The following is a 57,671-nucleotide window of genomic DNA, read 5'->3' as shown; positions in this document are numbered from 1 at the left end:
CCCGGGATCCTGACGATCATCTCCTTCCTACTCGTCGCCGCGATCCTCGCCGCCGGTGGCGCGATGGCGCTGAGCTCCACCTGGCGGCAAGACGACCTCAACACCCTGGTGAGCCGCACCGAACCGCTCTCCAACGCGGCCCAGGAACTCTTCAATTCCCTCTCCGTCGCGGACTCCGCCGCCACCACGGAGTTCCTCGAAACCAAAGAGCAAAACTCCGCCCAGTCGCAGAGCTACGACCGACACATCGCCAACGCCAGCCAAGAGATCATCAAGGCCTCCGCCGGCATCGACAATGTCGGCTCCCGCGAGATGGAGCTCGTCCTCCAGCTGCAGACGAACCTGCCCCGCTACGTCGAGCTCGTCTCCGAAGCGAGCGCGAACGACCGCTTCCGCAACCCCGTCGGAGCGTCCTACCTGACGCAGGCCTCCCACCTGATGCAGCAGACGATGCTGCCCGCCGCCGAGGAGCTCTACACCATCACCTCCAAGCAGGTCAGCGAGCAGCAGCGCAACGTGATCTCGCCGATGTGGTTCCCGCTTTCCGGACTCATCGCCGCCGTCGTCCTGCTGACCATCGCGCAGCTGTGGCTCTCGGCCAACACCAACCGCGTATTCAACATCGGCTACCTGACCGCCACGATGCTCATGGTCATCGCCCTACTCGTGGCGTCCATCAGCGCGGGCTGGACCTGGAAAGCCGGCACCAACTGGATCCAGTCCTCCATGGGGCCGCTCGAAACGCTCACCCAGCAGCGCATCGCCGCCCAGCAGGCCCGCACCGGCGAAGCCCTGGGGCTGGTGCAGCGCAGCTACGGCGACGACAACCAAGAGAAGTTCTCCGCGACGATCGCCCGGATCGACAACGAGCTCGAATCCATCCGCGACTCCGTGGTCTCCCCACACCGCATCGTCCTGGCCCGCGAGCACCTCCAGAAATGGGACGCCGCCCACGCCGACATGGTCTACGAACTGCAGCACGGCAACTTCAAGGCTGCCTCCGCCGCCGCCCTGGGCTCCCCCTCCGACGACGACCAGCAGGCCGTCGTCGCGAACTCCAATCGCTCCCCCAAGGACGTCCGACTCGACCTACGCACCAGCTACACACTCTTCGACGAAGAGCTCCAGGAGCTGATCAGCGAGTCCCGCGAGCAGCTGCGCGACGTGCTCACCGCAGGACAGTCGGCAGCGCAACGCACCGCGACGATCGTCGCCATCATGACCGCCGTCGCCGCAATCGCCACGCTGGTCGGTACCAGGCCGAGGGTGAGGGAGTACCTGTGATGATCGACGCCAACCGCCGCACCACCCGCGCAGGTCGCTCCCACCTGCTCCGGGGCACCGCTGCGCTCCTCGGCGCCGCGACCCTGCTCACCGGCTGTGCCACCACGCCGACCAGCCCGTCCTGGCCGATCGTGGCCCGCGAGCCCGACGCCGACCTGCCCGCCCAGGCGCGTATCTACGACACCGCAGACCTCGAGCCCGTCCACACCGAACCCGCGGAACCCCTCGGCTCCCTGGCCCCCACCGCAGCCAGCGTGAAGGAGAATGTACCGAATATCTCCAAACGCGGCCGCCTCATCGTGGGTGTTGCCCAGTCCCTCTACCGGCTCGGATACCGGGACCCGGAGAGCTCCGACCTCATCGGCTTCGAAGTCGACCTCGCCCGCGAGATTGCCCGCGATATCTTCGGCGACCCCAACAAGGTGGAGTTCCGCTACGTGGAATCCCGCCACCGCGAGGACGCCCTCCGCACCGGCGACGTGGACCTCGTGCTGCGCACCATGACCACCACGCGGGAACGCCAGAAGTCACTGGAGTTTTCCATCCCCTACCTCCACATCGAGGAACGCCTGCTGACGCTCAAGGGCTCCGGCATCGAGTCCATCGCCGACCTCAAGAATAAAACCGTCTGCGCCTCTCAGGACTTCCCGCCCGGTGTGGTGGCACATCTCCTCCACCCCAAGCGCATCCTGCAGACCCGCACGTGGACCGACTGCCTCATGGCCATGCAGCAGGGGAACGTGGACGCCATCTACTCCGACGACGCGATCCTCTCCGGGCTCGCCGCCCAGGACCCGGACACCCACCTCATCGGAGCATCCCTGGGCGAGGGCTACTACGGCGTGGCCATGGCCCCGCCCGGCAAGGTCGTGGGGCCCGGCGCGGAGTCCCTCGACGAGGACGACGAGCACGTGAGCTGGCAGAGCGAGGGGCTCACCCGGCAGGTCAACCGCACGCTCGAGCGGCTGCGGGATACCGGCGAGCTGGACCGGATGTATAAGAACTGGCTCGAGGAGTACCTGGGGCCAGCGAGGGAGTTGCCCGCCCACTACCGCACGCCAGCGGAATCCGCCGCGCTGACCAAGGAACGCGAAGAATACAACAGGGAGCAGATTCCCGGCATCGAGGAAGCGAAGGGAGGCGAGTAGAAGATGAGCGAAAAGGACGCAGCGGAGCAGAACATCCAGGAGCAGGGCCGCACCCCAGAACCGGATGCTGGACCACCAACTGAGGCAGTGGACCGCACCGAACCGGAGGCTGCAACTGGGCCGGACGCAGCGACCGGGCCAGACGTCGTCACCGGTGGCACCGCGGAGCACCCCGAACCGGACGTGACCACCGGCCCGGCGACCGAACCCGGAGTCGCGAGGAAGGACGAGGACGACGGCGAGAACGGCACCGAGGCCGTCGTCTTCGACCCCTTCGCTGACGACGATGACGAGGAAGAATTCGACCTCGCGGACCTCGGCGACCTCTCCGACCTCATCGAACCCGGCAGCACCGCCCAAGGGCGCAACAAGGCTGACGTCCCCACCTCCGCCACCGAGGTCGGCGGCAGCACCAGCGGGGCGACCACCGACCCCGTCAAAGTCGACTCCGGGGAGCGCTCCCGCCGGGAGGCGCTCTCCACCTTCCGCGAACTGCGTGGCGCGGCGCGCGAGGGCAAGAACGTCGCCGACGGCATGGTCCACCTGCCGTTCATCACACCCACCGTCCCCGAAGAAGCGATCATTGACCCCAGCGATGCGATCGCCAAGGGCATCGACCCGCCCACCTTGAAGGCCGGGGACCTCGTCGCAGGACAATACGAAATCCTGGGCCCCATCGCCCACGGTGGCCTGGGATGGATCTACATCGCGACCGACCACAACGTCGCGAACCGCTACGTCGTCCTCAAGGGCCTGATGGCGACCGAGAACGAGCACGAACGGGCCGTCGCCGACTCCGAACGCGCCTTCCTCGCGGACATCACCCACCCCGGCATCGTGAAGATTTTCAACTTCATTGACGACCCCCGCTCCCCCGGCGGATTCATCGTCATGGAGTTCGTGGGCGGGCCCTCCCTGCGCGAACGGCGCCGCGAATCCCCCAACAACACGCTGCCGGTGGACATCGCCATCGGCTACATGCTGGAGGTCCTGCCCGCCCTGGACTACCTGCACTCCCGCGGGGTGGTCTACAACGACCTCAAGCCCGACAACATCATCATCACCGAAGACCAGGTCAAGCTCATCGACCTCGGCGCGGTCAGCGGCATCGGGGCGTACGGGCACATCTTCGGCACCAAAGGCTTCCAGGCACCCGAGATCGCCAGCACCGGGCCGACCGTGGCCAGCGATATTTACACCGTGGGGCGGACGTTGGCCTCGCTGGTCGTGAACCTGCCCATCACCGATGGCGCCTACGACGCCGAGCTGCCCACGCCGGAGGAGGAACCGCTGTTCCAGCGGTATATGTCCCTCTATCGGCTGATTCTGCGGGCCACCGACCCGGATCCGAATAAGCGCTTCAGCTCCGCGGTCACGCTCGCAAACCAGATGGTCGGCGTGCTGCGCGAGGTGCTGGCGATCCGAGATCGGGTGCAGCACGCACACCTGGACACCCGCTTCACCGCGCAGCGATCCACCTATGGCACGAAGCACATGCTCTTCCGCACCGACCAGCTCATCGACGGCATCCCGCGGTCCGTGCAGATCGCTGCCTCGGAGGTCATCGCGGCACTCCCGCTGCCGTTGACCGACCCAGCCGACCCCGGCGCGTCGCTGCTCTCGGCCGCGCGGTACACGGAGCCCGGGGAAGTGCTGGACACGCTGGAGTCCGCGGCCAAGCAGCCGCAGATGTCCAGCTCCGTGGAGATCCCGCTGACGATGGTGCGGGCGCGGCTCGACATGGGGCAGGCCCAGGAGGCGCAGGACAAGCTCGACGAGGTGCAGGACTGGTTGGGCGGCGACTGGCGCTTCCGGTGGCTCTCCGGTGTCGCAGCACTTCTGCGCAGTGATTTCGTCACCGCGCAGTACCACTTCAACGAGGTGTTGCATCTGCTGCCCGGCGAGCCGGCGCCGAAGCTGGCGCTCGCGGCGACGAACGAGCTGCTCATGCAGCAGCAGGGGGTCAATACCACCAAGCTGCTGGACGACGAGACCGCCCAGCTCGGCGCGATGCTGTCCTACGCCTACCGCACGCCGGTCACCGAGGATGTGAAGGTGCCGCCGGCGCGGCACTTGTCGCAGGAGCCCGCCACACTGCGGATGCAGACGATGCGGTTGTACGGGCTGGTCTGGGCGACGAACCCCACGACCGTGTCCTCTGCCTTCGGGCTTGCGCGGCAGCTCGTCGCGGAAGGCCTGGTGGATGCCGCGGTGGGCGTGCTGGACCGGGTGCCGGTGGCTTCGCGGCACCACCGGCTGGCGCGGCTGACCAGCATTCTCATGCTGATCAGCGACCGGAGTAGGCTCTCGGAGTCCCGGATCCGGCGTGCCGCGCGGCGGTTGGAGATCATGCCGACGAACGAGCCCCGGATGCAGCAGGTGCGTCTGGCGGTGATGCTGGCTGGGCTGAACTGGATTTATCTGAACAAGAAGAAGGGCAACGACGTGAGCAGCGAAAGCCCGCTCTTCGACGTGCCCTTCACGGAGCGTGGGCTGCGGCGGGGACTGGAGCAGGGGCTGCGGATGCTGGCGCGACAGGCGCAATTCGATCTGCACCGCTTCCGGCTGGTGGATATGGCGAATATGATCCGCCCGCGCACGTGGTTCTGATGCGCTTAGCGCGCTCCCACCGAGGCGCTCGCCTAGGATCAGACCCATGATGATCCGCTCGGCACGCCGCGCCACCGGTCGCGGCCTCGCACGCGGTGCCACCCGCCGCGCGCCGCATCGCACCACGCGCCGCACGTCGCGCTTCGTGGCCGCGCTCGCCGCTGCACTCGCGGGGATGCTCGCGCTCGCCGCTTGCTCCTCGGAGGACACTTCGAACGCGCCCCTGCGCGTCTTCGCGGCCGCCTCCCTCAGCGTTGCCGGCGACGACCTGCTGGAGCTCTACGCCGCCGAGCACGACGGCCAGCAGATCGAATGGAACTTCGCCGGCTCCTCCGCCCTCGTCCGCCAGATCGAGCAGGGCTCCCCCGCGGATGCGTTCATCTCCGCTGACGAGAAGAACATGGACAAGGCCCTCCAGCTGCCGGAGTTCAGCAACGTCACGGACCGCGGGGAGCCGCGCATCGTCGCCACCAACCAGCTGGTCCTGGCCGTCGCGGAAAACCCCACAACTCCAATCACGTCTCTGGAGGACCTGAGCAAGGGCGCGCGCGTCGCCATCTGCGCCCCGGAGGTCCCGTGCGGCACGCTCGCCCACGAGGCGCTTAACAAGGCCGACACCACGATCACGCTGCAGAACCCCTCCGAGGAGGCCAACGTCTCAGACGTCGCGACCAAGGTCGCCACCGGCCAGGTGGACGCGGGCTTCATTTACGCCTCCGACGCCGCCGCCATCCAGCGCCAGGGCACCAAGATCACCACCCTGCCGATCGCACACGTCGCGCCGAATAAGTACCCCGCTGCCAGCACGGATGCAGGGGCCGATAACCGTGCCACCACCACGCCCGCCGCCGAGTTCGTCCGCTGGCTCGCCACCCCGACCGCCCAGCGTATCCTCGCCGAGCACGGCTTCGGCCCTGGGGAGATCGAAATGGGAGAGATCGAAAAGTGAGCGCACGCGCCTTCCCTCTCTGGACGCTCGCGCTCGCTATCCCAGGCTTCGCGCTCATCGCGGGCCCGATGCTGGGGCTGCTGCTGAATATCCCGTGGACTAAGGCGCTGCAACTCGTCACCGCCCCGGAGGTGCTGACCTCCCTGGGGCTCTCGCTATCCACCGCCGCGGTCGCCACCGCGCTCTCCGGGGTCTTCGGCGTCCCCCTGGCGCTGTGGCTCGCCCGCCTCCAGCACCGCCGCCCGGGGTTATCGCAGCTCATCCAGCTCGCGGTCTACGCCCCGCTGGTGCTCTCCCCCGTGGTCAGCGGCCTGGCGTTGGTGTTTTTCTGGGGACGTCCCGGTCTGCTTGGGCCCCTGCTGGAGCGCGCGGGATGGTCGGTCGCCTACACGACGTTGGGGGTCGTCGTGGTGCAGGTTTTCGTCGCCCTGCCCTTCGTCGTCGCGACCGCGGTGACGGCGCTGCGTTCGGTTCCGGATTCCGTTCAGGACGCCGCCGCCGTCGACGGGGCGAGCAGGTCCGAGGCGTTACGCTTGGTCATTCTGCCGATCGCGTGGCCGGGGATCGCGGTGGGTTTGGTCCTGGCCTTCGCCCGCTCGCTGGGTGAGTACGGGGCGACGTTGACCTTCGCCGGCAACGTTGCGGGCCGAACCCGCACCCTGCCGCTGCTCATCGAGCTCGGGTTGAGCTCCAACGATATGGATCGTGCGCTGGGAGCCTGCCTGGTGTTGCTGGCGGTATACGTCCTGGTCGTAGGCGGTATCGCTGGGCTGCGCCTGGTGCAGCGGGGCCGCCGTGGCTAAGGCGTGTCTGCCCCGAAAGTTAAGCTGTGTAGCGAAAGCTAGTTCTTGGCCCCAAGGAGCGTGGAGAATATGTCCGACCCGCAGCCGCAGCTGACGCATGTGCGCGGTGATGGCTCCGCCCACATGGTGGACGTCACCGGCAAGTCCGAGACCACCCGCACCGCGACGGCGGAGGGCTTCCTGCGGACCCGGGAGGACGTCCTCGCCATGATCTTCCAGGATGGGGACGGCGACCAGGCCGGCCTCCCGAAGGGGGATGCGCTGCCGGTGGCGCGTGTCGCCGGGATCATGGGCGCGAAGAAGACCCCGGAGATCATTCCGCTGTGCCACCCGCTTCCCCTGGGCAAGATCACCATCGACTTCGAGAAGGTCACCGAGCCCTCCCCTGCGGTGCGGATTATCGCGACGGTGAAGACCCGCGGTGTCACCGGCGTGGAGATGGAGGCGCTCACGGCGGTGAGCAGCGCGGCACTGACGGTGTACGACATGCTCAAGGCCGTGGATAAGCACGCCGAAATCACGGGCCTGCGGGTGCTGGCGAAGGCCGGCGGGAAGTCCGGGGATTGGAGCGTCAATGACTAACACGGAGGTGTCGCGGACGGCAGCTGCGCCAAGCTCGGCGCCGCAGGACCTGCGCGCGAGGAATGCGGGGCGCACGGGCCTGGTGATCGTCGCGTCCACGCGGGCGGCCGCGGGCGAGTACGAGGACCGCTCCGGCGTGCTGGCCGTGGAGTGGCTGCGGGAGCGCGGAATCGAGACCCCGGATGCACTGATCGTCGCCGACGCGGACGTCCCCGCGGTCGTGGAGCAGCTCTTCACCAGGGCCGGCGGCGCTGGTGTTACTGGTGCTGGAGCCGCGATCCCGGCGTTCGACGCGTTGCCCGACGTGGTGCTCACCTCCGGTGGCACCGGGGTCTCCCCCAGCGACGTCACCGTGGATGCGGTGGAACGCTTCCTCACCCGCCCGCTGCCCGGCATCGCCGCTGAATTCTTCCGCGTTGGCGCTGCCAAGGTGCCGACGGCGGTGCTCTCCCGCTGCGTCGCTGGGGTCGTCGACCGCCCCGCCCGTGGCGAAGGGAGCGCGGCACAGAGCGCGGGCTCCGCTGCGCAGGTTGGTGCGGCTGAGCGTGGTGCCGACGGGCAGGGTCAGGGCGCAGATCGGTGTCATGGTGCAGAGCGTGGTAACACCGAGCGTGCTTTCGTCATGACGCTGCCCGGGTCCCGCGGCGGGGTCCGCGATGGCCTGGAAGTCCTGGATGGCGTGCTCGAGCACCTGCTGGACCAGCTCGCGGGTGGCGGCGACCACGAGGCCAAGGCTGCACAAGCCCCGATGGCAGAAGCTTCACCACCTGCACCCACGCACGTTCCTGAGTCAAGCGCTGCCGAGCAGAACCACACGCTGCACGGGAGCGGCTGCTGCCACGGACCAGCCGTCCCCGATCCGCCGCACGTCGCGGAACAGACGGGCGTCGTCGTCCACACTCGGATCACCGAGGAGCCGCTGGAATCGCTGCTCAGCTCGGCGAAGGACGTCACCGCCACCCCAGCGATGGGCGCAGTCAGCACCTTCGAGGGTGTGGTGCGCGACCACGATGGTGGCGAGCTCGTCGACACCCTGACCTATAGCTGCCACCCCAGCGCGGCGCACGTGCTGCGGGAAGTGGTGGAAGAGGTCGTGGCCACCCACCCCGACGTCCGCGCCTGGGTGGCTCACCGCACCGGACCGCTGGAGATCGGTGACCTGGCGTTCCTCGTGATCGTCGCCGCCGCGCACCGAGGCCCGGCCTTCGCCGCCACCGCGGAGCTGGCCGACCAGGTTAAGGCGCGGGTGCCGATCTGGAAGGAGCAAAAGCTGCGCAGCGGGGCCACCACCTGGGTCGGCCTCGATAGCTAAAGCCCCACAACTTCCTCGGCGCTTCCCTCCCCCTCCCCTTTCCGCTCCCGCGCGACCTCCCCTCCCCCGTTTCCGCCCCGAGCACCCTCCCCTCCCCCGTTTCCGCTCCCGCACCCCTCGCCCCTCCCGTTTTGCAGAGTGCGATGCAGCGTCACGTTCCGAGCACCCTCCTTCTCCCGTTTTGCAGAGTTTAAGGTCGGAAAACGCCCAAAAAGCGACATCCAACTCTGCAAAACGCATATGAGAGCGGGCAAAACGCGGCTGAGGGAAAGCGCATCACGGAAGTGCAAAACAAAGGAAAAAGCTGGTGGCCCGCAAGCCACCAGCTACCCCCTCACTGCTCGGCGAGGCCTACTGCTCGGCCAGCTCCATCGCGTACCGCGCGATAGCCAGCTCCTCGTTCGTCGGAACCACGAAGACCTTAATCGTCGAGTCATCCGTGGAGATCACACGCGGACCCTCCACGCCCTCCTTGTTGAGGTTGCGGTCCTCGTCGATCTTGATGCCGAAGCCCTCCAGATCAGCCATCGCATCCTTACGCACGAACGCAGCGTTCTCACCGACACCAGCGGTGAAGGTGATCGCGTCCGTGTGGCCCAGGATCAGCATGTAAGAGCCGATGAAGCGACGCAGCTGGTGGATGTAGACCTCGTAGGCCAGGCGGGCGTCGTGATCGCCCTGATCCATCAGATCCTTGATCTCGCGGAAGTCATTGACCCCCGCGATGCCCTTCAGACCGGAGTTCCGGTTGAACAGGTTGTCGATCTCGTCGACCTTCATGCCGCCAGAACGGGCGAGGTGGAAGATCACACTCGGGTCGATGTCACCGGTACGGGTGCCCATGACCAGACCAGCCAGCGGTGTCAACCCCATCGAGGTATCGATCGCCTTGCCGCCGCGGATGGCCGCCGCAGAAGCACCGTTGCCCAGGTGCAGGGTGATCTGGTTGACCTTCTCCGGCTCGCGGCCCATGATCTTCGGGATCGCGCGGGAGACGAACTCGTGGCTGGTGCCGTGGAAGCCGTAGCGGCGGATGTTGTACTCGTCTGCGACCTGCTTGTTGAGACCGTAGTGGGAGGCACACTCCGGCAGGGTGGAGAAGAACGCGGTATCGAAGACCGCGACGTGCGGCACGTGGCCCAGCAGTGCGCGGGCGTTCTTAATGCCGTCGAGGTGGGCTGGGTTGTGCAGCGGTGCGAGCGGGACGAGCTTCTCGATCTCGGAGACCACCTGGTCGTCGATGAGAACGGGCTCGGAGAAGGTGGCACCACCGTGCACGACACGGTGACCCACCGCGATGAGGTTCAGGTCCTGCGGGCCGCAGCCCAGCAGGGACATCATGCCGAATGCACGCTCCAGGCCCACCGAGTGGGACAGGATCGGGCGGGAGTCCTCCATCTTCGTGGTGGCCGTGGCGATCTTGATGTGCCCCTTCGGCTCACCGATCTTCTCGACGATACCGGTGATGAACGGCTCTTCGTGCGCGTCCGCGCTCGGGTCCAAGACCTGGAACTTGATGGAAGAGGAACCGGAGTTCAGAACCAGGACGAATTCGATCTCGCCTGCTGCTGGATCGTGCTCGGAGGGTGCCATGGTGATTGTCCTTTCGGGGGGCAGTGGTGAGGGGTGAGTGGTGGTTTTATAGTCGGGTGCTTAGCCGGCCTGGATCGCGGTGATCGCCACGGTGTTGACGATGTCCGGGACGGTCGCGCCACGGGACAGGTCGTTGACTGGCTTGTTCAGGCCCTGCAGAATCGGGCCGACCGCCAACGCGTTCGCCGTGCGCTGCACCGCCTTGTAGGTGATGTTTCCGCTGTTCAGATCGGGGAAGATGAAGACGTTGGCCTTGCCCGCCACGTCCGATTCCGGCATCTTCTTCTTACCGACGGAAGAGACGGCAGCCGCGTCGAACTGCAGTGGTCCGTCCAGCTGCAGGTCCGGGTTGTCTGCCTTCGCCTTCTCGACGGCGGCGGCGACGGCCTCGACGTCCTCGCCCGCACCGGAGGTTCCGGTGGAGTAGGACAGCATCGCGACCTTCGGGTCGATGCCGAACTGGGCGGCCGTTTTCGCGGACACCGCAGCGATCTCGGCGAGCTGCTCGGAGGTCGGGTTCGGGTTAACCGCGCAGTCACCGAAGGCCCACAGGTAGCCGTCCATGACCATGAGAAAGATGGAGCTGACCACGGACGCACCCGGGGCGGTCTTGATGATCTGGAAGCTCGGGCGGATGGTGTGCGCGGTGGTGTGCGCCGCGCCGGAGACCAGCCCGTCGGCCAGGCCCTTGTGAACCATCATCGTGGCGTAGTAGGAGATGTCCTTCATGGTCTCCCGCGCCTCGTCGAGGGTCACACCCTTGGCCTTGCGCAGCTCCGCGAAGTCCTGGGCGAATTCCTCGAGCTGGGTACCGCTATTCGGGTCCGTCAGCGTCGCACCGGAGAGGTCCAGCTGCAGCTCGCGGGCACGGTGCGCGATCGCGCTCGGGTCGCCCAGAATGGTCAGGCGGCAGACGTTCTGCTCCAGCAGCTGGTGGGCTGCCTGCAGGATGCGGTCGTCGTCGCCCTCCGGCAGGACGATGTGCGCGTTCTTCTCACGGGCCTGGATGATGAGGTTGCGCTCGAAGAGCTCCGGGCCGACGATCGGCTCGCGGGTCTCGGACTTGTGGACGCTGCCCAGCTCGACGTAGCTGATGGCCTCGCCCTCGCACTCCAGCGCGGAGGAGGTGCTGGCTGGCCCCTCCAGCATGGCGATGCCCGCCGGGACACGACCGATGCGGACGAGCTGGCCGAGCGACTGCTGCACGGAGATGCGGTCGGCGTCGGAACCTGCGACGAGGATGTGGGAGGCACCCAGCGCGCCGGCAAGGCGGGCATCAAAGGAGACGGACCCCGTACCGACGAGAACGTCGGCGCTGGTGGTGCTGCCGAATTCCAGGGCCTGGGGGAAGTCCGGGTGGGACGGACGGATGTGTTCAAAAAGGTCGGCGCTGTTGCCGCCACCGGCGTTAGCTGCCTCGATGATCTTGGGGCGCTGCGCTGCTGCGCTAGCCAGGGGGCTTACGACTGCTTGGACGGTCACCTAGTTCATCCTCCAGGGCTTCGTAGCGGTTAGCCGACCACAGTTCTCTTTTGTCAGTGGTGGGCTCGCACCCCGCCACTATTACTGTGATCGGCTTCACTTTCTAGAAGAGAGAATAACGTAACGTGCATCACAACGCACGTTCGTATCGCGACCGTCTACACCCCTTTCCTACCCCTATCTATCTCCCATGATTGAACCTTCAGAGGCTCGAAAACGGCAGCCCCCCAGAGTGCGCTAGCGCCGTTCCCCTGCGTGCACCCGGCTATAACGCTGGTCGGCGCGACGATCCGCACCCGGCTGCACGCCCTGCGTGCCTTCCGGCATCGCAGCGGTGTCATCTGCGTCCACCTGGGCAGTCGGCGTCACACCGGCGCCCTCGGCTTCCGTCTCGGCGAAGTCTTTAGCAGCCGACTTAGCACGAGCTCCGGCCTTGCCTCGCCACAGTCCCCAGAGCACGAGGACGGCGAGGACGGCCAGGCCGATCTCCACCACACGCAGGCTCACCGTTCCCCCGGCGACCAGGCGGGAGGAATTCAGCAGCACGAGCAAGAGCCCCACCAGTCCACCGAGCACAGTCGGGTTCGCGCGACTCACAGCCCAGGCCGCGATCGGGGCGGCGATGACACCACCGACCAGCAGACCGGCTACCGGTTGCCACAGCGCCAGGAATTGCGGGCCCAGCCCGAAAACGAAGCCCGCGGATGCCGCAATAGAAACCAGGAACTCGGCGGCATTAACCGTGCCGATCACCTTCCGTGGCTGTGTCTTTGCCACCGTCAGCAACGTGGAGGTGGTCATGGGCCCCCATCCGCCGCCACCGCTGGCGTCCAGGAAGCCGCTGGTGATGCCAAGAACCCCCAGGCCGATGCGAGAGCGGGGCGCCCGGCGCGCGGTATCCCGCTGCTTTTCCTCCTTCGTCTTCGACGCCTGCGTGGCGCTGGAGAGGAAGAGCGAGCGGAAAAGCAGCCACAATCCGAGCAGCAGCAGGAAGCTCGTCACCACGGGTTCCGCGGCCGCGGTGGAGATCTTGGAGAGCACCGTCGCGCCCAGGAAGGCGCCGATCGCGCCCGGCACGCCAAGGGCAAAGACGGCAGGCCAGTGCACATTGCCGAGCTTCCAGTGGGCCGCACCGGAGCAGGCGGTCGTGCCCACCTCGGCGAGGTGGACGGCAGCGCTGGCCGCGGCGGGGCCGATACCGGTGATCAGCAGCACGGTCGTGGCGGTGACTCCGAAGGCCATGCCCAGGGCACCATCGACGAGCTGTGCAGCCAGACCAGCGATGGCGAAAAGCAGGATCTTCCTCATGCCGGCACCCTCTCCGCAGTCCAGTGTCTCGCCGCGGCATCAGCGGGCACCACGCCGGTCAGGGACGCCACCCGTGCGGTCACCAGCGGGGCGATCGCGGTGCCGAGTGGGCCCGCAGCGATCGCACCCGGCACATCGACCCCCTTATCCAGCAGCAGGCCCGGGGCGAAGAACAGCGGCAGCACCGCGGTGGGTGCGGCCTGCACCCCAGCGCGCTGGTCCAGCTCTTCGCGGTGCTGGGCCACGCTAATTCCCCCGCCGGTGGCGAAGATCGCCCGGGCGGGAACCCCCAGCAAGCGGCCGACCTCGGCGGCCAAATCCTCGACCGCCTCGTTGGCACCCGGCACAGAGGATCCGACGGCGTACACCACCGCGTCTCCCACCGAAGTGGCCACCGCGCGGTGGCCGTGAGCCTTTCGCCACTGCCCCACGAGGAGCTCAGCCACATCAGCGCCCAAGCCAATCGGCTCGGTGGCGCGCAGGGCCACCCCGTGGTTCCGCTCCGCCTCCGCGATGGCCGCGGGGACGTCCTTGCGCAGGTGGAAGGCGCTGGTGAACAGCAAGGGCATGACAACAGCCCGACGATGACCAGCGGCTCGCAGCTCGCCGACCACGGCATCCAAGGTGAACTCGGAGAAGTCCAGGAAAGCTGCACGCGCACCGACCTCGCGGGCAATCGCGTGCACGACCTCCTCGGCACCGCGGCGTCGCGAGCCATGAGCCAGCACGATCACCGGCTCAGGCTGGGCGAAAGACTCGGCAAACATCAGCTGCTCACCAAGCCCGCGGTCAATGTATCCCCGGTCGAGGGGTTGATCAGGAGGAAGGAGCCCGTCTGGCCACCCCGGACATAGGCCTCCACTGGCAGCGGGTCGGCCACCGCCACGCGGATACGGGCGACGTCATTCTGCTCCAGGGCGGTGGCCGGCTCCCCGGCCTCCCCTGCCTCCGCAGCCGCACCATCGGCGATGCTCAGCTGCTCGTCGATGCCCAGCACGCGGGCGCGGACCTCTGCCGGACCGTAGCGCAGCAACAGGTTAGAACCGACGCGCACCGGCGCGTCCGCCAGGTGGAAGGCCAGCGCAGAGAACTGGGTAACCGGCTCGGGCAGGGTCTCGTCGGAAAGGATGGAGCCGCGGGAGATGTCCAGCTCATCCTCCAGGCGGAGGGTGACGGACTGCCCGGCGGTGGCGCGCTGCTGTGGGCCGTCCGGGGTATCGATGCCAGCGACGCGGGAGCTGCGGAAACCAGCATGAACCGTGTCCCCGACCGCGACCTCGCCGGAGGTGATGCGGCCGGCGTAGCCCCGGTAGTCGGTGGCGTGGTCCCGAATGACGAACTGCACCGGGAAGCGGAACTCCTCGGTGGCCACGGCGGCGGGACGGGCGTCCTCGAGGATGGTCAGCACGGATTCGCCCTCGTACCACGGGGTGTTCTCGGACTTGGAGACGACGTTATCGCCCACCAGCGCGCTGATCGGGACGATGTCCACGACCGGCAGCTTCTCCTCGCCGAAGGCGCCGCGCAGCTCGTCGACGAGCTCGCGCACCTGGCCCGCGGTGGTTTCGAAGGCCTCCTGGGAGTAGTCGACCGCGTCGATCTTGTTCACGGCGACGACGACCTGCGGGATGTCCAGCAGGGCGGCGACGGTGAGGTGGCGGCGGGTCTGCTCGATCACGCCGTTGCGGACGTCGACGAGGATAACCACCAGGTCGGAGGTGGACATGCCGGTGACGGTATTGCGGGTGTACTGAACGTGGCCCGGGGTGTCCGCGAGGATGAAGCTGCGGCGGTCGGAGGCGAAGTAGCGGTAGGCCACGTCGATGGTGATGCCCTGTTCGCGCTCGGCGCGCAGGCCGTCGACCAGCAGCGAGAGGTCGGGGTTCTGCAGGCCACGGGCGGCGGAGACACGCTCCACGGACTCCAGCTGGTCGGCCAGGATGGACTTGGTGTCGTGCAGCAAGCGGCCCACGAAGGTGGACTTGCCGTCGTCGACGGAGCCGGCGGTGCACAGGCGCAGGGTCGGAGCTTCCTCGTAGGACGTCGCCGTGGTTGCGCTCGCCTTTTCGGCCCCGGTGGTCGTGGTGGATTCGGTGAGGGTGGTCGGGGCGGTCATCAGAAGTAGCCTTCCTTCTTGCGGTCTTCCATGGCGGATTCAGAGAGCTTGTCGTCGGCGCGGGTCGCGCCGCGCTCGGTGGTGGTGGAGGTGAGGATTTCCTCGATCACCTCTTGCGGGGTGGTGGCGTCGGAAAGCACCGCGCCGGTGCAGGACATGTCGCCCACGGTGCGGTAGCGGACCGTCTTGGTGACCGTCTCCTCACCTTCGCGGGGCCCACCCCACTCGCCAGCGGAGAGCCACATTCCGCCACGGTTGAAGACCTCCCGCTGGTGGGAGTAATAGATCGGTGGCAGCTCGAGCTTGCGGTCGCGGATGTAGTGCCACACGTCGGCCTCGGTCCAGTTGGAGATCGGGAAGACGCGCATGTTCTCGCCAGCCTGCAGCTTGCCGTTGTACAGACCCCACAGCTCGGGGCGCTGACGGCGGGGGTTCCAGCCACCGAAGCCATCGCGGATGGAGAACACGCGCTCCTTAGCACGCGCCTTCTCCTCGTCACGGCGAGCGCCGCCGAGGACGGCGTCGTAACCGCGCTGCTGGATGGTCTCGACGAGCGGGACGGTCTGCAGCGGGTTGCGGGAACCGTCCGGGCGCTCCTGCAGCGCGCCGCTATCGATCCAGTCCTGGACGTGCGCGACGTGCAGGTTGATGCGCGGATCGGCAGCGATGCGGTCGCGGAACTCGAGAACCTCCGGGAAGTTGTGGCCGGTGTCCACGTGCAGCAGCTCGAAGGGAACCGGCGCTGGGTGGAAGGCCCGCTTGGCTAGTTCCAGGACGACGACGGAGTCCTTGCCGCCGGAGAAAAGCAGTGCCGGTCGGTCGAACTGGCCGGCGACCTCCCGGAGGATGTGGAGGGATTCGGCCTCCAGTTCCGCGAGGTGCGGGCTGGAGAGCTCGGTGTTCTGTTGTGCGTTGGTCTCTTCTGCGTTGGTCTGTTCTGGGGTGATCGTCGTGGTGCTCATAGGTGTAGTCCGCATTCTGTTTTGTTGGTTCCTGCCCAGCGTCCGGAGCGGGGGTCCTCCCCCTCGGCGACGGGCAGGGTGCAGGTCGCGCAGCCGATGGACGGGTAGCCCTGCTTAGTCAGTGGGTTGATGATGAGGTCGTTGTCTTCGATGAAGCGCTGGACGTCGTCGTCGGTCCATGCCGCGATCGGGTTGAGCTTCAACCGGCCGGTGCGGTCCACCTCGATGACCGGGGTGTTGGCACGCAGCGGGGAGTCGACGCGGCGGACGCCGGAGACCCAGGCCTCGAAGGGGTCGAGCATCCTCGCCAGTGGCTCGACCTTGCGCATTCGGCAACAAGCCGTGGGGTTGCGCTGGTACAGGTTCGGCCCGTACACGTCGTCCTGCTCCGCGCGGCTCAGGGTTGGGGTGATGCGGCGCAGCGGAAGGTTGTAACGATCCTCGACGGCGGCGGCGGTGTCGAGGGTTTCCGGGAAGTGGTACCCGGTGTCGAGGAAGACGAGCTCAGCATCTGCCTGCTGGCCATCGAAGGCCTGCTGGGTCAGCTCGGCGAGGATCGTGTCCTGCATGCTGAGGGTGATAGCCACGGGCCCGTCGAGCTTCTCGGCTGCCCAGGAGAGGATCTCTGCGGCGCTGGCGTTTTCCAGCTCATCCTTCCAGGTGGCGACCAGCTCCTCGTGGTAGTGGCGGCGATCGTCGGGGATCGGGGTGGTTGTGGCCTGGGCAGGCCGCCCATCTGCCTGGGCGGGGCTGATCTCGGGGTCACGCCAGTTCTCGTTGTGGGTGTTGAGGCTCAACAGGGGCTGAGACTGTTGAGTGATGCCTGCCTGGGAATTGCGCTCCGGCACTGCGGCTCCTCGGTGGGTTCTTGTCGTCGTGCTTGTCGTCGTTTGTTCTGCCGTGTGGTGAGCCCGGCCTCCCCTCGAAGGAAGAGAAAGCCAGACAGACCGCTCGGTCTAGGATTAGGGCACATACTAGGCGGGAATTGTGACACATGCAATAGAAGCGCAAAAGCACGCCCGAGAAAAAGACCACTACCTGCGCATTTACTTAGACCGCCTGGTCTACTTCCCGGCTCAAAATGGCGAAAATATAGCCCCCATAACGAAGCAATCCGCCGTCCGATAGCATCAACCCCACAAATATCCTCCTCACCACCGAAGCTCCCCCAAGCCGAGGCCCTTCGGGGCTTCGGCTTCGTGCTTTCCATCCCACGTCTGGTGAAGGATTTTCACTCGAAGCCATGAAGTTTGCCGTCATGCCGGACTCCTTCAAGGGAGCGCTCAGCACGGGCGAGGCCGCTACCACCATCGCCCGCGGACTACTGCGGGCGATACCCAACGCCCGGAACCACTCCACACCGCAATCGCTGGCACAGCCAGAAACCTCGAATCCAAGGCCGAGAATCTGGCCCGCACCCTGGCCACCCGCACGACTAACGAAAGGTGATGGGTTCTGCAGATGACAACAGCGCCTGCTGAAAAATCAGCAGGCGCTGCGGGGTATTTGCGAGGAGCAAGTCCTACGCTCATCACTGAGAATACACTGCCCCATGACCAGTTAAGAGGCTCTCCAGTTGATGCCCGAAAAATACCGCTAAGGCGGCTCGAAACCGGCCTCCTCGGCATCCACGGAAAAATGCGAAACCCATTCACGACGATGTCGTCGCCCAATTGACACTGGGAAACTGGGCTGCCTTGCTCGGAGCATTCCCCCGTCATCAGATGAGCCCAAAGAAACAGGAAGCGGCTGCATCGCTATGGTCCAACGCGTACACAGTCGCATTTCCGCGTTTAAGACTTGCTCCTCAACAAGACGGACATTCCATTCCCCAGGATGGCATCAGCTTAGGGGATAACTACCGACGGGTCACTGATCTCAGGAACCGTGTGGCACATCACGAAAACCTTTTGGATGTCCGGGTCAATCGACGCTTGAACGACATGATCACCGTGCTCGCCGCAATCGACGAAAACATACCCGGCTGGTTTCTCCGAGGAAGTAAAGTGCGACGCATTTACCAGCAAGACCCGAGGGGTTCTTGGTCTTAACAACTGTCTCTTCGCGCCACTATCGGCAAGCTCGCTCATCGCGCTTGCTGAAAAGTAGAGAAATCTCACACGCTATTCTTGAAGCGGTCAATCCGCTCACCATAAGGTTCAAAGGCCCATGAAGCACGCCAAAAACCTCGCCCGCATCGCGCGCAACTCCGTGAGCAGCCTAGCCACGGAGGTCCGCTCCCGGGTCGAGGAGAAGAAAGCCCGCCTCTTCCCGGAGTCCAGCACACCACGGCAGGTCAGGCCGGGGATCCGCGACCTCGATGCCACCGGCGTCCTCACCGTCGCCGACCACGGCACGGACATCCCCTTGCACTGGTATGAGGTCGGTCCCAACCGCGACTGGGCCGCAGAGACGGGCGACGCCGCACCGCTGACGATCGTGTTCATCCACGGCTTCACCCTCGGCGCGGACTCCTGGTACCGCCAGTTCCGCGGGCTGCGTAAAAAGCTGCCGGGCGTGCGCCTGCTCACCCTCGATCTGCGCGGCCACGGCAAAACCGGCGCGGTGCCGCCCTCATTGTGTTCGACGGACACGGCTGCGGAGGATGTCCTCGCAGTCGTCGCCGAGCGCGCACCGGCCGGGAAGCTGATCCTCGCGGGCCACTCCCTCGGTGGACAGATCGCGTTCGCCGCGCTGCGTCGTGCCCCGGAGGATGTACGCCACCGCATCGCGGGGCTCGTGTTGGTATCCACGGCCATCGACCGCTTCGCTGCAAACGGCGTGCCGGAGTTGCTGAACCTGCGCATCGTCAGCTTGCTGGCCGGGCTGCTGAAGGCCTCGCCGAAGCGGGTGCGCAGGCTGCGCGACAAAATCGCTGGCCTGATCGCTCCTGCCCTCGCGATCGCGGTGTTCTCCCGCCCCACGAACCGCCGGGTCATCGACCTGCATGCCTACATGATCAACGAAACACCGCTGGATACCTACCTGGGCTTCCTCGATGACCTGCGCGGGCACGATGAGTACGACGCTGTCCCGTATCTTTCCGGTGTGCCAGGGGTCGTCCTCGTCGGGGACAACGACGACGTCACCGCGCGCGAGCAGGCCGGAAAGATCATCGATGCGTGGCCGGGCGCGGAGCTGGTCGAGGTGGCCAATGCGGGCCATATGCTCCCGTTGGAGGCTCCAAAGGAGGTCAACGCGGCGATCGTCCGGCTGGCAGAGCGGGTCGCGGGAGGTACGACGAAGCGCTAGCAGCTCTGAGGTACCGCTAATATCCCCCACGAAGCCGTCGACAAGAACAGAGTCCCCGGCCAAGAGGCCGGGGACTCATAGGGCACAAACTGCTAGAGCTGGAGCCGGCAAAAGCGAATGCCACTGTCTACTACGGCGCTGACACCAACTGCGCATCGAGCGGACGGTTTTTCAGGTCCTTTCGCAGGATCTTTCCGGTGGCAGATTTTGGAACAGCGTCCAGAAACTCCACGATGCGGACTTTCTTATACGGCGCCACCCGCTCCGCGACCCACTCCTTCAATTCTTCCGGGTCGATCTCTGCCGGAACGCCAGCGGAATCCTGCTGCGGAACAACGAAGGCTCGAGGAATCTCTTCGCCATCCTCCTCTCGCACATAGCCGACCACCGCGGCATCAGAAATGTCCTCCCGGGTCAGAAGCAGCGCCTCCAGCTCCGCCGGTGGCACCTGGTAGCCCTTGTACTTGATCAACTCCTTTGCGCGATCAACAACGTAGCAATTGCCATCCGAATCCACAGCGACCATGTCACCAGTACGTAGCCAGCCATCCGGCAACAGGGTTCGGGCGGTGGCTTCCTCATTGTTGAGGTAGCCCTTCATGACCTGTGGACCCCGGACCCACATTTCACCGACCGCCGACCGTTCACCTGGCTGCGTTGGGGCAGAAATCTCCGGGAGATCATCCTTGGAGATATCAACGATCTTGACCTCGGTATTTGGCACTGGCGCGCCCACGGACTCGAGAGGTGTCACGTTGACAAAAGAATTATGGGTAACCGGGGAGGTTTCGGTCATTCCAAAGCCCTGGTAGATCTCCACGTTAAGTCGCTGCTGCACCGCGATAGCGAGCTCCCGGTCGAGTGGAGCAGCTCCGGACTGGATAGCGCGCAGAGAGCTCAGGTCATAGGACTCCACCGCCGGATGCTTCGCGAGCAAAACAGCGATCGGCGGGGCGATGAAGGTGCAGTCAATATTGAATCGCTCGTGTGCCGACAAGAAGGATTCCAACTCAAATTTCGGCAGCGTGACCATGGTGCAACGCTGGAACAGGGCCGCACCAAGCAGGCAGTTCATGCCGTAGATGTGGAAGAAGGGGAGAACGCCACAAATCACCGATCCGGCAGCCATGCCGTTGTGCTCCATTGAGGGAGCCACCTGGAAGAGATTGGCAACCAGGTTCTGGTGACTCAGCTTCACACCCTTCGGGATCCCTGTGGTGCCCGAAGAAAATGGCAACACAGCGATATCGTCGTCAACGTTGATTTCAACCTCAGGTGCAGTGTGATTTTCGGCGAGAAGTGCCCTGAGTCCAGCGTCGGCACCGGTGAGGTTAATAATCCCCTCGACTGGAATTCCCTTCGCCTGCGCAGCTTCCATTCCTGCGGTGCCCAGCAGATCTGTGGTCAGCAGCATCTTTGCATCCGACGCCCGCAACTGCTTTTCGGCATCCTCAGCAGTCGCCAAGGAACCTAGCGTCGTCACCGTGGCCCCGGATCGAAGAATGCCGAAGTAGGAAATAACGAAGGCCGCATGGTTGGGGCAGTGCAGTGCAACCACGTCCCCCTTCTTGATCCCGCGTGCTGCGAGTGCGCCTGCCATGCGCTCGTAGCTTGCCTTCAGCTCTTGAAATGTCATCTCCTCGCCGGTCAGGCCGTCGATGAGGGCCGTTTTGTTTGCTAGCCCACCCGACAGGTCGCCGAAGATGGCGTCATAAAGAGGAATCTGTGGGATTGCGACGTCTGGATAAGGGCTTGGGATAGGCATAGCGGTAATCCTTTCGGCGTATCAACGAACCGCGGAGCGTGACCCATAGTTGAAATCTGAAACGTGATTCAGGTCACAAGCGCGAGGTTAGCAGAAGCCCTTTCCCTGGCAAATGTTTTTCTCGAAAAACAATTACGCTGGCGGCTCCCCAGGGCCAGTCACCCCATCAGCGACCCCGTCCGGACTATCGCAAGTGAAGCAAGCGCTCCGCTCCGTCGAAAAGATGCGAGTGTTCGTTGTAACTCACGAGACGCACCGGAGTAAGCCCATCTGCACCACGGGCTCCTCCATCCAACGGCGCTACCTCCAGCTGGCGAGCGCCACCAACCCACCCATCAGCATTAGCTCCCGACCTCTCTGGGAGAACCCTCAGCACAGTCAAAGACGCGGTGTAGGTGCGCCCAATCAGATGCCGGAAATTGGAACCAAAGAGCGAAGACACAATCACACTGATCGGGCCACCGCTCGTCGCCACAACCACATCCCGCCCTTGAGCGATATCCACTACGGCAGCGAACGCACCGAGCACCCCCTTGCGGAAATCTTGAAACTCCGGAGACTCCACCCAACGATCCAGCGCCTGATCCAACACAACCCCCAGCAGGCGATGCCCCTCGACGAGCAGCTCCCTATCCCCGCCGTCTGCCGCCTGCCGATAAACCTCTGCCAAGCGGTCACGCTCTTCCGGATGCTCGTCAAGATAGGGCATCACGACAGAATCGGAGTTGAACTCACACCACCCCTCCATGACGGTCGGACTGAGACTTAGGGACTCCGAGAGCGGAACCAAGGTGTCGCACTGGCGACGCAAGGGTCCCGATACAAGAGCTGCACCCCCTTTGAGCCTTCGCTGCAGCTCCGCAGCCACGAGCCGCGCCTGCCGATGCCCAACGCGGGTGAGGCGATCGTATTGCTCCTCCATTCCCCGCTGCCATTGCCCCCGCCCTGCAGCAGCAGAATCCGCCTGGCCATGCCGGAGCAGGTAGATCGTTCCTGTCATGCGAAAATTCAACTTTCTGAGATATTGGGCAACCTAAGGTGCCTTAGGATCAAGTCTATGGCCACACATCCACCCCAGGAGCAACTCCAGAAAACTGAGAAGCTTTCCCCCAAAGCCGCCGCCCGGCGCGAGGAAATCCTCGCCGCTGCCCGGAAGGTTTTTGTCCGCGACGGCTACACCGCGACAAAGCTCCTCGATGTTGCTAAAGAGGCCGGATGCGCAGCGGGAACGCTGTATACATACTTCGAGAACCGCGAAGATCTCTTCAGGGCCGTCCTGCAACAAGTTGAACATGAGATGCGCAGCGCCAGCGGAAGAATAGCCAGCGACGACCCCCGCGAACTCATCAGCGCCGCCAATCGCGCCTATATCGAAAGCTACGCCGACAACGCCCCGGAACTCGCCCTGATGGAGCAGGTTTCGCAAACCCATCCCGAAATGCACAAACTGCGCACGTCGCGGGCGCGGGGATTCACCTCCCGCAACCAACGGCTCATCATGTCATTGCAGGACGATGGCACTCTCGCCAGCGACCGGGACGCCGAAATGCTCGCCCTCAGCTTGTCCATCATGGTCTCGCGACTGTGCTACTCGGTGTTCGTCGAAAACATGATCCCCGGCGCCGACGAGGCAGGCAGTGGCGCCACGACCGAGAAACATAAAGCGCGCACTATTGAGCGCATCGTCAGCACCGTCAATGACATCTGGTTTCGTACCCTAGGCCTCTAGCGCACCCTGAAGGGCTAGACCCCCACCACCCAGACCCCTCGAAGATCGGCAAGGCTGAAATCTCCCAAAAGGATTGAATCGTGATTCAATTCACATTACGATCAGCATTGTTCGCCAAAACTATTCACAACGGCAGGTAGGTCCTCATGTCTCACTACACCCCAACAAACAAGCCGATCAGTTACGACTACTCCGGGCACAACGCAATCGTGACCGGCGGCACCCGTGGCATCGGCTACGCCACAGCTCGACTCTTGGCTGCGAGCGGCGCGAACGTGACGATCACCGGCCGCAAACAAGAAACCGTCGAACCCGCCGCAGCCACCATCCAGGCCGAAGCAGCCGAGCTGAACCCCAACGCCGGTCGCGTCATCGGAATCGCAGCCCACGTCGCAGACCCCGATGCAGCCCGAAGGGCCTGCGAGACCACCGTTCAAGAATTCGGCAGCATTGACGTCCTGATTAACAACGCCGGAACCAACCCCGCCTACGGACCAATCCACAAGCAGAGCCCCGAAGCCATGGCAAAGACCTACGAAGTCAACGTCATCGGCCCCGTCATCTGGACCGCCGCCGCGAAGGACGCAGGCATGGGAACCGATCGCAAGGGCGCGGTCGTCAACCTCTCGTCCATCGGCGCCCTCACCGAGGAAGCAAAGCTCGGCGTCTACAACGGGACCAAGGCCGCACTCCTGCACATGACCCGCCAGATGGCCAACGAGCTCGCCCCCTCCATCCACGTCAACTCAATCGCCCCAGGCGTGGTACGCACCAAGCTCTCCGAAGCGCTGTGGAAGGAACACGAAGACGCCGTCGCGGCCATCACCCCCGCGCAGCGGATTGGTGAGCCTGAAGACATCGCCGCTGCCATCGCCTTCCTCGCAGCACCAGCAACAACCTGGCTCATTGGTGAAAACCTCGTCGTCGACGGCGGCATGCTCGTCCAGCCCTAGGTTCATCACCCACCCAAGCAACAGCACCACCGAACCGCCCAGAACGAGGAAAAGATATGGACTTCGCACCCAGCGCACGCTCCAAGGAGTATCAGGAAAAACTCCTGCGCTTCATGGATGAACACGTCTACCCGGCCGAGCCGATCTATCACCAGCAGATGACCGATTCCGGCGATCCGCACCACCACCCAGCGATCCTTGAAGACCTCAAAGCCGAAGCCAAGAAGCAAGGCCTATGGAACCTCTTCCACCCCCACGCCGGCACCGGCCCGGGCTTGAGCAACGTTGACTACGCCCCATTGGCAGAAATCATGGGACGCTCCCCCGAGCTTGGCCCCGAAGCCTGCAATTGCAACGCCCCGGACACCGGGAACATGGAGGTTCTCGAGCTTTACGGCACCGAGGCCCACCGCAGGGACTACCTGAATCCGCTGCTCGACGGTGAAATCCGCTCCGCGTTCGCCATGACCGAACCCGGAGTCGCCTCCTCAGATGCCACCAATGTTTCCATGCGCATGGAACGGGTTACCGGTTACACAGCGGAAGGCTCGAATAAGCCCCTCGATGGGTATGTACTTAACGGGCGGAAATGGTTTAGCTCGAACGGCATGCGGCCCAACCTCAAGGTGCTGATCGTCATGGGCAAGACCAGCCCAGAGGCTGAGCCCCACCGCCAGCAGTCCATGCTGGTTGTCCGCGCCGACGCCCCCGGCGTTCGCATCGTGCGCGACCTCCCCGTCTTCGGCTTCCACGACCGCGAAGGCCACGCCGAACTGGATTTTAAGGACGTATTCGTCCCCGACCACGACATCCTCCTGGAGGAGGGAGCGGGTTTTCGGATCTCCCAGGACCGCTTGGGGCCAGGCCGGATTCACCACTGCATGCGTGCCATCGGCATGGCAGAACGTGCACTCGAGCTGATGTGCGAACGAGCCTTGTCTCGAAGCACCTTCGGCAAAGCGCTGGCCGAGCGCGACACGATCCAAGAACGCATCGCCAACGCCCGCATCGACATCGAGCAGGCCCGGCTATTGACTTTGAAAGCCGCATGGATGATGGACACGGTCGGCAATAAGGCCGCTCGCCAGGAAATCGCTGCCATCAAGGTTGCTGCCCCACAGGTCGCGCTCCGCATCGTGGACGAAGCCATCCAAGTATTCGGTGGCGAGGGTGTGACCTCCGATACCCCGCTGGCCCACATGTGGGCTGGCCTGCGATCACTCCGGCTGGCCGATGGCCCGGATGAAGTCCACCGCATGACCATCGCCCGACAAGAACTGCGCAAATACAAGTAGAACCCCGGCACAGCACAGACCTATCGAAGGAGCCACGGTGAACGACCCAACAACCGGCAGCCATAGTTCAGCCACGAAGAACCCGACTGCGCCGTTCAACATGGACGAGCTCAGCGCCTGGCTTACCCGCATCACGCCGTTGAGTGGTGAGATCTCGCTCGACCGCGTCGGAAACGGACAATCCAACCTCACGTTTCTCGTCGAAGACACCACGGGCGCGCGCTGCATCGTCCGCCGCCCGCCGCTGGGAAAACTTGCCGCCAGCGCCCACAACGTCGTGCGCGAAGGAAAAATCATGGCGGCCCTTCACGACACCGAGGTGCCCGTCCCGGTGATCTACGGCAGCACCGACGAGCTCGCCGACCACGGTCAATCCATCTCCGACGCCCCCGTCGTGGCGATGAGCATGGTCGACGGAGTGACCATTAGCTCTGCAGAAGCCGCTTCCCCTTTGGGGCCGGACATCCGGCACAACATCGCCACCAACATGCTGGACGCGATGATCCACATCCACGGCGTCAACCTCGAATCCACCGGGCTGGACACGCTAGCGTCCCACGACCCCTACGCCCCACGTCAGCTCAAGCGCTGGTCAGGGCAGTGGGATAAGACCAAGACGCGGGAATTACCAGCGCTCGATCAACTCACGGCCCTCCTGGAGGAACACACCCCGGAACAGAAGGAAACGGTGCTGGTGCACGGCGACCTACACGTCGGCAACGTCATAGCCAACCCAAACGACGGCACCATCAACGCGGTCATCGACTGGGAGCTCACCACGCTGGGCGATCCCCTCGCTGACGTGGGAACCATGCTGGCTTATTGGCCAGTCAAGGACGGCCTGGTCCTCCCTGGATTTGAAGCACCCCTCCTCGACGGATTCCCGAAGGCTGAAGAACTAGCCGAGCGCTATCTCTCCGCCACAGGACGGGACAGAAAGGCATTGGCTTTTTGGCACGTCCTGGGGCTATGGAAAGTTGCGATCATCTGCGAAGGCGTGGTGCGCCGCGTCATGCAGAATCCCAGCAACCGCGCCTCCGGAGGCGCCCCCACCCAGGAGATGGTGGAGTGGATTGTCGCCGAGGCACAGCAAACCGCGAGGGAGTACGGGCTTAGCTAGGCGGCGACATTCGGCAGAGAACGCCCGGCAAGCTCACTAAGCTGGGCGCCATGGCAACCCGAACCCCGCAAGAGTGGATCACCGACTACCCCCTCCTTGAGCACCTCGTCGCGCTCGAGGAGACCCTGTGGCTGAAGCCCGACCTGCCCCGCGCCGAAGAGGGCCTGGCGCACGTCGGGGTCAGCCCGGACCAGATCCAGGACGCCGCGGACCGGCTGAAGCGCTTCGCCCCCTACCTGCAACAGGTTTTCCCGGAGACCGCGCCCAGCGCTGGCATCATCGAATCCCCGCTCCGCCACGTGCCCGCAATGAAGGAGGCGATCGAGGAGCTCACCGGGCAGCAGATCAAGGGGCAGCTGTGGGCGAAGCTCGACTCCCACCTGCCGATCTCCGGGTCCATCAAGGCCCGCGGCGGGATCTACGAGGTGCTCCAGCACGCCGAGGCCCTCGCCCTGGAACACGGCCTGATCACCGTGGACAGTGACTACCGGCTCCTCGATTCCACCGAGGCCCGCGAACTCTTCGGCCAGCACCGCGTGGCCGTGGGCTCCACCGGCAACCTGGGACTGTCCATCGGCATCATGAGCGCCAAGCTGGGCTTCCAGGCCGCGGTCCACATGAGCGCGGATGCCCGGCAGTGGAAGAAGGACCTGCTGCGCTCCCACGGCGTGGAGGTCGTGGAGTACGAGCAGGACTACTCCGTCGCCGTCGCCGCTGGTCGCAGAGCCGCCGAGGACGACGACAGCGTCTACTTCGTGGACGACGAGAACTCCGTCTCCCTCTTCCTCGGTTACGCGGTCGCCGGGGCGCGACTGGCCGGCCAGCTGCAGGCCATGGACGTCCGTATCACCGAGGAGGAACCACTCCACGTGTACCTGCCCTGCGGGGTCGGCGGTGGTCCGGGTGGTGTCGCATTCGGCATCAAGGCCATCTTCGGCGACGCGGCTCGCTGCTACTTCGCCGAGCCCACCCACTCCCCCGCCATGTTCATCGGGGTGCACACCGGCGCCCACGACCAGCTGGCAGTGCAGGACTTCGGCATCGACAACGTCACCGCCGCCGATGGGCTTGCCGTGGGGCGGCCCTCCGGCTTCGTCGGCGAGCGGATGCAGCACCTCATCGACGGCTACTACACCGTCAGCGACGAGAACATGTTCCGCGGCGTGGCACTCTTCGCCCGCTCCGAGGATGTGCAGTGCGAGCCGAGCTCCGCGACCAGCTTCTTCGGCCCCGGCGCCATCGGCCGGGCGGGTACTCACCTGGCATGGATCACGGGCGGGGAGATGGTGCCAGAGGAGGAGATGGCTAGCTACATCGCCCGCGGCGAGGAGCTGCTCGAGGGCTAGCCTCGTTTATATAAAGCAAGTGGCCGCGGGGAGAACCCGCAGCCACTGCGCTCTTGAGTTATTACTCAGCCATTACAGCGCTGGGGAAAGACCTGCGCCCGACTGGTCAGACACCCGGTAGAGGTGCTCGTTGACGAACTCGCCAACGCCCCAGCGAGCGAGCTCGCGGCCATAGCCGGAGCGACCGATTCCGCCGAAGGGCAGGCCCGCCCCGGTGACAGCGTGCTCGTTGATGAAGGTCATGCCGTCGCGAAGCTGCTCGGCGACCTCGCGGGCCGCGTCCAGGTCGGTGCTCCACACGGAGCTGGAGAGGCCGTAGTCGGAATCGTTCGCGATCTCGATGGCCTCCGCTGCGTCCTTAGCGCGGTACACGATCGCCACGGGCCCGAAGATCTCGTTGCAGCCAACGTCCGCCTTGGGGTCCACGTCGACCAGCAGGGTCGGCTCCATGAAGGCGCCCTCGCGGTCGATGGCCTTACCACCGACGCGAATGGTGGCTTCACCGTTCTTCTCCGCCTCGGCGAGGCGCTCGACGATCTCATCGCGGGCACCGATGGAGGACAGCGGACCGACATCGGCGTTCTCGTCGTCGAATGCGCCGACCTTCATCTCGCCGATGCGCTTCTCCAGCGTTTCGACGGTGCGGTCATAGAACTCATCCATGACGATCAGGCGCTTCGGGGCGTTACAGGCCTGGCCGGTGTTGTACATGCGGATCTTGGTGAACTGCTCCAGCACCCAGTCCAGGTTCTCATCGTCGAGCACGATGAAGGGGTCGTTGCCGCCCAGCTCCAGCAGGGACTTCTTGTAGTGCTCGCCGGCGGTCTTCGCCACGGCGGCACCAGCCTGCTCGGAGCCGGTGAGGGACACACCCGCCACGCGCTTATCCGCCACGAAGGCATCCATCTGGGAGCCGGAGGCGTACACGTTGATGAAAGCATCCTTCGGCAGCCCGGCCTGCTCCAGCAGGTCCTGACAAGCCTGGGAGGACAGCGGGCAGATGGAAGCGTGCTTCAGAACCAGGGTGTTGCCCAGCAGCAGGTTCGGTGCTGCCCAGCGGGCGACCTGGTAGTAGGGGAAGTTCCACGGCATGATGCCCAGAATCACGCCCAGGGGCTCCTTGCGCACCCAGGTCTGCTGTGCGCCCTGCTGGGAAAGCTGCTCATCTGCCAGGAGCTCGTGGGCGTGCTCGGCGTACCAGGTGAAAATGTCCGAGACGATGTCGATCTCCGCCTCGGCCCAGCGGGTCAGCTTGCCCATCTCGCGCCCGATGTGTTCCGCCAGCTGCTTCTTGTTCTCCTGGAACAGCTTCGCGGTCTTCCGCAGGACGTCCGCGCGCTGCGCGATGGGGGTCTTGCGCCACTGCTCGCCTGCGGCGGTGGCGCGATCCAGAATTGCATCGCGGTCGGCATCATCGATGCGGTTGAACTGCTCTTCTTCTTGGCCAGTACTTGGGTTCTGCAATGCAAAAGTGCTCATGGCCCCTGCCTACCAGATGCATTCGGCCGTGTCAGGGGGCGAAAACAAGAACCCCGGCCCGCGGTATAAGTACCGAAGGCCGGGGATTCACCGTGTGCCCAGCGCTTTAGGTCAGGCCAGCAGGCCGTGGAATTTCACCGAAAACTCGCGACGGCACTCGCGGCATTGCCAGGAATTATCCGTTTCCGTGGTCGGAAACAGATTCTCCCCCATGCAGTAGGGGCAAAAGTTCACGGTCACACGCCGACCGTTGCTGTGCCCGGACTTCCGAACCCTTCCCCCCAGCGCTAGAGCCAGAGGTCTTCGAGCAGTTGGACAGCAAAGCCATCCTGCCGGGCGCGGAAGCGGCTAAGGATACGGCGGTTCGCCCCGTTATCCCCCAGCCCCAAGGCTCGAGAAATCACAGAGCGCAGGGCTTCATCATCGCCTTCCGGATCCTCACCCACGTGTTCAGCGAGCGCGGCTAACCCCTCGGCTCCCTGCTGTGGCCGGGCGCGCTCCAGGGAGAAGTATTCGCCCTCGTGGAAGTCCAGCCAAACCCGCTCTCCCTCACCGATCCCCTGATGCTCCAGCAAACGTCGAATGGTTCCCAGGGTGTTACTGGTTGGCCCCCAGGTCACTCGCTGCGTACCAATCTCACTGGGCAGTTCGGCCGACTCGTTATATTTCAACCCCAGCATATGGATCACTCCGCCGGGAACCCCACTGCCGGAGCCACGGAGGTGGTCACTGGTTACGGTGATCAGCAACTTCCACCTGCCATCACGCCAATACATGCCGCGAGAGTCCTCCGGCGTGGAGGTCTTTTCCGGTGCCGCCGAACGCCACTTGACGATTCCATCAACCAGCTCGAACTGGCCGGTTGATGCATAGGTCCGCACCGAATTTTCCGCGACGTCAAATTTGGCGGGGAGTTCTGTCAGCAAGGCGGTCAGCGGGACCCCCTCATCTCCCGCGTCAGTCGCGGCGACGAGACGGCGCTCAATAAGTTTCGCCAGCGTGCTGTATTCCTCATACCCCCACTCCGGCAGCGCCCACTTAGTCGCACTGACCCTCACGATCCCCTCGGAAGCGTTCAAGGAATTCGCCAAGGAACGATTCGTCCTCCCCTGTCCAATCGCCTCATACAACGAATCGAGATCTTGCGGCTCGCCACGGATGGAGAGAACCCCCGCCCCAAGAGCAGGGAGCGAACGAGTTTGGGTGAGCACGTGCCCCTCGAACAATCGATACCCACAGTCATCGAGCCAGTCACGCAGGTCAGCGGGGCTTAGTGCCGTGCGCTCCTCCACCCAGTCCAACGGAACCACCCCATAGTCATCGCTGCCCTGCTTGAGTAGATTTTCGGTCCGCTCCCGAGCCACCTTCAGAGATGGGAAGCACACCCAGTCCTCCTCAATTGCGAAGGAATCATCTACCGCATCGATAATCTCCGCGAGGCGTAGGCCCCAACCGGGAACCTCATCTCGCAGCTCTGGGAGCTGCTCGACGATCCCACCGATGCGCGCCACCGGGAAAGCATGGGCTGCCATCGCCTCCCGAAGCTCAGCCACTGCCCCGCGATTGGCCAGCTCCTCCAGGCGACTCGCGAGCGGGCTCTGTAGCTGACGTACGCGTTCACGGGTCAAGCCCAATTCTTGACCGAGCGTATCCAGGGTGGCCGGCGAGGTAGTGCCCAGCCTCTTCCGGGCGATGAGCTGCTCACGTGCGTCCAAACCGGCATAAAAGTCCGCCAGTGCCGAAGACGCTGTCCCCCGCACCAGGAGTTTCACCTGCTGATAATCCCCGTCCGGGTCAGTGAGCTGAGCCAAAACTTCGGCAGCTCGGCCACTCAGCATTCCATTAGCGGAGTCCGGCAACAGGGCCTTATCCAAGCCGCGGTGCTGATTAGCGATCAGTCCCAGGGCATCCTGCGCAAGATTCAGCGCTGCCAGTAGCGCCTCGCGGCTAGGTTCCTCGTAGAAGACTTCCGCCGCGGAATCAGAGGTTCCCGAGTAGAAATCATCCATGTAGGCGTTGTCTTCCTCCAGGGGGTAGTCCGATGTTTCGATCTCGGGTGGAATAGGCGCCGTTACGTCGGGAATTGGTCGCTCCTCCTCGTCGCGGATGCTCGGCAGAAGCGAAGAAAACTCCTGCTCATTCAGAATCGGAATTCCATAGTGCCGTGCCTTCTTCGCCTTGCCACTCAAAGAGTCCACGTCGGCGGCTACCAACACCCGGGTGTTCCTCGTCAAGGACCCCGGGGTCAGGCCGTGCTCTCGAATTTCTTTCTCCCACTCGGAACGGGGCCTATTCATCTCCCCAGTCAAGGTCACCCGGTCACCCCGACGCAGTTCCAACGGTTGGTCCTTCCCGGGGACGGCTTGTTTCCGCTCACGATGAGCAGCCTCTGCAGCCTCGCGAGTCAACGGCTCAGCCGAATCGTCGGTCAGCTGGTTCAACGGGCGAGCGTCGATGGCGATAAACGCAGCCCCAGGGAACGTCACTCCGTTCCGAAGGAAGTATTGGAATAGCTCCGCGGTGGCCTCGGCATCCGCCAGGGCGGTGTGAGCGCCCCGGTTGGTGATCCCCACGCGGCTGAGTACGTCCCCCAGTTTGTTGGGCATACCGGGGAAAAGCCTCCTAGAAAGTTCCATGGTGCAGACATACCCGGGGAGGACGTCGCCTGGATCCAGATCCGCGCGGGCCAGTTCCTGGGAGAGCATGCGCGCATCGAAGCGCGCATTGTGGGCGACCAGAATCCGGCCATCCAAGAGGCCGAAGAGCTCGCGGGCGATCTGAGCGAAAGCCGGGGCGTCTTTCACGTGCCGGCCGTAGACCCCATGGATCGAACTATTGGGAATATCGCGATCCGGGTTGACCAGGCTGGACCAGCTGCCTTCCACCTCACCGGTGGCAGAAAGGAGGACGACCCCGATTTCCAGCACGCGGTGGGCGGTACTGAAACCGGTGGTCTCAACATCGAGAACGGCAAATCCTGGGCTTCCGAGCTCCTGCATGTCGCTTATCCTACTGTGAGCTGCGTCCCGACTAGCCGGATTCCACACGCCGGCCGAGCGGGAAATACCCGCCTAAGCCAGCAGTCCGTGAAATTTCACCGAAAATTCGCGACGGCACTCGCGACATTGCCAGGAATTATCCGTTTCCGTGGTCGGAAACAGGTTCTCCCCCATGCAGTAGGGGCAGAAGTTCACGGTCGCACGCCGGCCATTGCTGTGCCCGGACTTCCCACCGATCGCCTGGTTCACCGGTGGCAGGGAATCAGTATCAGGAACGCTCATCGCAGGGCCTCCTCCTCAGCGCGGGCGACCCAGGAGCTGAACTCCTCGCCGTCCTCGCGCTGCTCCTTGAAGTTCTCCACGACGCGGACCACGTAGTCGCCGACGTCCTCGGAGAACACGTTGTTGCCGCGCAGCTTGCGGCCGAAGCCCGGCTTCAGACCAACCTTTCCGCCCAGGTGCACCTGGAAACCTTCGACGCGGTTGCCGTCCTCGTCGGTCAGCACCTTGCCGGATAGACCGATGTCCGCGACCTGGGAACGGGCGCAGGAGTTCGGGCAGCCGTTGAGGGAGATCTTCAGCGGGACGTCGAGGTCGCCGACCCGCTCCTCCAGCTCGTCGACCAGCTGGATGGCGCGCTGCTTCGTCACGACGTGCGCGAGCTTGCAGAACTCCAGGCCGGTGCAGCTGATGATGTCGCGGCGGAAGGCCGAAGGCTTTGCGGACAGCCCCTCCTTCTCCAGTTCGGCGGCAAGCTTGTCCGCATTCTCCGGGGTCAGGTCCAGGAAGAGCAGCTCCTTATCGGGGGTCGTGCGCAGGCGCGTGGAGCCATAGGATTCGGCGAGCTCCGCGAGTCGCTGCAGCTGGGCGCCGTCGGTGTGCCCCACCGTGGGCTTCACCCCCAGGTAGACCTTGCCGTCCCGCTGCTCGTGGATGCCGACGTGGTCGCGGTAGCCGGGGTACTCGCCCGGGTCCGGGCCGTCGACGAGCTTGCGGCCGAGGTAGTCCTCCTCCAGCACCTTGCGGAACTTCTCGATACCCCAGTCGGCGACGAGGAACTTTAGACGCGCGCGGTTGCGGACCTTGCGGTAGCCGTAGTCGCGGAAGATGCGGACCACGCCGGCCCACACCTCCGGGACCTCTTCCAGGGGCACCCAAGCGCCGAGGCGCTGGGAAAGCATCGGGTTGGTGGACAGCCCGCCGCCGACCCAGACGTCGAAGCCGGGGCCGTGTTCCGGGTGGTTCGAGCCGATAAACGCCAGGTCCTGGATCTCGTGGGTGACGTCCTGGCGGGAGTTGCCGCTGATCGCAGACTTGAACTTGCGTGGCAGGTTGTCGAACTCGCCGCTGGTCAGTAGTTCTTCCTTGATGGTGTGAATGGCCGGGGTGGCGTCGATAATCTCGTCGGCGGCGATACCGGCGACTGGGGAGCCCAGGATGACGCGGGGGACGTCGCCGCAACCGAAGTTGGTGTCCAGCCCGACGGATTCGAGCTTGTCCCAGATGGCCGGGACGTCCTCGATGCGGATCCAGTGCAGCTGGACGTTCTGGCGGTCGGTGAAGTCCGCGGTATCGCGGGCGTAGTCGCTAGAAATCTCGCCGATGACGCGCAGCTGCTCGCTGCTGACCAGTCCGCCGTCGAGGCGGATGCGCATCATGAAGTAATTATCCTGCAGCTCTTCGGTGCTGAGCGTGGATGTGGCCACGCCGTCGAGTCCCGGGCGGCGCTGGGTATAAAGGCCAACCCACTTGAAGCGGGGCGCGAGGTCCTCCTTCGGGATGGAGTTGAAGCCCTCCTTCGCGTAGGTCTCGCGAATGCGGTCAATGACGCCGAGGCCGGCGTCTTCCTGCTTAATTTTCTCGTCGTCGTTGAGCGGAGTAGTTCCGTCGACGAGCCACTGGCCTTGCGGCCGGGGCTTACGCTTCGGCCTCGATCGGGTGGTGGTGGTTGCGGTCATGGTGAATTTCTCCAGTTGATCGTGCGTTGTGGCGGTCTTGTCTGGATCCGCAGCGCGGGCTGCAGATCAACCTACACTAGACAGACCGTGCGGTCTATAACTGGACACACTAAACCGGCCCGAGGGGAAGTTGCAAGCAATTTCAGCAAAGCCGATTGCACAAACTAGACCATGCTGTCTACACTCTGTTGTGATCCACCCCCCAGAATCTCGCAATCCCTTCACGGTGGGATTAGCTTGGTGGGTGAAGAATATGCACTTAGAACCAACGATTGGACCCTGAATAAAAGTGTCAGACGCAGCAAAGACCACTCGTCCGCTCCGTATCGCGGTTATCGGATCCGGCCCAGCCGGCATTTACGCATCCAACGCCCTCGCCAAGGCCACCATCCCGGAGGGCAACGGCGACACCACCTTCGACGGCGTGAGCGTGGACATCTTCGAGCGCATGCCAGCCCCCTTCGGGCTCATCCGCTACGGCGTCGCACCCGACCACCCCCGCATCAAGGGCATTATCCGCTCCCTCCACCGCGTCCTCGACCAGCCGCAGATCCGCCTGTTCGGCAACGTCAACATCGGCGAGGACGTCACCCTCGAGGAACTGAAGCAGCACTACGACTCCGTCATCTACGCCACCGGCGCGACCAAGGACCGCGACCTCAACCTGCCGGGAGCGGAGGCCTCCCACGGCGGCGCGGAGTTCGTCGGCTTCTACGACGCCAACCCGAAGTTCTCCGAGGACTGGAATCTGGACGCCGAGTCCGTCGCCGTCATCGGCGTGGGCAACGTCGGCCTCGACGTCGCGCGCGTCATCGCGAAGACCGGCGACGAACTGCTCACCACCGAAATCCCGGACAACGTCTACGAATCCCTGAAGAAGAACAAGGCCAAGGAGGTCCACCTCTTCGGCCGCCGCGGCCCCGCCCAGGCGAAGTTCACCCCGCTGGAACTCAAGGAGCTCAGCTACTCCGATACCATCCAGGTCATCGTCGACCCGGAGGACATCCAGTACGACGCTGCCTCCGAGGAAGCTCGCCGCGGCTCCAAGATCACCGACATGGTCTGCTCCCTGCTGGAGCAGTACGCCATCGCCGACCCAGGCGAGGAGCCGCACCGCGTCTACATCCACTTCTTCGAATCCCCGAAGGAGATCAAGACCGACGAGCAGGGTAACGTCACCGCCCTAGTCACCGAGCGCACGAAGCTCAACGGCGACGGCTCCGTCTCCACCACCGGCGAGACCCGCGAATGGCCAGTCGGCGCGGTCTACCGCACCGTCGGCTACAAGTCCGACCAGCAGGCCGACCTGCCGTGGGACGCCGACGAGAACGTCCTGCCGAACGTCGGCGGTCGCGTCCTCGCCGAAGGCCCCACCGCGGACGGCATCGCGGGTGTGCCGGGCAGCGCTGACCCAGAGGCAGAGAAGCGTGAGACCCTGCCGGGCGTGTACGCCACCGGCTGGATCCGCCGCGGCCCCGTCGGCCTGATCGGCAACACCAAGGGCGACGCCAACGAGGCCGTCGATAACCTCTTGACCGACGTCGCAAAGGGCATCGGCTTCCAGCCGGCCAAGCCGGAACTGGAGAGCGTTGAGGAGCTGTTGCGCTCCAAGAACATCTCCTGGACCGACTGGGAGGGCTGGTACGCCCTGGACAAGCACGAGCGCGAACTCGGCGAGGCCGAGGGCCGCGAGCGCAAGAAGGTTCGCGAGTGGGACGAGATGCACCACCACTCCAAGTACAGCGGGGAGTAAGCACTCCCCTGGTCGGAGCGGCAGCAAAGACCGCGCCGACCGCACCCCCACGCACACAGGGAGAGCCCAGGCCCAGTAGTTAGCAAAAACTAACATTCCTACTGCAAAGGTACAGCTCTACCCCCGTTTTGCGCGGGGGTTTCCTTTCCCCTTCAGAGCTCTTGTGGCTTAGGTAACATGCGATTCATGACTCTGGAAAACGACGCCGTAGAAGAAGGCCCAAAGGTCTACATCACCGGGCGAACCCTGCTGTCCATGCCTGCGTACCAGGTCCACGCCCTCTACAAGCTGCGGGTGGACGTCTTCGTTAATGAACAGCGCGCCGCATTCCCGGAGATCGACGACCAGGACGCCCTGCCGGAGACCCACCACCTGCTGGCCTACGTCCACCCCGGCAGCGGCCCGGACTACCCGTGGGGCACCGCCGACCCCGGCTCCCCCATGCGGCTCGTGGGCACCGTGCGAGTCTTCGGGCCGCCGGAGGAGCAGCACATCGGCCGCCTCTGCGTCCACCCGGACCTGCGCGGTTACGGGATCGCGCACAACCTTGTCGCGCGCTCCCTGGAGGTCGTCCGCGAGCGCGCCGCCGCCCTGGACCCCACGAACCAGAAGTCGATCGTAAAGATCGAGGCACAGAGCCACTCTGTGCCCTTCTACGAGGGCTACGGTTTCGCCACCGTGGGCGAGCCCTTCGACGTCGAGGGCATCGACCACGTGGAGATGCAGCTCGAGCTCGACTAGTCGGCGGCTAGCACTCCCCGCAGGTCACCGCCGGGTCGGCCGCGCAGTCCTCGCACAGCAGGATCTGTTCGCGGCACTCGGAGTTCTCGCAGTTGTGGAAGGTATTCGTCGCCGCCCCGCAGTTCTTGCAGAAGCCGAGCTGCTTCGCGTCCTCCGAGAACTCCATGTGCATGCGCTTGTCGAAGACGTACAGCGAGCCCTCCCATAGGCCCTTATCGCCATACTTCTCGCCGTAGCGGACAATGCCGCCGTCGATCTGGTAGACCTCCTCGAAGCCACGGTTCCTCATCAGCGCGCTGAGCACCTCGCACCGGATACCGCCGGTGCAGTAGCTGACGACCGGCTTGTCCTTCATCCAGTCGTACTTGCCGCTCTCCAGTTCCTTGATGAAGTCGTGGGTGGTCTCCACATCAGGGACGACGGCGTCCTTGAACCGGCCGATTTCGGCTTCCATCGCGTTACGTCCGTCGAAGAAGACGACGTCGTCGCCGCGCTCTTCGACCAGCTTGTTGACCTCTTCCGGCTTCAGGTGGGTTCCTCCCCCGATGACGCCGTTCTCGTCCACCTTCAGCTCGCCCGGCGCGCCGAAGGCGACGATCTCGTCGCGCACCTTGACGGACAGGCGTGGGAAGTCATCCGCCCCGCCCTGCGACCACTTGAATTCCATGCCTTTGAAGCCGGGGTATTCGCGGGTGCGGCGCGCGTACTGCTTGCAGGCGTGCAGGGAGCCGCCCACGGTGCCGTTGATGCCGTGCTCGGAGATGAGGATGCGCCCGGTCAGGCCGAGGCTTTCGCAGAGCTGCTTCTGCCACAGCATGATCGCCGTGGGGTCCGCGATGGGTGTGAACCAGTAGTACAGCAGGATGCGGGATTCTTTGAGGTCGGTCGCACTAACAGCCATGCCCCAAAGTGTAGCCCCACCAGCAAGTACCCCCTAAACCGCCGGGAGTAGCGCCAGTGGCAGCAGGCTAGTCCACGGCGGGCTGCTCGCCCGTCGGCAGGTCGGCATCGTCCTCAGTCGAGTTGCCGGCGTCCTCAGGAGCCGCGTGCGTCTCGTGCGTGACCTCCGCTGCTTGGATCTTGATGGCCCCGGCGGCGTCGGCGGCGCGGTCGCGGGCGTCCTCGATCGTCTCCGCGGTGGAGACGGCTACACCCATGCGGCGTCGGCTGTAGCTGGCCGGCTTCCCGAAGAGGCGGACCTTCGTCTCCGGGACGGCGAGCGCCTCGGCCAGGCCGTGATACTCCACCGCAGCACCTTCCGGCAGATCCTCACCGAGGATCACGGCGGAGGCGCCCGGGGAGATCAGAGTCGTATCGATCGGCAGGCCCAGAATCGCGCGGGCGTGCAGCTCGAACTCGCTGCAGCGCTGCGTGCCAATGGTCACCATGCCCGTGTCGTGCGGCCGCGGGGAGACCTCGGAGAAGTACACATCATCCCCCTTGATGAACAGCTCCACGCCGAACACTCCCCGGCCGCCCAGGGCGTTGGTCACGCGTGCCGCCACCGAGCGGGCATTATCCAGCGCGGAGTCCCCCATCGTCGCGGGCTGCCAGGACTCCACATACTTGCCGAGGTCCTGGCGGTGGCCGATGGGCTCGCAGAACCACGTGGCGGGCTGGCCGCTGACCGGGTCGATGCTGCGCACCGTGAGCAGGGTGATCTCGTAGTCGAAGGGGACGAACTGCTCGACGATGACCCTCTCGCAGTTCACGCGCACATCGGAGAGCGCGAAGTCCCAGGCGGCGTCGAGCTCGTCGGCGCTGGCCACGTAGCTCTGGCCGCGCCCCGCGGAGGACACGACCGGCTTGACCACGCACGGGAAGCCGATCTCCTCGGCCGCGGCGTGCAGCTCCTCCGGGGTGGCGGCGAAGCGGTGCACGCCCGTGGGGATGCCGAGCTCCTCGCTGACCATCGTGCGGATCTTCTCGCGGTCCATCGTCAGCTGCGCGGCCCGCGCCGTGGGGGCGACGGTGACGGTGCCTTCCTCTTCCAGTTCGGCGAGGACGTCCACCGCCAGCGCCTCGATTTCCGGGACCACGATGTGCGGGCGGACCTCAGTGATGAGTTCGCGCAGTGCCTCGCCGTCCATGAGGTCCAACACGTGCGCGTGATTGGCCACGTTGTGTGCGGGCGCGCCCTGGTAGCGGTCCACGGCGTGCACCTCCACGCCGAACCTCTGGAGGGCGATGGTCAACTCACGGCCGAGCTCACCGGCTCCCAGGATCATAACGACTGTCGCGCAGTCACTGTTGGGGGTGCCGATCGCTTGTGGGGTGTACATGATGCGCAATTCTAGCTGGCAACGCGGGCGCGTCTAATCCGCTTTCGCGATCATCAGGCACCCGGGCAGCGATCCCGGGGCTTCAGAGCGCGCAGCCCCAACCGCAGACACGGGCATCCCCCGCTAGTGGCTTTGCCGTTCTGGCGCGCCCATAATGGAGCCATGAGCTCGCAGTCTTCCAGCCCCCAGTTCACCTCCCCTTCGGCAACCGGCGCCGGCCAGTTCTCCTGCTCCCGCCGCAGCCTGCTGCGCGGCGCAGCACTCGCAACGGCAGCTACGGCCGCGGGCGCGCTACTCGCCGCCTGCGCTGGTGAGGAGACCGTAGCGAAGGCCGCGAAAACCGACATTCCGGTCGGTGGGGCGAAGATCATCGATAACTGGATCATCGCGCAGCCGGAGAAGGATAAGTTCATGGCTTTCTCCACCGAGTGCCCGCACGCCCGCGGCCGCATCGACCAGATCGCCGAGCAGGACGGCATGACCGTCGCGATCTGCCCAAAGCACGGCTCGGTCTTCGACACCGCCACCGGCGATGTGGTGGAGGGACCCTCCCGCGACCCGATGGCCCTGTCCAGCGACGTCCAGGTCAACGGGGACGCCGTCGAGGTCATCAACTAACCGCGTTCCCTCCCAGGGCTGTGGCCTGGGTGTTCTAATCCTGCGCGATGACGATCGAGCGGTCGCTCACCGCGTCCGCCACCCGTTGGTCGTGACAGGTCCACAGCACCGCGGGCTTGCGATCCTGCCGCACGAAGGCGTCGATGCCCTCCAACAGCTTGCGGTGACCGTCCACGTCCAGGCCCACCGTCGGTTCGTCGAGCAGCAGGACGTCCGGCTGGCCCGCCATCGTCGCTGCCACCAGTACCAACCGACGGTCGGAGGTGGGAACGTCCAAGGGGTGCTCCTCGGCCCATTTCTCCAGGCCGAAGATTTCCAGCACCTTCCGGTCGCCAGCGACCTCATCGATCACCCGGCGGTAGAGGAAGGACTGGTCCAGCGCGGTGGGTGCCCAGCCACAGCGGCCGACCATGATGGTGCCCTCGTAGTCGACCAGGCCAAGTGCCGCCAGCATCAAAGAGGTCTTGCCGCAGCCATTGGGCCCGGCGATGTGGGTGACCTGGCCTGCCGGGGCGTCAACTGTAAACGGCCCCAGGCCACGAACCTGGACGTTCCGGGCAGACAACGCAACCCGCTGCGCGGCGACGTCGTCGGCACTGGCGTGAGCACTGGCCTCGTCGGAGCGGGTACGGGGAGGGAAAACCGGCAGGTCGAACTCCGGAATCGGCCGCTGACGCAACTCGCCGTCGGAAAGCTGGAACTGCTGAACTGCTGCCTCGGATACCGCGGACGGGCGGCGATCGTAGACCGTCACCTCGCCGGGATAGGCGTCTAGCACCTCGGCGAGCTGGTTGACCGCAGCGGTATCCAGCCCGTCCAGCGGGCAGTCGAGAACCAGCGCCCCGGGACGGGTCAACAGCGCTTGGGCGATCGCCATGCGGCGGGTCTGCCCGGTGGACAGCCGCATCGGGTCCTGGCCCGCGACGTGCTGCAAACTCCAGGTCTGAAGGGCCTGGTCCACGCGGGGGCGCATCTGCTCCCGCGACACGCCCTGTTGCTCCATGCCGAAGGCCAGCTCTTCGGCCACCGTGGCGCGCAGCAGCGAAATGTGGGCGGAGGCGTTGTTCCCCACCCAGGCGGCCCCCGTCGCCTCCGCTGCTTCCCAGGCGTGGTCCGATAGCCCATCGCCCCAGATAAAACGGGTCACTGGCATGGCGCTAGCTCACTCCAATCCAGACGATGGCCGCGCAGGTGGCGGCGATCATTCCCCAGCGCAGAACGCGCTGCCCCACCGGGTTCGCAACCGGGTTCAGCACGGTGCGCGGGCCGGGGTCCCCGATCCCAGTGCGTTGCAGGGGCCGGGCGCGCTGCGCGGCATCGTCCACCAGCCCCACGATCAGGGGCATCACGAAGTTCAGCTTCCCGCGCACCCCTGCGGTGTTCACCCCGCGGGCGGTGAACATCTGGTGCAGCGTCTCCACCCGTGCCCGGGCCATCGGATACAGCCGGATGGTCGAGCCCACGACGTAAACGATCTTCGCGGGGAACTGCTCCTGCATCGCCCGCATCAACCGGTCCCCATCCACGAAGGAACCCAGGGTCAAACCAATCGCCGCGGCACCAAAGAGGCGCAGGGAGAGCAAGCCCGCAAGCTGCATGCCGTCGGAGGTCAGCGGACCGAAAACGGGGTGCTGACCAAACGGGGCGTGCATCAAAAACAGGCCCACGGTGGTCGGGATCGCGAGCAGCACCGCCGCGAACAGCGGGCCACGAGCAGTCCGGAAAAAGGCTGCGAGCAGGGCGGCGATCCCCAGCGCGGTGAGCGAGACAACCAGCTTGTGGGCCAGCAACACCACGACCACCGCGCAGATGGCGGCGGTCAGCGGCGTATAGGGGTGGAGTTTTCTCACTTGCTCTCGGGGCTGAAGGTCACGCGGGTGCGCTTCGGCAGCCAGCGCAGCACCAGCCACACGATGGTGAAGACGATGAGCTTATCGATCGGATCGGAGGTCCAGGACTGCAGGAACACAGCAGTCAGCTGGTCGAAGCCGAGGCCGCGATAAGCCGTGACCAGCAGGCCGGTTCCGGTGCCCGCGGTGCCGCCAAAGATGAAGGAAGCCACCGGCGCGGAGAGCAGCGCCGTGATGAAGCCGACGACGAGGCCCGCCCCACCCACGCGCCACCACGTGCCGACGAAGAGCTTGCGCAGCAGACCGGAGGCCACGCCGACGAAGGCATAGGCGGCGGCGAAGGGCACGACGGTCGGGTTGAAGGTGCCCCACACCAGGGAACTCAGCACACCTGTGACCAGGCCCGCCCAGGGGCCGGCGAGCGCGCCGACCAAAACGGTGCCGATGGAGTCCAGGTACAGCGGCAGCGGCAGGCCCATGGTGCCGATGACCTGGCCGGTAATGATGTTCAGCGCCAGGGCCACCGGGATCAGCGAGAGGGTGCGCACCGGCAGCTGCGGCACGACCGCGATCAGGGCAAGAATCGCCGGAACCAAGAAGCCCACGAGCGCGATCGTGGAGCTGCGGGAGTCAGCCAGCGACTCCCAATTCGAGTCCGTGGGCTGGGAGATGACGAGGGTCAACCACGTCGCGGCGATGATGAGAACCGCCAGGCCGAGAAGGCTTTTTTGCATGCGTGACATAGCTATTCCAAACAGGGTTGAAGTGATCCCCGAAAAGCCTATGTCACCTCGGCGCGGGAAACGTGGAAAGTTGCTCAAACATCCTGGTCGATCAGCCTAAGTTTCGTCAAATGATCACGCCGGGTTTCCCGCGCGGCCGGGCGGGGTGGACGCCACACTCAACCTGACTGGTCGAGCACTGTTTCTTACACAGCAGTTGACAGACCAAGCTGTCTAGTGTTTTATATCACTCAACGCACAACGGTTCGCCGCGAGCACCTGCCGACCCCTGGAGCCCCGGACACGGTCGGTAGGAACCGTTGGTTTTGCCTGAGATATTCGCCTAGCCACCAGTCTGTGGGTCACCACTGCCACAGCCGCTAGGAAATATCACCCGGGGTTTCATGCTTTCTTGCGCCTTCGGGTTGGGCACGACCGCTGTGTGAGTCACCAAACACCAACCACGAAGAAGGAAAACATGACTTTCCACGCAACCACCGCCGGGGTCCCACGCATCGGACCTGATCGCGAGCTCAAGAAAGCACTCGAAGCCTACTGGCGCGACTCCGCCACGGGCCGCGACCTCGCCGGCACCGCCACCCGCCTGGTCAACGACTACACCGACGGCCTGGTCAACGAGGGCCTCGACTCCGCTCCCTTCCAGGGCCGCTCCTACTACGACGCCGTCCTCGACACCTCCGCGATCCTCGGCGCACTGCCGGAGCGCGTTGCCGAGATCAGCGACCACGAGAACGATGGCCTGCCGCAGTTCATCGACCGCCTCTTCGCCGCCGCCCGCGGCACCGCCGAGCTGCCGGCCTCCGCGATGACCAAGTGGTTCGACACCAACTACCACTACATCGTCCCGGAGCTGTCCGCTGACCAGGAGTTCCGCCTCGAGGACGGCGCCTGGCTGGACGACATTCGCGACCAGGTCAACCGCCACGGCGATAAGGTCCGCCCGGTCCTCGTCGGCCCGTTCACCTACCTGGCACTGGCCCGCTCCACCGACGGCTCCAACCCGCTGGAGCACCTGGAGTCCCTCTTCGAGACCTACGGCCGCCTGCTGCCGCGCATCGCTAACCGTGGCGTCACCTGGCTGCAGCTCGACGAGCCCTCCCTGGTCACCGACGTCGATCCAGCCACCCTGTCCCGCGTCAAGGCTGGTTACAAGAAGCTCACCCAGGTCGCCCACGACGCCGGTCTGAAGCTGCTGGTCCAGACGTACTACGGCGACGCCGACCAGGCCATCAAGACCCTCAGCGGTCTGGGCATCGACGCTTTCGGCGCCGACCTCGTCGCTGGTGGCAAGGAGCTGCCGAGCTGGACCGGCGAGGAGCCGCTGGTCGCCGGTGTCGTCGACGGCCGCAACATCTGGCGCACCGACCTGGACGCGGCCCTGGAGACCCTGAAGGCGCTGGCCGAGCGTGGCCCGGTCGCCGTCTCCACCTCCGCGTCCCTGCTGCACGTGCCGTACACCCTGGCCCGCGAGACCACCCTGGGCGACGAGCTGCGCAGCTGGCTGGCGTTCGGAGAGGAGAAGATCCGCGAGGTCGCCCTCCTCTCCCGCGTCCTGCGCGGTGAGGGCACCGAGGCCGACGAGAAGGCGCTGGCCGAGGCCCGCGAAGCCGTGCAGTCCCGCGCGACCTCCAAGCTGACCCACAACGACGAGGTCCGTGAGCGCACCGCCAAGATCACCGAGGAAGACCGCCACCGCGGTGATATCGAGGAGCGCCGCAAGGCCCAGCAGGAGGAGCTGAACCTCCCGCCACTGCCGACCACCACGATCGGTTCCTTCCCGCAGACCACTCAGATCCGCCAGGCGCGCGCGAAGCTGCGCAAGGGTGAAATCACCGAGGAACAGTACACCCAGGCGATGCGCGACGAAATCGCGGACGTCATCGAGCGCCAGGAGAAGCTGGATCTGGACGTCCTCGTCCACGGTGAGCCGGAGCGCAACGACATGGTGCAGTACTTCTCCGAGCAGCTGGAGGGCTACCACTCCACCGAGCACGCGTGGGTGCAGTCCTACGGTTCCCGCTGCGTCCGTCCGCCAATCCTGTTCGGCGACGTCCGTCGTCCGGAGCCGATGACCGTCTCCTGGTTCGAGGAGGCCCAGAAGCTGACCGACAAGCCGGTCAAGGGCATGCTCACCGGTCCGGTGACGATGCTCGCGTGGTCCTTCGTCCGCGACGACCAGCCGCTGGGCGAGACCGCCGACCAGGTTGCCCTGGCACTGCGTGACGAGATCGACGACCTCGTCTCCGCTGGTGCGAAGGTTGTTCAGGTCGACGAGCCGGCCATCCGCGAGCTGCTGCCGCTGCGCGAGGCTGAGCAGCCGGCGTACCTGAAGTGGGCCGTGGGCTCCTTCCGCCTGGCCACCTCCGGCGTGGCGCCGAAGACTCAGATCCACACCCACATGTGCTACTCGGAGTTCAACGAGCTCATCGGCACGGTCGGCGACCTCGACGCGGATGTCACCTCCATCGAGGCTGCCCGCAACGGCATGCAGGTGCTCGCCGCCCTGCACGAGGCGGGCTACGACCTGGGTGTCGGCCCGGGCGTGTGGGACATCCACTCCCCGCGTGTCCCGAAGCAGGAGGAGGTCGACCAGCTGCTGGCCGATGCGCTGGCTAACGTCGCCCCAGAGCTGCTGTGGGTCAACCCGGACTGTGGCCTGAAGACCCGTGGCTGGGAGGAGACCACCGCCAGCCTCGAGGTGCTGGTCGACGCCGCGAAGAAGGCGCGCGCCACCCTCTAAAAACCGCGCTCTAGACCCCGCGCTGGGTTAAGCATTCGGCCCCGCGCTGCAGGAGAAACTTTCTGCGGCGCGGGGCCGTTGCCATGCTTTAGAGCGTATGGCTAGCCGTTGAAGTAGGCGCTGACTTTGCCGGCGACCTTCTCCGGTGCAACGAGCATCACACCGTGGGCGTGGCCCGGCACCTGCACGGCCTCGCCGCCGAGAGCCTTCTGCATCTTCCAGATGGCGTCGCCGGTGACCGCCGAATCATTCGTGAATCCCACGTGCAGGGGCTTGGTCTCCAGCTTCTCGCCGTTGATTGGCGCTCCCGGGTGCGGCAGTGGCCAGCCCGCGCAGACGCGCCCCGAGCCGAGGTTGCCCTCGATCGCGGAGATCGAGTCGCCGCCGGTGAGCTGGTCGATGAACAGTTGCGGCAGCATCTCGGGCTTGGTCGGCGTGGCGTTGTCGTTGCAGACGATCGAGAGTTCCACGGAGCCCAGGGAGGTCATCTGCTCCAGCAGGCCCATGGTTTCTTCCTCGGAGAGCTCCTTGCCAGTCACGGGGTTGATCGGCCGACCGTTCGGCCCCAGTTCCTGGCCCGCCACCTTCGGCGGCTTGCCCGTGCGGATGTACTCGGCGAGCTTCGGGCGCATCTCCGGGTTATACAGCGCCCCGAAGTAGGTGAAGGTGAACAGCGGGGAGGCCAGCGTGGCCTGCTGCTTGCCCTTGGCGAGCGTGACCATGGCCGAGCCGAGTCGCCACGCGGGCGGCAAAGCCTGGTTCGCGACGGGCAGCGCGATATTGGCGTGCTCCTTCAACCCCGCTGGGAGGTCTCCGATCTCAGCCGGCGGCGGCGTGACCTGCGCGGGTGCGCCGCTTTCCTTATCAATGACGGCCGACCAGCGCTGGTAGACCTGCAGCGGCGTGGTGCCCAGGTGGTACTCATCGTCCCGGTCGGCGATCCACTGGAAGACATCGTGCAGCCCGTCGCGGCGCCAGGACTCGCGGTCGCGGCCGGTCTTGAACCACAGGCTCTCCGGGCTCGCGGAGCTATCGATCAGCGCCTTGCCGGTGTGCTGCGGGAACATCGTGGCGTAGGTGCCCATGAGAACCCCACCGTAGGAGACGCCGTAGAGGTTGAGGCGCTCCTCCCCCAGCAGCTGGCGGGCTCGGTCGAGGTCGCGGGCGGTGTTTGCGGTGGTGACCTGCTGGGAGTAGCCGGGCTGCTCGAGGTTGCACAGGTCGCGGAAGAGCCCGGCGGCGAGGGTCGGGATGACACCGCTGGCGAGGTGCCCGAAGCTACACTTCAGCGCCTCCCCGTGGGCGAGGCCGCGGGGCTGGACCGCGATGAGGTCGTAGTGCTTCTGCACGTCGGCGGGGAGCTTGACCCGCTGCCCGTTGAGCTTGTCTGGGGCGGCGTTGTCCGCGAACATCTCCAGCGCGCTGCCGCCCGGGCCGCCCGGGTTACCGGCGATGACGCCGCGCTTGGCGCCGGTCGCCGGGATCTTGCTCATCGTGAGCGTGATCTTCTGCCCATCGGGCTGCGAGTAGTCCATAGGCACCTGGAACTCCGCGCACTTCGCCCGCTTCGCGACGAAGACGTCCGCGGGGCAATCGCCCCAGGAAAGTTGCTGTGTCTCCGCGGTCGCTGCCGGGGCGACCAGGGCGCTGAGTAGTCCGAGGCCTCCCAGCATTCCTGCAATTTTGTGACCTACTCGCATTAAGGGGCTGCTCCTCACCGTGTTTTCTCGTCCGTGTCTCTTCTCAGCCGTGCCCTCGCCGCTGAACACGCGTTCTTGCGTCTCAGCGCGTTGCCCTTGGCTACAAGCGACCTGATACTTCGCGGTGGAAAGTCTAACAAGAGCCCCGGACGCGCCGCCGGGGAAGGCTCAAGGCTCGCCGGCCAACAGCTCGCCGAAGCGCTCCAGCACCCGAGTCGCGTCCAGGCGCTCCAGCACCCGCGCATTCGGGGTGAGCTGCGGGCCGAAGGGTGGCTGCGGATCAAAGGCCAGGGTCGCACCCCGAGTGAGTTCGGAGTCGGCCTCCACATCCACGTGGAACTCAGTTGCCTCGAAGCCCACGTCCTCCAGCAGCACCATCGCGGCGGCAAGGTCGTGGATTTGCGCCTGATAGCCAACCCCGACCTGCTCGTGGAACTCGAAGTAGAACTCAATAGCGGCGGTCAGCAGCTGGCCGAGCTGCGACTCCGCCTGCGCGCCCTCCCGGCCGCCTCGATGGGCACCTGCTTGGGCGCCATCGAGCCCACCAACCCAGTCGCGGAGCCGCTCCGGGGAGAGCAACACCTGCTCGGTCATGTTCAGCGGGGCGATCACGGGCAGGGGTGCGCCCTCGGGCCAGTGCTGCAGGGAATACTTCAGGGCGTGCGGGTCCACCCACGCGTTCCACTCCGCGACCGGGGTGGTGTTGCCGGGATACCCAAATGCCCCGCCCATGATGACCACCTGGCAGCCCCGCAGCACCTCCGGGGCGTGCTCCACCGCCCAGGCCAGGTTCGTCGCAGGCCCACACACCAGCAGGTGGGTGGGCTGCGCATCCGCCCAGTGGGCCACCGCCGCAGCCGCGGTGCCATCCGGTGTGCTGCCGCCCGGCGCGAGGGGCGCTTCAGCCTGCCCTGGCGATCCCTCCGCCTGCCCCCGCCGGGCGTCGCCGGACTCTCCCAGCCAGTACCCCAGCCCCCGCGGCCCATGGGTTTCCGGCGTCGTCACCAAAGGCAGCACCCGCGGGTGCGCCGCGCCGATCGTGATCTTCGGGATCACAGCATCCGACTCCTCACCGCGTTGGGCGCGGTGACGTCCTAAAGAAGAAGGTCCCCACTGCTGGGCGGCGACCCGGAGAACTTCTGCGGAATTACGGGCGGCGTCATCGGCGGTGCAGTTGCCGGCGCTGGTGGTCACCGAGAGGTCAATCCGCCCGGCCAGATGCAACCGGTAGAGGTAGACCAGGGCCAGGGCATCGTCGATGCCGGTGTCCACGTCGGCCACGACTGTCAAGGAAGGTGTGCTCACAAACTCTCACGCTACCGATCACCACGACCGCCGGGTAAGGTACACCAAAGTTATTGGTAATACTTTTCTTTTACCCGGCGCGCGATCGCCCGCGCGCCACATTGAGCGAGGGATAACCCGTGGCCAAGCACCATAAGAACACGACGCAGCGGTGGAGCACACCCCAGTGGATGCTGGCCATCGGCCTGGCGGTATTCGCCATCGCCACCCTCGCCGGACTCGTCGTGCAGTGGCCGCACAGCAGCGAGGAGCCCAAGGTCACCCCGGCGTACCAGAACTCCGGCTACGCGGGGCCACTGACCAGCGGCGAGGTGCTCTTCACCCGCGCCGCGAAGTGCGGGGCCACCGAGATCGGCGTGACCAGCGAAGCGATCCCGGAGGATAAAAACCCCTTCGCGGAGAAGCACTGCACGCAGGTCATCGTCCGGCTCACTGACGGCGCCGACGAGGGAAAATACACCGCACTAGAGTCCCGCCACATGCCCGGCGAACCGGAGCTACATGAGGGCGATAGCATCAAGCTAATCCACAGCCACGGCACCTACGCCTTCCAGGACTACGACCGCACAGGCCCACTGTGGGCGTGGGTGCTGGCCACGATCGTGCTGATCATCGCGGTCGGCCGCTGGCGCGGGCTGCGGGCCCTCGTGGGACTGGCGATCACGATGGTCATGATCCTCGCCTTCCTGCTGCCCGCGTTGCTGCGGGGTGGCTCCCCGCTGTGGTTGGCGGTGACGACGGCGGCGACCGTCATCCTCCTCGTCGTCTTCCTCGTCCACGGGGTGAACTGGAAATCCGCGGCCGCGATGGGCGGCTCCCTGGTGGCGGTGGCCATCGCCACAGCGCTATCGGGACTGGCCATCGACTCCACCTCCCTGCGGGGCTTGGGGGATGAATCGAATCTGCAGATCCTGCTCTACCTGCCGGAGCTGGACATCACCGGGCTGATGCTGGCCGGGATGATCATCGGCGCGCTGGGCGTACTCAACGACGCCACGATCGCGCAGGCCTCCACGATCACGGAGCTCAAGCGCGCGGAGCCGGACGCCTCGGCCTGGCAGCTCTTCCGCAACGCCATGCGGGTCGGCGAGGATCACATCGCTTCGATGGTCTACACCCTGGTGCTGGGGTACGCCGGTGTGGCGATCCCCATGATGCTGCTGCTGAGCATCTCCGGCCGCCCGATCGAGCAGGTGCTGACCTCGGACGTGATGGCCACCGAGCTGCTGCGTTCCGTCACGGGCGCGATCGCGTTGCTGCTCGCGATTCCGCTAACTACCGCCATCGCGGCTGTGACCGCGGACCCAAACAGCAGGGATTCGGGGCACGCGCATATCCACAGCCATTAGGATTAAATTCATGACGAATAACCCGGTATCCAATGCTGCAATTTTGAAGCCTCTGCCGCTGCCGGAGCTAGAGGACACCCTGGGTCGGTTGCGGCATGTGGTCAGTGCCGTGGCCAGCAACGATCAGCTGGTCCACACCGACGAGGCCATCGCCTCTTTCAAGCAGCAGGAGGGCCCGCGCCTGCAGGCTCAGCTGCGGGAGTTCGCCGAGGAGAAGGAGGCTGAGAACTCCAGCTGGCTGGCCGAGCAGTGGCTGGATGATTACCTCGACGTCCGCACCTCCCTCCCGGTGACCACGAACGTCGGTTTCCAGGCACGCATCGACGTCGCCGGTGAAGGCCTGGATCGGGTGGCTCGCGTCATCCGCCGCGTTGCGGAGGTGCACCTGATGCAGGCGCGCGGGCAGATGCCGGAGGAGCGCGACTTCCGCGATAACCCGCTGAGCTCGACACAGTGGCGTTGCTTCAACGGCGGCCTGCGCCACCCGAATGTGGATCGCGACGAGATCCTGCGCTGCACGAAGGGGGCGCGCAGCCGCCGGATCGGTGTGCTTCACGAGGGACGCATGTGGAATGTCCCCATTTCGGACGGCAGTGGGCATGCCCTGTCCATCTCCACGATCCGCGCCGCACTCGGCAAGATCGTCGATGCACCAGCCCCGGAGGCTGAGGCGGATGGCGAGGCGGCTCTCGCCGCGCGCCCGGGTTTTGCGGACATGAGCTACCTGGGCTCGGGTCTGCTGGCGGAGCCGTTCAACGAGATGATCCGCGACCGGGACAACGCCGAGACCTATGACCAGCTGCGTGACCAGCTCTTCCACGTCTCTCTCGATTCGACCCGCGGCTCCGAGGCGGAGCTGCTGCGGCGTGCTGCGTTTAGCACTGGGCTGGCCTGGGTCTACAAGCCGATCACCTACGTGATCAGCACGGTTCAGAACTTCCAGGCCATGCACGTGGAGCATTCCACGGTGGACGGCGCGACCCTGGTCACGGCGCTGCGACGCATCCAGGAGGTCAAGGTCAAGGACGAGGCCCCAGGTTCGCCGGCGCTGGCCCGCCCCGAGGAGCTGACCTGGGTTCGGGTGCCTGAGGAGCTGGCGAGCGTGGGCACCCCGGGTGGGGCGAGCGTCGGCGCGGAGCCGGAGCTGCGCATCGTGGATGCCCCTCGCCTGCCGCAGGATGAGATTCCCTTCAAGTTCAGCGCCGATGCGATGAGCCAGCTGATCCTCACCCTGGCTCAGGAGCTGTCCTTTGGCCGCACCCGCGGTGTCTACGAGGCCGTGGACATGCGGGAGTACAAGGCAGGACGCACGGAGTGCCTGCGCGCCGCCACCCCGGAGGCCGTGGCCTTCGCCAAGGCCCTCATCAAGGCGGAGGACGCGGAGTCCGCTGCGGCGGATGCGGAGCTCCGCGAGAAGCTGGACGCGGTGTTGGCCGCCCACCGGGGGTGGGTGAAGAGCTGCAAGGCGGGTGCGGGCATCGACCGCCACCTGTGGGCACTGAATTTCACCGCTCGGAAGGCCGAGGAGGGTGCGGACGGCATCGCCCTGCTGAAGGACGAGGGAGTAGCGCTCGCGCTGCGGGACTTCCTCTCCACGACGTCGGTGGGTTCGGCGGATCAGATTATTCGCTATGCCTTCGCGCCGAGCGTCGCCGAGGGCTTCGGTGTGAACTACACACCGGATCAGGATCACATCGAGTACCTGGTGAGCTACAGCGAGAGCGCAGAGGATCCGCAGTGGTTCCTGGAGAACCTCGTGACCGCTGGCCAGCTGCTCGCCGACTATCTGGGCACATTGGAAAAATAGGCTTCCGGCTAGGCCGGCGCGGATACATCCGCGTCGGCCTTTATTTATTGCTTGAATTACCTATTCCAAGGCAAGGAATGTATTTGGTGATATCAATCACCATGACGAAAAAGTAATGGCCTTAATCACATTTCAACATCCCCATTACGCGAACTATCTTTTAGGTGTTTGACCATTACTTTAGCGCTTCACATCACCCCCTTACCCCCTCCTTAAAACTGGTAGACTTCTGGGTGTCATGGCTCCTGCCGCAGTAATGAATAGCAATAGGCATTAATCGGCAGAGCGGTGAACTAATAAGGGTTCACCCAATCATTCTTTGACCACAGGAGAGAGACATGCACCTCACAGCACGAGAGCAGGAGAAGCTTCTCATTGTTGTCGCCGCCGACGTGGCGCGTCGCCGCAAGGAGCGCGGCGTCAAGCTGAACCACCCGGAAGCGGTCGCGTACATCACCGCCGAGCTCATGGAGGGCGCCCGTGACGGCAAGACCGTCGCCGAGCTCATGAGCGAGGGCCAGCAGTACCTGACTCGCGACGACGTCATGGAAGGCGTCCCGGAGATGATTTCCGACGTCCAGGTGGAGACCACCTTCCCGGACGGCACGAAGCTTGTCACTGTCCACAACCCGATTCGCTAAGTAGCGCCCAAACCTTCACGTTTGGCCGCGCAACCGGCACGCTTCGAGAGGATTTTCTCAATGACCATTTCCGGTGAGTACTTCATCGGCGACGAGCCGATCATCCTGAACGAGGGTCGCGAGACCACGACCATCGAGGTCACCAACACTGGCGACCGCCCGATCCAGATCGGATCCCACTTCCACTTCTACGAGGTCAACAAGGCTGTGGAGTTCGACCGCGACGCTGCTTACGGTAAGCGTCTCGACATCCCCGCTGGCACCGCTGTCCGCCTCGAGCCAGGCGATAAGCGCACTGTCGACCTCGTCGACTTCGGAGGCCACCGTCAGGCCTATGGCTTCAACCAGCAGATCAACGGCCCGCTGGACTAACCCGCTTAAAACAGCGAACAACTTCTCACACTTCACTCCTAAGGAGAGCATTCATGGCTTACGAGATTTCTCGTCAGCAGTACGGGGAGCTGTACGGCCCGACCACGGGTGACGGCATTCGTCTTGCTGATACCGACCTGGTTCTGCGCATCGAAAAGGACCTCACCGCTAAGGGCGACGAGGTCGGCTTCGGTGGCGGCAAGGTGATTCGCGAGGGCATGGGCATGAACGCCCGCATGACCCGCGACGAGGGTGTCGTGGACACCGTCATCACCAACGCGATCATCGTCGACCACTCCGGCATTTTTAAGGCCGACATCGGCATCCGCGACGGCCTGATCGTCGGCATCGGCCGCGCAGGAAACCCGGACATCCAGGACGATATCGACATCCCAGTCGGCGTCAACACCGAGGCCTACGCCGGTGAGCACACCATCGTGACCGCGGGCGCAATCGATACCCACATTCACTTCATCTCCCCGGACCAGTTCGACACCGCACTGTCGAACGGCACCACCACCTTCATCGGTGGCGGCACCGGCCCGGCTGATGGCACCAAGGCAACCACGATTACCCCGGGCGAGTGGCACATCCACCGCATGATCGAGGCCACCTCCGACGCACCGGTGAACATCGGCCTCCTCGGCAAGGGGCACGCGGCAGTCCCAGGTCCCCTGAAGGCCCAGATCCGCGCGGGCGCCATCGGCCTGAAGATCCACGAGGACTGGGGTGCTACCCGCTCCTCCATCGACACCTCGTTGCAGGTTGCGGATGAGCTGGACGTCCAGATCGCTATCCACACGGATACGCTGAATGAGTACGGCTACCTCGAGGACACGATTAAGGCGATCGACCACCGCACGATCCACACCTTCCACACCGAGGGTGCCGGCGGTGGTCACGCTCCGGACATCATCGCTATCGCTGGCGAGAAGAACGTGATTCCGGCGTCGACCAACCCAACCCTGCCGTTCACCAAGAACACCGTCGATGAGCACCTCGACATGCTCATGGTTTGCCACCACCTGAACAAGGACATCCCGGAGGATGTCGCGTTCGCAGACTCCCGTATTCGTGGCGAGACGATTGGCGTTGAGGACGTGCTGCACGACCTCGGTGTGTTCTCCATTACCTCCTCCGACTCTCAGGCCATGGGTCGCGTCGGTGAGGTCGTCCTGCGCACCTGGCAGGTCGCACACATCAACAAGCAGCAGCGCGGCCCGCTGGAGGGCGACTCCGAGGGCAACGACAACAACCGCATCAAGCGCTACGTCTCCAAGTACACCATCAACCCGGCCATCGCCCACGGCATCAGCCACCTCGTTGGCTCCGTGGAGGTTGGCAAGATGGCTGACCTGGTGCTCTGGGAGCCGCGCTTCTTCGGCGTGAAGCCGAAGGTGGTCCTGAAGTCCGGCCAGGCTGCTTACTCCGAGATGGGCGACTCCAACGGCTCCATCCCGACCCCGCAGCCGGTGACCTACCGTCGCAACTGGGGCGCTGCCGGTGCAGCCGCCGAGACCGCAGCAGTAACCTTCGTTCCGGGTGTTGCACTGCAGTCCGGCCTCGAGGACAAGCTGCGCGGTGGCCGTGCCCTGCTCGAGGCACGCGATATGCGCGAGATCACCAAGAAGGATCTGAAGCACAACGCAGCCACCCCGAAGATCGAGGTGGATCCGCAGACCTACCAGGTCCGTCTGGACGGCGAGCTCCTCGAGGGCTCCAAGCCGACCGAGACCCTGCCAATGGGCCAGAAGTACTTCCTCTTCTAAAGCCAAAGGCAGTATTGCTTCTGTGATCTAATGCACCGCGACCGGCGGCTTTTGCCGCCATCGCGGTGCATTCTTTTTCGTTAGACTTGAGGCTGCATAAATAAACACGCAGTCAATTGAGCAACGTCATTTATTAGGAGCCGGAAATGATTATCACCGAGATTCTGGGGAACCGCGCACAGCTCTCCGCCGATGAGATCGGCCAGTACACCGAGGAAAAGGTCAAGCTGCCCAACCTCGACCTGGTCAAGCGTATCCAGCGCGTCACCACCGACGCGGACCGCGAGATTGGCCTCCGCCTGCCGTCGGAGGTCAAGGAACTCAAGGACGGCGACATCCTGTACCAGAACGACGGCCTGCTGATCACCGTCGAGGTGCTGCCGACCGACGTCCTGGTCTACCGCCCGCGCAACACCCTGGAGATGGGCAAGGTCGCCCACTCCCTGGGCAACCGCCACCTCCAGGCCCAGTTCTTCGGTGAGGATTCCGAGTACGGCGAGACCGTCATGGTGCTCCAGTACGACCACACGGTCGAGGACCACCTCAAGCACGTCGACGCGCAGTACACGCGCGAAGACCGAGTTATGCCGGAGGCATTCCGCCATGCAGAACACTCCCACTAAGAGCAAGAAGAACGGGAAGAAGGCCGAGCAGGCCGAAACCGGCCCACAGCACGTCCCCTCCGCAGTGCGCGCGCAGCTCGCGATGCTGCACTTCACGGACTCCGCGCTGCCCACCGGTGGCTTCAGCCACTCCTACGGCATGGAGACCTACCTGCAGCGCGACGATGTCCACGACCCGGAGACCTTCGCGACCTGGTTGCGGGCCTATCTGCGCCAGGCCGCCTATAACGACGGCCTGATCTGCCGCTACGCCGCAGAGGTCGGCGCGCAGGTTAAGAGCGGGGAGCTCGACGAGGACGCCGCCTACGCGCGCCTGGCTGAGCTGGACCAGCTCGCGCACGTCTCCCTCGTGCCACGCCAGGTCCGCGACGCGAACTCCTCGATGGGCACCCGCATGGCCAAGATCGGCCCCGTCGCGGTGCCCGAGTCACCGATCCTGCAGCGCTACTGCAAGGACGTCCGCGAGGGTGAGTTGCACGGCAGCCCCGCCATCGTGCACGGGCTCGCGCTCGGTGTGCTGGGTCTGGACATCGTCGAGGCGGTGCGCAGCTACCTCATGCAGCTGACCGTCTCGCTGACCCAGAACGGCATCCGTGGCATCCCCATCGGCCAGGACGCCGGCCAGCGCGTGCTCTCCGCGATGTACCCGGTGATCAACCGCACCGCGGAGAAAATCCAGACCCTGGGGATGATCGACCTGGGCATGTCCTCCCCCGGTCTGGAGATCGCGCAGATCCAGCACGAGACGCACCGTTCCCGCATGTTTATGTCCTAGCCCTTGGGGCACACGTGCCCGCCGGTCGTCCAAGGGCCCTCCGGCGGGACACAAGGGCACCGCACCCCGCTGCTTCCCTAGCTGGGGAATACCCGAGACCAGCGGCGCGCTGAAAATATTAGAGAAGAAAAGAAGACAAGAAAGAAGGCCTAGACAGTCATGGCACCTATCAAGATTGGTATCGGCGGCCCGGTCGGCTCCGGCAAGACCGAACTCATCGAGCGCATCACCCGCGCCCTCGACGGCGAGATCGAGATGGCCGCGATCACGAACGATATTTACACCCTCGAGGATGCGAAGATCCTGGCACGCAACTCCGTGCTGGACGAGGACCGCATCATCGGTGTCGAGACCGGTGGCTGCCCACACACCGCGATCCGTGAGGACACGTCCATGAACGACGCGGCCTACGAGGAGATCGTCAAGCGCCACCCGAACCTGGACATCGTCTTCGTCGAGTCCGGTGGCGATAACCTCTCCGCGACCTTCTCTCCGGAGCTCGTCGACTTCTCCATCTACATCATCGACGTCGCGCAGGGCGAGAAGATCCCGCGCAAGGCTGGTCAGGGCATGATCAAATCCGACCTCTTCGTCATCAACAAGACGGACCTGGCACCCTACGTCGGCGCTGACCTGTCCGTCATGGAGGCCGACTCCAAGAACTTCCGCGGCGAGAAGCCTTTCGTCATGACCAACCTGAAGACCGACGAGGGCCTGGACGGCGTTCTGCGCTGGATCCGCGAGGACGTCCTGATGAGCGACCTGGCGGAGAGCTAATCCGTGAAAGCCTCCCCGTTCATCGACACCCCACCGAAGCGGTATCACTCGCTGCGCGACCCCATCGGCAGGCTCGACCTGCACATCGCGCAGCGGGACGGTAAGTCCTATTCGAAGCGGCAGTATTACCACAACGCCCTGCGCGTCATCCGCCCCCACTACCTCGACGATTCCGGCCAGGTCTACTACCAGATCGTCAACCCGGGTGGCGGCTACCTGCGCGGCGATGACTACCACATCACCGTCCGCGTGGACGAGGGCGCGAGCCTGCTGCTGAGCGACCAGTCCGCGACGAAGATCTACAAGACGCCGGATGACCGCTCCCTGCAGGACGTCCACGTCGTGCTGGGCGAGGACGCCGTCTTTGAGTACCTGCCCGACCAGCTGATCGCGTACGAGGACGCCTCCTATACGCAGTTCATGAACGTGCAGATGGACTCCAGCGCCTCCCTGGTCACCGCGGAGATCGTCACACCGGGCTGGTCCCCGGACGGCACCCGCTTTAAGTTCCAGGACGTGCGCCTGCACACCACCGTCGAGGTGGATGGCAAGCTGGCAGTGCTGGATAACCTGCTGATCCTGCCGGGCTCCAGCGAGTTCACCGAGGACTCCATCCTCTACATGGAGGATCAGACCCACGTGGGCTCCCTACTGGCCGTGGACCGTCGCATCGACGCCGCGCTGCTCGACGAGCTGCGGGAGTACCTCGCGGGCCTGGAGTTCAAGGAGACCGTGCGCTTCGGGGTCACCCTCATCGACGGGCCGGGGCTCGCGCTGCGCTCCCTCGGCACGCTCACGGAGGATCTGTACCTGCTGAACACGGAGGTCGCTAACTTCCTCCGCGCGAAGTTCCGCAACCAGCCACGGCTGCACCTGCGCAAGTACTAGTTAGAGCACCCGCCGGGCAAAGTGCATCTAGAGCACACAAGGCTCTTTGCAATTCAAGTTCCGGCTGCTATCAACGGATTCACAGAGGACTCCACGCCAATGCCGGGGCATTTTGCCCCGGCATTGTGCCATGCTGGACAAGTTCCATCACCCACTCAGTTGAAGAACGAGGTCCGCGTTAAACATGCGCAAAACACAGTTCCCCTTCCTCCTCGCGGCCGTAACACTCGGGCTCGCCGGCTGTGCTTCCAATGGCGACCCGTCAACTGAGACTGCGACGAGCGCCGTCGAAACCCAGAGCCAGGAAAACTCCCAGATGACCCCTGCGGACATCCTCGCCCCATATTCCTTGGAGGATCGCAACGTCGACGATGTGGTCGATGCTCTGGATCAGATGCCGGTGAATGAACGGCCGGAGGACCTCATAGCCTCCGTACGCATCGATCAGCTGGAACTGAGCACCAACGAGGGCAGCGCCGCTATGGATATGCCCGAAGACAAGACGTACGTGTCCTTCGCGCCCTACGTTGATAGCACTCACCCCTGCACGTTCCACAGCCTGACAACGTGCCAGGGGGAAATGCGTAACGCACCGATCCACATCAAAATTACGGAATCAGGCTCGAATCGAGTACTGGTCGACGAGCGCGTAAAGACCTTCGATAACGGTTTCTACGGCGTATGGCTGCCGCGCGATATCGAAGGCAAGATTGAGGTCACCCACGAGGGCAAAACCGGCAGCGCCGATTTTTCAACCAAGGCAGGTGGCGCCACGTGTGTCACTGATCTCAAGCTGAGCTAACTAGAGCAGCCGCCAGGCAAGCTGCGCGGCCTCATCCGGGGTCAGCACAGCACCGGCGGCCTTACCCATGGCGGGTCGTGTCGATTCATCG

At 64.9% G+C, this 57,671-nt stretch carries 48 protein-coding genes (2 of these 48 cut by a window edge); 27 read left to right on the top strand and 21 right to left on the bottom strand.

Annotated elements, in window-relative coordinates; all coding sequences use genetic code 11:
• The 7 genes from QP140_RS03880 to QP140_RS10370 all read left to right on the top strand — a co-directional run.
• A protein-coding gene (locus QP140_RS03880; protein WP_262369057.1) for a hypothetical protein crosses the window boundary here: on the top strand, window positions 1-1,284 show its 3' portion. The gene continues 138 nt to the left of window position 1, outside the view; only the last 1,284 of its 1,422 coding nucleotides appear in the window; the start codon falls outside the window, past its left edge; it ends in the stop codon at window positions 1,282-1,284.
• Window positions 1,284-2,432, top strand: a complete 1,149-nt coding sequence (locus tag QP140_RS03875) for a transporter substrate-binding domain-containing protein (RefSeq protein ID WP_284758283.1) — start codon at window positions 1,284-1,286, stop codon at window positions 2,430-2,432. Before QP140_RS03880 ends, QP140_RS03875 begins: the two co-directional genes overlap by 1 nt.
• A 3-nt stretch (window positions 2,433-2,435) precedes the next feature.
• On the top strand, window positions 2,436-5,042 hold the full coding sequence (locus QP140_RS03870; RefSeq protein ID WP_284758281.1) for a tetratricopeptide repeat protein: 2,607 nt from the start codon (window positions 2,436-2,438) through the stop codon (window positions 5,040-5,042).
• 46 nt (window positions 5,043-5,088) lie between these two features.
• The gene (modA, locus tag QP140_RS03865) at window positions 5,089-5,991 is read left to right on the top strand and encodes a molybdate ABC transporter substrate-binding protein (protein WP_284758279.1); all 903 of its coding nucleotides are present in this window, start codon (window positions 5,089-5,091) and stop codon (window positions 5,989-5,991) included.
• Window positions 5,988-6,794 carry an ABC transporter permease gene (locus QP140_RS03860; RefSeq protein WP_284758278.1) on the top strand — a complete coding sequence of 269 codons (807 nt, stop codon included), beginning with the start codon at window positions 5,988-5,990 and terminating at the stop codon, window positions 6,792-6,794. Before modA ends, QP140_RS03860 begins: the two co-directional genes overlap by 4 nt.
• A 69-nt stretch (window positions 6,795-6,863) precedes the next feature.
• Window positions 6,864-7,376 (top strand): cyclic pyranopterin monophosphate synthase MoaC, encoded by a 513-nt coding sequence (gene moaC / locus QP140_RS03855; RefSeq protein WP_284758277.1) that lies wholly within the window; start codon window positions 6,864-6,866, stop codon window positions 7,374-7,376.
• A complete protein-coding gene (locus tag QP140_RS10370; RefSeq protein WP_336620621.1) occupies window positions 7,369-8,688 on the top strand; it encodes a molybdenum cofactor biosynthesis protein MoaE in 1,320 nt (439 codons plus the stop codon). Before moaC ends, QP140_RS10370 begins: the two co-directional genes overlap by 8 nt.
• Before the next feature lie 351 nt (window positions 8,689-9,039).
• Here the strand turns inward: QP140_RS10370 and QP140_RS03840 are convergent, their stop codons facing one another.
• The 7 genes from QP140_RS03840 to QP140_RS03810 all read right to left on the bottom strand — a co-directional run bounded on the left by QP140_RS03840 (window position 9,040) and on the right by QP140_RS03810 (window position 16,997).
• Complete coding sequence (locus QP140_RS03840; RefSeq protein ID WP_284758276.1) at window positions 9,040-10,281, bottom strand: acetate kinase; 1,242 nt, start codon at window positions 10,279-10,281, stop codon at window positions 9,040-9,042.
• Window positions 10,282-10,341: 60 nt separating this feature from the next.
• A complete protein-coding gene (pta, locus tag QP140_RS03835) occupies window positions 10,342-11,703 on the bottom strand; it encodes a phosphate acetyltransferase (RefSeq protein ID WP_442874996.1) in 1,362 nt (453 codons plus the stop codon).
• A gap of 297 nt (window positions 11,704-12,000) precedes the next feature.
• A complete protein-coding gene (locus QP140_RS03830) occupies window positions 12,001-13,071 on the bottom strand; it encodes a sulfite exporter TauE/SafE family protein (protein ID WP_284758272.1) in 1,071 nt (356 codons plus the stop codon).
• Complete coding sequence (locus tag QP140_RS03825) at window positions 13,068-13,838, bottom strand: sirohydrochlorin chelatase (RefSeq protein WP_284758271.1); 771 nt, start codon at window positions 13,836-13,838, stop codon at window positions 13,068-13,070. Before QP140_RS03825 ends, QP140_RS03830 begins: the two co-directional genes overlap by 4 nt.
• The gene (locus QP140_RS03820; RefSeq protein WP_284758269.1) at window positions 13,838-15,187 is read right to left on the bottom strand and encodes a sulfate adenylyltransferase subunit 1; all 1,350 of its coding nucleotides are present in this window, start codon (window positions 15,185-15,187) and stop codon (window positions 13,838-13,840) included. The genes QP140_RS03825 and QP140_RS03820 overlap by 1 nt, the downstream gene beginning before the upstream one ends.
• Window positions 15,187-16,149 (bottom strand): sulfate adenylyltransferase subunit CysD, encoded by a 963-nt coding sequence (cysD, locus tag QP140_RS03815; RefSeq protein WP_284758268.1) that lies wholly within the window; start codon window positions 16,147-16,149, stop codon window positions 15,187-15,189. The genes QP140_RS03820 and cysD overlap by 1 nt, the downstream gene beginning before the upstream one ends.
• Window positions 16,146-16,997 carry a phosphoadenylyl-sulfate reductase gene (locus tag QP140_RS03810; protein ID WP_284758267.1) on the bottom strand — a complete coding sequence of 284 codons (852 nt, stop codon included), beginning with the start codon at window positions 16,995-16,997 and terminating at the stop codon, window positions 16,146-16,148. The genes cysD and QP140_RS03810 overlap by 4 nt, the downstream gene beginning before the upstream one ends.
• 1,321 nt (window positions 16,998-18,318) lie before the next feature.
• Between QP140_RS03810 and QP140_RS03805 the strand changes: the two genes are divergently transcribed.
• Window positions 18,319-19,401 (top strand): alpha/beta fold hydrolase, encoded by a 1,083-nt coding sequence (locus QP140_RS03805; protein ID WP_284758266.1) that lies wholly within the window; start codon window positions 18,319-18,321, stop codon window positions 19,399-19,401.
• 130 nt (window positions 19,402-19,531) lie between these two features.
• On the opposite strand, the gene QP140_RS03800 is transcribed toward QP140_RS03805, so the two are convergent.
• Window positions 19,532-21,166, bottom strand: a complete 1,635-nt coding sequence (locus QP140_RS03800; RefSeq protein ID WP_284758264.1) for an AMP-binding protein — start codon at window positions 21,164-21,166, stop codon at window positions 19,532-19,534.
• Between the two features lie 184 nt (window positions 21,167-21,350).
• Window positions 21,351-22,166: a histidine phosphatase family protein gene (locus tag QP140_RS03795; RefSeq protein ID WP_284758263.1), complete on the bottom strand. Its 816-nt coding sequence runs from the start codon at window positions 22,164-22,166 to the stop codon at window positions 21,351-21,353.
• 57 nt (window positions 22,167-22,223) lie between these two features.
• Here QP140_RS03795 and QP140_RS03790 point away from each other — a divergent pair, with 57 nt between their 5' ends.
• From QP140_RS03790 to QP140_RS03770, 5 genes are all read left to right on the top strand, one after another.
• Window positions 22,224-22,895, top strand: coding sequence for a TetR/AcrR family transcriptional regulator (locus QP140_RS03790; RefSeq protein ID WP_284758262.1), 672 nt, complete (start codon window positions 22,224-22,226; stop codon window positions 22,893-22,895).
• 146 nt (window positions 22,896-23,041) lie between these two features.
• Window positions 23,042-23,848, top strand: coding sequence for an SDR family oxidoreductase (locus QP140_RS03785; protein ID WP_284758261.1), 807 nt, complete (start codon window positions 23,042-23,044; stop codon window positions 23,846-23,848).
• A 56-nt stretch (window positions 23,849-23,904) separates the two neighbouring features.
• Window positions 23,905-25,143 (top strand): acyl-CoA dehydrogenase family protein, encoded by a 1,239-nt coding sequence (locus tag QP140_RS03780; protein WP_284758260.1) that lies wholly within the window; start codon window positions 23,905-23,907, stop codon window positions 25,141-25,143.
• 37 nt (window positions 25,144-25,180) lie between these two features.
• Window positions 25,181-26,263 (top strand): phosphotransferase family protein, encoded by a 1,083-nt coding sequence (locus QP140_RS03775; RefSeq protein WP_284758258.1) that lies wholly within the window; start codon window positions 25,181-25,183, stop codon window positions 26,261-26,263.
• Window positions 26,264-26,313: 50 nt separating this feature from the next.
• Window positions 26,314-27,609, top strand: a complete 1,296-nt coding sequence (locus tag QP140_RS03770; protein WP_284758257.1) for a D-serine ammonia-lyase — start codon at window positions 26,314-26,316, stop codon at window positions 27,607-27,609.
• Window positions 27,610-27,681: 72 nt separating this feature from the next.
• On the opposite strand, the gene QP140_RS03765 is transcribed toward QP140_RS03770, so the two are convergent.
• From QP140_RS03765 to QP140_RS03750, 4 genes are all read right to left on the bottom strand, one after another.
• Complete coding sequence (locus QP140_RS03765) at window positions 27,682-29,088, bottom strand: NAD-dependent succinate-semialdehyde dehydrogenase (protein ID WP_070760299.1); 1,407 nt, start codon at window positions 29,086-29,088, stop codon at window positions 27,682-27,684.
• Between the two features lie 287 nt (window positions 29,089-29,375).
• Window positions 29,376-32,087, bottom strand: coding sequence for an exonuclease domain-containing protein (locus QP140_RS03760; RefSeq protein ID WP_284758255.1), 2,712 nt, complete (start codon window positions 32,085-32,087; stop codon window positions 29,376-29,378).
• A gap of 72 nt (window positions 32,088-32,159) precedes the next feature.
• Window positions 32,160-32,369 (bottom strand): hypothetical protein, encoded by a 210-nt coding sequence (locus tag QP140_RS03755; RefSeq protein WP_015381947.1) that lies wholly within the window; start codon window positions 32,367-32,369, stop codon window positions 32,160-32,162.
• Window positions 32,366-34,045, bottom strand: coding sequence for a nitrite/sulfite reductase (locus QP140_RS03750; RefSeq protein ID WP_284758251.1), 1,680 nt, complete (start codon window positions 34,043-34,045; stop codon window positions 32,366-32,368). The genes QP140_RS03755 and QP140_RS03750 overlap by 4 nt, the downstream gene beginning before the upstream one ends.
• Before the next feature lie 289 nt (window positions 34,046-34,334).
• Between QP140_RS03750 and QP140_RS03745 the strand changes: the two genes are divergently transcribed.
• Together QP140_RS03745 and QP140_RS03740 are read left to right on the top strand one after the other, a co-directional pair.
• The gene (locus QP140_RS03745) at window positions 34,335-35,798 is read left to right on the top strand and encodes an FAD-dependent oxidoreductase (RefSeq protein ID WP_284758250.1); all 1,464 of its coding nucleotides are present in this window, start codon (window positions 34,335-34,337) and stop codon (window positions 35,796-35,798) included.
• Window positions 35,799-35,975: 177 nt separating this feature from the next.
• A complete protein-coding gene (locus tag QP140_RS03740) occupies window positions 35,976-36,539 on the top strand; it encodes a GNAT family N-acetyltransferase (RefSeq protein ID WP_284758249.1) in 564 nt (187 codons plus the stop codon).
• A 7-nt stretch (window positions 36,540-36,546) separates the two neighbouring features.
• Here QP140_RS03740 and trhO read toward each other — a convergent pair whose 3' ends face one another.
• Window positions 36,547-37,440: an oxygen-dependent tRNA uridine(34) hydroxylase TrhO gene (trhO, locus tag QP140_RS03735; protein WP_284758246.1), complete on the bottom strand. Its 894-nt coding sequence runs from the start codon at window positions 37,438-37,440 to the stop codon at window positions 36,547-36,549.
• 67 nt (window positions 37,441-37,507) lie between these two features.
• Window positions 37,508-38,821, bottom strand: a complete 1,314-nt coding sequence (purT, locus tag QP140_RS03730) for a formate-dependent phosphoribosylglycinamide formyltransferase (protein WP_284758245.1) — start codon at window positions 38,819-38,821, stop codon at window positions 37,508-37,510.
• A 162-nt stretch (window positions 38,822-38,983) separates the two neighbouring features.
• Between purT and QP140_RS03725 the strand changes: the two genes are divergently transcribed.
• On the top strand, window positions 38,984-39,439 hold the full coding sequence (locus QP140_RS03725) for a Rieske (2Fe-2S) protein (protein WP_284758244.1): 456 nt from the start codon (window positions 38,984-38,986) through the stop codon (window positions 39,437-39,439).
• Window positions 39,440-39,473: 34 nt separating this feature from the next.
• Here the strand turns inward: QP140_RS03725 and QP140_RS03720 are convergent, their stop codons facing one another.
• Genes QP140_RS03720 through QP140_RS03710 form a run of 3 tightly spaced genes read right to left on the bottom strand, consistent with a single transcriptional unit; the run spans window position 39,474 to window position 42,032 of the window.
• Window positions 39,474-40,592, bottom strand: coding sequence for an ATP-binding cassette domain-containing protein (locus tag QP140_RS03720; protein WP_284758243.1), 1,119 nt, complete (start codon window positions 40,590-40,592; stop codon window positions 39,474-39,476).
• 4 nt (window positions 40,593-40,596) lie between these two features.
• The gene (locus tag QP140_RS03715) at window positions 40,597-41,289 is read right to left on the bottom strand and encodes an energy-coupling factor transporter transmembrane component T family protein (protein WP_246821165.1); all 693 of its coding nucleotides are present in this window, start codon (window positions 41,287-41,289) and stop codon (window positions 40,597-40,599) included.
• The gene (locus QP140_RS03710) at window positions 41,286-42,032 is read right to left on the bottom strand and encodes a glycosyl transferase family 9 (protein ID WP_070759458.1); all 747 of its coding nucleotides are present in this window, start codon (window positions 42,030-42,032) and stop codon (window positions 41,286-41,288) included. Before QP140_RS03710 ends, QP140_RS03715 begins: the two co-directional genes overlap by 4 nt.
• A 457-nt stretch (window positions 42,033-42,489) precedes the next feature.
• Here QP140_RS03710 and metE point away from each other — a divergent pair, with 457 nt between their 5' ends.
• A complete protein-coding gene (gene metE, locus QP140_RS03705; protein WP_284758241.1) occupies window positions 42,490-44,772 on the top strand; it encodes a 5-methyltetrahydropteroyltriglutamate--homocysteine S-methyltransferase in 2,283 nt (760 codons plus the stop codon).
• Between the two features lie 101 nt (window positions 44,773-44,873).
• Here the strand turns inward: metE and QP140_RS03700 are convergent, their stop codons facing one another.
• Both QP140_RS03700 and QP140_RS03695 read right to left on the bottom strand, forming a co-directional pair.
• Window positions 44,874-46,445, bottom strand: coding sequence for an alpha/beta fold hydrolase (locus QP140_RS03700; protein ID WP_284758240.1), 1,572 nt, complete (start codon window positions 46,443-46,445; stop codon window positions 44,874-44,876).
• Between the two features lie 195 nt (window positions 46,446-46,640).
• Complete coding sequence (locus QP140_RS03695) at window positions 46,641-47,777, bottom strand: nucleoside hydrolase (RefSeq protein WP_284758239.1); 1,137 nt, start codon at window positions 47,775-47,777, stop codon at window positions 46,641-46,643.
• A 119-nt stretch (window positions 47,778-47,896) separates the two neighbouring features.
• Here QP140_RS03695 and QP140_RS03690 point away from each other — a divergent pair, with 119 nt between their 5' ends.
• The 10 genes from QP140_RS03690 to QP140_RS03645 all read left to right on the top strand — a co-directional run bounded on the left by QP140_RS03690 (window position 47,897) and on the right by QP140_RS03645 (window position 57,580).
• Window positions 47,897-49,126, top strand: a complete 1,230-nt coding sequence (locus QP140_RS03690) for a YibE/F family protein (protein WP_070760323.1) — start codon at window positions 47,897-47,899, stop codon at window positions 49,124-49,126.
• Between the two features lie 10 nt (window positions 49,127-49,136).
• Window positions 49,137-50,933: a choline/carnitine O-acyltransferase gene (locus tag QP140_RS03685; RefSeq protein WP_284758237.1), complete on the top strand. Its 1,797-nt coding sequence runs from the start codon at window positions 49,137-49,139 to the stop codon at window positions 50,931-50,933.
• A gap of 338 nt (window positions 50,934-51,271) precedes the next feature.
• Window positions 51,272-51,574 (top strand): urease subunit gamma, encoded by a 303-nt coding sequence (locus QP140_RS03680; protein WP_015381961.1) that lies wholly within the window; start codon window positions 51,272-51,274, stop codon window positions 51,572-51,574.
• A gap of 60 nt (window positions 51,575-51,634) precedes the next feature.
• Complete coding sequence (locus tag QP140_RS03675) at window positions 51,635-51,946, top strand: urease subunit beta (protein WP_015381962.1); 312 nt, start codon at window positions 51,635-51,637, stop codon at window positions 51,944-51,946.
• 53 nt (window positions 51,947-51,999) lie between these two features.
• Window positions 52,000-53,715, top strand: coding sequence for an urease subunit alpha (gene ureC, locus QP140_RS03670; protein WP_284758234.1), 1,716 nt, complete (start codon window positions 52,000-52,002; stop codon window positions 53,713-53,715).
• A gap of 146 nt (window positions 53,716-53,861) precedes the next feature.
• Window positions 53,862-54,338: an urease accessory protein UreE gene (gene ureE, locus QP140_RS03665; RefSeq protein ID WP_070759444.1), complete on the top strand. Its 477-nt coding sequence runs from the start codon at window positions 53,862-53,864 to the stop codon at window positions 54,336-54,338.
• On the top strand, window positions 54,319-55,113 hold the full coding sequence (locus QP140_RS03660) for an urease accessory protein UreF (RefSeq protein WP_284758233.1): 795 nt from the start codon (window positions 54,319-54,321) through the stop codon (window positions 55,111-55,113). Before ureE ends, QP140_RS03660 begins: the two co-directional genes overlap by 20 nt.
• 159 nt (window positions 55,114-55,272) lie before the next feature.
• On the top strand, window positions 55,273-55,890 hold the full coding sequence (gene ureG / locus QP140_RS03655) for an urease accessory protein UreG (protein WP_012361011.1): 618 nt from the start codon (window positions 55,273-55,275) through the stop codon (window positions 55,888-55,890).
• A 3-nt stretch (window positions 55,891-55,893) separates the two neighbouring features.
• Window positions 55,894-56,778 (top strand): urease accessory protein UreD, encoded by an 885-nt coding sequence (locus tag QP140_RS03650; RefSeq protein ID WP_284758231.1) that lies wholly within the window; start codon window positions 55,894-55,896, stop codon window positions 56,776-56,778.
• Between the two features lie 184 nt (window positions 56,779-56,962).
• Window positions 56,963-57,580, top strand: a complete 618-nt coding sequence (locus tag QP140_RS03645) for a CueP family metal-binding protein (RefSeq protein ID WP_284758230.1) — start codon at window positions 56,963-56,965, stop codon at window positions 57,578-57,580.
• Here QP140_RS03645 and QP140_RS03640 read toward each other — a convergent pair whose 3' ends face one another.
• Window positions 57,581-57,671, bottom strand: partial view of a hypothetical protein gene (locus QP140_RS03640; RefSeq protein ID WP_284758229.1) — the 3' end only. It continues 434 nt past the right edge of the window; the window shows 91 of its 525 coding nt (coding positions 435-525); the start codon falls outside the window, past its right edge; its stop codon occupies window positions 57,581-57,583.

Source organism: Corynebacterium sp. UMB9976 (genome assembly GCF_030212265.1).
Taxonomy (GTDB): domain Bacteria; phylum Actinomycetota; class Actinomycetes; order Mycobacteriales; family Mycobacteriaceae; genus Corynebacterium.
The sequence above is the reverse complement of the archived record's forward strand: the minus strand, read 5'-3'. Positions and strand labels throughout refer to the sequence as shown.

Coding starts and splice junctions, on each gene's coding strand:
- QP140_RS03875 (WP_284758283.1), top strand. CDS start 1,284: ATGATCGACGCCAACCGCCGCACCACCCGCGCAGGTCGCTCCCACCTG.
- QP140_RS03870 (WP_284758281.1), top strand. CDS start 2,436: ATGAGCGAAAAGGACGCAGCGGAGCAGAACATCCAGGAGCAGGGCCGC.
- modA (WP_284758279.1), top strand. CDS start 5,089: ATGATGATCCGCTCGGCACGCCGCGCCACCGGTCGCGGCCTCGCACGC.
- moaC (WP_284758277.1), top strand. CDS start 6,864: ATGTCCGACCCGCAGCCGCAGCTGACGCATGTGCGCGGTGATGGCTCC.
- QP140_RS10370 (WP_336620621.1), top strand. CDS start 7,369: ATGACTAACACGGAGGTGTCGCGGACGGCAGCTGCGCCAAGCTCGGCG.
- QP140_RS03840 (WP_284758276.1), bottom strand. CDS start 10,281: ATGGCACCCTCCGAGCACGATCCAGCAGCAGGCGAGATCGAATTCGTC.
- QP140_RS03830 (WP_284758272.1), bottom strand. CDS start 13,071: ATGAGGAAGATCCTGCTTTTCGCCATCGCTGGTCTGGCTGCACAGCTC.
- QP140_RS03825 (WP_284758271.1), bottom strand. CDS start 13,838: ATGTTTGCCGAGTCTTTCGCCCAGCCTGAGCCGGTGATCGTGCTGGCT.
- QP140_RS03820 (WP_284758269.1), bottom strand. CDS start 15,187: ATGACCGCCCCGACCACCCTCACCGAATCCACCACGACCACCGGGGCC.
- cysD (WP_284758268.1), bottom strand. CDS start 16,149: ATGAGCACCACGACGATCACCCCAGAACAGACCAACGCAGAAGAGACC.
- QP140_RS03805 (WP_284758266.1), top strand. CDS start 18,319: ATGAAGCACGCCAAAAACCTCGCCCGCATCGCGCGCAACTCCGTGAGC.
- QP140_RS03800 (WP_284758264.1), bottom strand. CDS start 21,166: ATGCCTATCCCAAGCCCTTATCCAGACGTCGCAATCCCACAGATTCCT.
- QP140_RS03795 (WP_284758263.1), bottom strand. CDS start 22,166: ATGACAGGAACGATCTACCTGCTCCGGCATGGCCAGGCGGATTCTGCT.
- QP140_RS03790 (WP_284758262.1), top strand. CDS start 22,224: ATGGCCACACATCCACCCCAGGAGCAACTCCAGAAAACTGAGAAGCTT.
- QP140_RS03785 (WP_284758261.1), top strand. CDS start 23,042: ATGTCTCACTACACCCCAACAAACAAGCCGATCAGTTACGACTACTCC.
- QP140_RS03780 (WP_284758260.1), top strand. CDS start 23,905: ATGGACTTCGCACCCAGCGCACGCTCCAAGGAGTATCAGGAAAAACTC.
- QP140_RS03770 (WP_284758257.1), top strand. CDS start 26,314: ATGGCAACCCGAACCCCGCAAGAGTGGATCACCGACTACCCCCTCCTT.
- QP140_RS03765 (WP_070760299.1), bottom strand. CDS start 29,088: ATGAGCACTTTTGCATTGCAGAACCCAAGTACTGGCCAAGAAGAAGAG.
- QP140_RS03760 (WP_284758255.1), bottom strand. CDS start 32,087: ATGCAGGAGCTCGGAAGCCCAGGATTTGCCGTTCTCGATGTTGAGACC.
- QP140_RS03755 (WP_015381947.1), bottom strand. CDS start 32,369: ATGAGCGTTCCTGATACTGATTCCCTGCCACCGGTGAACCAGGCGATC.
- QP140_RS03750 (WP_284758251.1), bottom strand. CDS start 34,045: ATGACCGCAACCACCACCACCCGATCGAGGCCGAAGCGTAAGCCCCGG.
- QP140_RS03740 (WP_284758249.1), top strand. CDS start 35,976: ATGCGATTCATGACTCTGGAAAACGACGCCGTAGAAGAAGGCCCAAAG.
- trhO (WP_284758246.1), bottom strand. CDS start 37,440: ATGGCTGTTAGTGCGACCGACCTCAAAGAATCCCGCATCCTGCTGTAC.
- purT (WP_284758245.1), bottom strand. CDS start 38,821: ATGTACACCCCACAAGCGATCGGCACCCCCAACAGTGACTGCGCGACA.
- QP140_RS03725 (WP_284758244.1), top strand. CDS start 38,984: ATGAGCTCGCAGTCTTCCAGCCCCCAGTTCACCTCCCCTTCGGCAACC.
- QP140_RS03720 (WP_284758243.1), bottom strand. CDS start 40,592: ATGCCAGTGACCCGTTTTATCTGGGGCGATGGGCTATCGGACCACGCC.
- QP140_RS03710 (WP_070759458.1), bottom strand. CDS start 42,032: ATGTCACGCATGCAAAAAAGCCTTCTCGGCCTGGCGGTTCTCATCATC.
- metE (WP_284758241.1), top strand. CDS start 42,490: ATGACTTTCCACGCAACCACCGCCGGGGTCCCACGCATCGGACCTGAT.
- QP140_RS03700 (WP_284758240.1), bottom strand. CDS start 46,445: ATGCTGGGAGGCCTCGGACTACTCAGCGCCCTGGTCGCCCCGGCAGCG.
- QP140_RS03685 (WP_284758237.1), top strand. CDS start 49,137: ATGACGAATAACCCGGTATCCAATGCTGCAATTTTGAAGCCTCTGCCG.
- QP140_RS03680 (WP_015381961.1), top strand. CDS start 51,272: ATGCACCTCACAGCACGAGAGCAGGAGAAGCTTCTCATTGTTGTCGCC.
- QP140_RS03675 (WP_015381962.1), top strand. CDS start 51,635: ATGACCATTTCCGGTGAGTACTTCATCGGCGACGAGCCGATCATCCTG.
- ureC (WP_284758234.1), top strand. CDS start 52,000: ATGGCTTACGAGATTTCTCGTCAGCAGTACGGGGAGCTGTACGGCCCG.
- ureE (WP_070759444.1), top strand. CDS start 53,862: ATGATTATCACCGAGATTCTGGGGAACCGCGCACAGCTCTCCGCCGAT.
- QP140_RS03660 (WP_284758233.1), top strand. CDS start 54,319: ATGCAGAACACTCCCACTAAGAGCAAGAAGAACGGGAAGAAGGCCGAG.
- ureG (WP_012361011.1), top strand. CDS start 55,273: ATGGCACCTATCAAGATTGGTATCGGCGGCCCGGTCGGCTCCGGCAAG.
- QP140_RS03645 (WP_284758230.1), top strand. CDS start 56,963: ATGCGCAAAACACAGTTCCCCTTCCTCCTCGCGGCCGTAACACTCGGG.